This window comes from Vibrio sp. QJM3NY_21, assembly GCF_057785975.1.
In genome coordinates, this window is sequence record NZ_CM173513.1 from 807,399 (window position 1) to 865,069 (window position 57,671).

Consider the following 57,671-nt stretch of genomic DNA (forward strand, 5'->3'; position numbering starts at 1 on the left):
AATCTTACTTTGAATGATGTGGTAGCCCGCACCTAATGGATCTGATTCAGGATCAAAAAGGGTTCTTACTCGTACTTTTTGATATTCACGCATCAAAAAGAACCATAATATTGGGATAAATGCCCCTAACGCTATTGCGGCACTGGCAATGATTTTCCAACTTATACCAGCCAGGAATATCACGAAGATACCGGATGCGGCGATAAGGATAGATGTACCCAAGTCGGGTTGCTTAGCGATTAAAATGGTAGGTACAAACACCATCACTAGCGAGATCGCTAATGTCTGAAAGGTTGGCGGCAGTGATCGTTTACCGATAAATCGAGCCAGCATCAAAGGTACCGCAAGCTTTAATAGTTCAGAGGGTTGGAATCGAACAAAACCGAAATTTAACCAACGTTGGGCACCCTTAGATGCCTCACCAAAGAACAACACGCCCAAGAGTAAGATGACACCGCCTGCAAATAACAGCGGGGCCAAGGTTTCATACGTACGAGGCGAAAGTTGCGCTAAGAAGATCATGACACCTAAAGACAGCACCATACGCATTGCTTGGCGATCCATCATCGCAAGACTTTGTCCGCTGGCGCTGTACATGATCAATAAGGCAAAGCCCATCAACACCAGAATACCGAGCAGTAATGGTAGATCGATATGGAGCCTTTCAAACAAGGCTCTATTTCGTCCAGTAGAAGGATCAAGTTTCATTATTTTGTTGCCTTACTTTCATCTTCTTCAGCGAGAATAATATGGTCTAATATTTTTCTAACGACAGGGCCGCCATTTGATGAGCCGCCACCTGCGTTTTCTAATACGATGGTCACAACCGCTTCTGGATCTTCAAAAGGAGCATAACCCGTAAAGAGTGCATGATCGCGTAAATGCTCCGCGATTTCGTCCGCGTTGTATTCTTCGTCTTCTTTGAGACCGAATACTTGCGCAGTTCCTGATTTACCAGCGGTTTGGTAAGACATCTTTTGGAATGAACGTCTTGCAGTACCTTTCTTACCGTGGTTTACCAGTCTCATGCCTTCTTGCGCGATATCCCAGTATTTCTGCTTAACACCAGTGATTGGAGGATAAGTTTCGATCTCTGATACCGTTTGGTCATCGAATGGCTGACCATTATCGATCGTCGCACGTAATAGGTGAGGCGCTGTTACTTCACCTTCGTTGACCAATACAGACGTGGCTTTAGCGATTTGCATCGGTGTTGCCGTCCAATAGCCTTGTCCGATACCAACAGGGATGGTGTCACCTTGATACCAAGGCACACGGTGTCTTGCCATTTTCCATTCACGAGTTGGCATGTTGGCTTTACTTTCTTCGTAAATATCAATGCCTGTGTAGTCACCAAAGCCGAATAGCATCATCCATTGAGATAAACGGTCGATACCTAGATCAAAGGAGATTTGGTAGAAGAAGGTATCAACTGATTCTTCAATCGCTTTCTCTATATCAACAACACCGTGTCCCCAACGTAACCAGTCGCGAAACGGCTTGGTTTTGGAGTTAGGTATTTTCCAATAGCCTGGATCATTACGCGTTGTATTCGGTGTAATCACACCTTCTTGTAGAGCAGCAACGGCAATAAACGGTTTGATCGTAGAAGCTGGTGGATAAATACCCAATGTGGCACGGTTAACCAAAGGTCGATCTTTGTTCTGTAGTAGAGCGTTATAACCTTTAGAGGAGATACCATGTACAAAGGCATTTGGGTCGTAGCTTGGGCTAGACACCATTGCTAACACGCCATTGTCTTTCGGATCCAGAACGATGGCAGAGCCACGGCGTCCATCGAGCAGTTTGTGCACGTATAACTGAAGATTGATGTCTAAGTTAAGTACAATATCTTTACCCGGAACCGAAGGGACAAATTTTAGTGTGCGAATGACTCGTCCACGGCTGTTTACTTCAACTTCTTGATAACCCGCGGTGCCGTGCAGCATGTCTTCGTAGTAGCGCTCAATACCAAGTTTACCGATGTCACGTGTTGCTTTGTAATTGGCGTCTTTTTCTTCTCGTACTAAGCGTTGTATATCGCGATCGTTGATGCGCGATACATAGCCAATAACGTGAGTCAGTACATCACCATACGGATAAAAACGTTTTAATGTGCCTGTTACCTCAACACCCGGAAATTTATGCTGGTTTACAGAGAATACCGCAACTTGCTCTTCGGTGAGCTGATTTAGAATAGGCACTGACTTGAAGCGTCGTGAATTGCGGCGGTCACGATTAAAACGCTCGATACGTTCAGGTGGAATCTCGATTAACGTTTGTAGACGGACGAGCGTGTCATCCATATCTTTGATTTTTTCGGGCGTAATTTCTAGGTTGAAAACGGGGCGGTTTTCGGCAAGAAGTACACCGTTGCGATCGTAAATCAAACCACGGTTAGGTGCGATTGGAACGACCTTGATACGGTTGTCGTTAGAGCGGGTTTTATAGTCTTGATATTGGTTGACCTGAATGTTGTACAGGTTAACAACCAACATCGACATCATGACTATGATCCCCGCAAACGCAACAAAAGCACGACTAGTAAATAGTCGTGCTTCTGCTTTGTAATCACGGATTTGGCTACGTTTACGTAACATTAACGCTTATTCTCGATGATAAGGGTGGTTAGCAGTGATGCTCCAAGCTCTATACAAGCTTTCCGCCATGATAACGCGTACTAATGGGTGAGGGAGAGTAAGCGCCGATAGAGACCAGCTTTGGTCTGCAGCCGCTTTACACGCAGGTGCTAATCCTTCAGGCCCGCCAATAAGGATAGAAACGTCGCGTCCATCCAACTTCCAACTTTCCAATTGTTCTGCCAGTTGTGGGGTATCCCACTTTTTACCTGGGATATCAAGCGTGACAATGCGGTTGCCTTTTGGCACTGCTGCCAACATTGCTTCGCCTTCTTTTTGAAGAATACGTGCAATATCAGCATTTTTACCACGTTTTCCCGCAGTGATCTCAATGAGTTCTAATGGCATATCATGAGGGAAGCGGCGTTTATATTCTTTAAAGCCTTCTTCGACCCACTTTGGCATTTTTGTACCAACTGCGATTAACTGGATCTTCAACGCTTAGCCCCAAAGTTTTTCTAGTTGGTACAGCTCACGATGTTCTTCTTGCATAACATGAAGCATGCTTGTTCCCATATCTAGAACAACCCATTCACCTTCTTGCTGCCCGTCCATGCCTAGTGGTTGCATACCAGCTTTACGCACTTCATCGGCAACGTGTTGTGCGATAGAGGCAACATGGCGCTTAGAGGTGCCAGTACAAACAATCATGTAATCAGTAACACTTGATTTGCCTTCTACATCGATAGTAACAATCGATTCTGCTTTCATGTCGTCGGCTTTGTCTGCAAGAAAATCTTTTAGTTCTTCACGTAACACGGGGTGTTCCTTTAATCTGAATTTAGCTTTTTAGGATCTGTTGACCCTAGAATATACCACGCTTTTATGCGTGAAATGGGATTGAAGCTGAAGGGATACAAAACTCTACGCTTAACTGATGAATTAGTGGCCAAGGCGACTGTTCATATTGAGTTTTTGTCATCAATTCGGCTTGAGTCAGCAACGCAAACAACGAATGTAATTGAGAAATCGAAACTCTTGTTAGCGCAGCGTTATAAAGAGGCTTTTTAGATTGCCAGATACGGTGTTTTTCGAATACTTGGCCGATCGGCATCTGTTTCATTTGTTGCTGCATTTGTAATAGTAAGGCAAGTTCACGTTGTATGCTACGCAGTAAAATGACTGGCTCTACACCTTCAGCTTCCAGTTGTCTTAGAATTCGTTGTGCACGATTACCTTTTCCAGCCAGTAACGCGTCACTCCAATGGAATGGAGTAAAGTGGTTGTGGCGGCTCAGTGATTCTTCTAAGCGTACTAGGGTAAGTTTTCCGTCAGGGTATTGGAGCGCTAGCTTTTCTAGGCTTTGAGTGAGAGCAAATAGGTTACCCTCGTGCCATTGTGCCAGCATTTGAATCGCTTCAGGGTCTGGAGATAAGCCTATCTGACGGCAGCGCGCTTGGACAAACTGAGGTAAGCGGCTGACATCTGGCGTTAGGCAACTGATCCAGTGACCCTGATTAGACAGTGCTTTAAACCATTTAGCACTTTCTTGAGCCTTGGTTAGCTTCGTACCAATCAAGACCAACAGAATATCGCTGTGGATATGCTCTGAGATTGCCAGTAACTCTTTGGCTATCGCCGCATTGACCCCGGACTCTGGCAGTTCAAGTTCGATGATTTGACGGCTAGAGAACAGGCTTAATGCTTGAGTACAGTCATAGACTTGATTCCAGTCCAGACTGTTATCAATAGCAAAGCGGTGACGTTCATCAAAGCCTTGCTCTTTAGCAACCTTTTGAATCGCTTCTCGGCTCTCTTGTAACAGCAGAGGCTCGTTACCGAAAATGAGGTAAACATTACTTAGTTGTTTAGCAAGTTGCTCTGATAAGCGGTCAGCAAAAATACGCATCAAATAAACCTATTGTTCAGCTGATTCGACGGGCTTTGTCGTTTCCGTAGAACTTGGATCTATTTCGACGTTCTTGATGTTGTATTGTTTCTCAAGCTCTTTCACTTGAACATTTTCTAGCGCATCTAGATCCATGCTATCAGCAGCGATGTTCGCTTTTAGTCGAGCCATTTGACGAAGGATTTGACTTGTTGCAAGCTTACGCATCTCATCTTCGATCATGTCGCGCTCAACCGATTTTGCTAATGCGGTTAACGGATTGTCTAGGTAGCTACGGGTTACGCTCGTTGAGAATGTCTTTGAGCCTAATTCAGGAATCGTGACGCGGTATGATGCGTTGAGTGTCAGTTCTTTTTCTGCTGCACGAGTATTCTGGTAAAGGGACAGAGTTCGCTCACTAACGCTTTCGCTAATAATATGCAAATTAGGGGTGTTTTCTGTAGGCGATACGATTTCTACATCATTCATACGTAGCTGACCTTTCATCATACGTGTAAACGTACTGTACTGGTCGTAACTGGTCACAGAGATCTTGTTGAGTTCTTCTGGTACAGAATAGTCACCACGCAGGTGGAAACCACAGGCACTCAGTAGGCTAACGGTTAAAACAACAACAGTAACTTTCAATGAAGATAGTGAAATCAGGCGCATTATTTGATGGCTCTCATGAAGGTAGAATACTTATTTAAAGGCTTTAATTCGTTAGAACTGTTGAGCTATGAATCTAAAGCGCTTAAATAAGTAGACAGGGCGATGTCGCACCCTGTCTAAAGACTGCTGAAAACAAAATAAGTTCGCTTCAGCAGTTATATGTGCAGACTAAAGCTGGTTCGCTTTAATCTGCAACTGTAAGTTTGCCAATGTTAGCTAGCAAATATTAGTTAGCTACGATGTTTAAAAGTTTACCAGGTACGAAGATAACTTTACGAATCGTTAAGCCATCTAGGAACTTCATAGCGTTTTCATCGTTTAGACCAAGTTCACGAACTTGTTCTTCTGTTGCGTCAGCTGCAACCGTTAGCTTCGCACGTAGCTTACCGTTGATCATGACAACGATAGTCTTCTCGTCTTCAACTAGTGCTTTCTCGTCAAACGTTGGCCATGTTGCTGAGTCTACGTTTGATTCACCCAGAGCAATCCACATTTCGTAAGAGATGTGTGGAGTCATTGGGTAAAGCATGCGTACTACCGCTTTTAGCGCTTCATCAAGGATTGCACGATCTTGTACAGATTCTTGAGGTGCTTTCGCTAGTTTGTTCATCAGTTCCATGATTGCAGCGATGGCTGTGTTGAACGTTTGGCGACGGCCGATATCGTCCGTTACTTTCGCGATAGTCTTGTGAATATCACGACGAAGTGCTTTCTGGTCACCAGATAGCGCAGAAGCGTCAACAGCTTCAGCTGCACCCTTAGCAGAGTGAGCGTGAACCAGTTTCCAAACACGCTTAAGGAAGCGGTTTGCACCTTCAACGCCAGACTCTTGCCACTCAAGCGTCATGTCTGCAGGCGATGCAAACATCATGAATAGACGTACTGTATCAGCTCCGTACTTGTCTACCATCTCTTGTGGGTCGATACCGTTGTTCTTAGACTTAGACATTTTGATCATGCCTGAGTGCTCAACGTCGCGGCCTTGGTTGTCGACAGCTTTTTCAATGCGACCTTTCGCGTCACGGTCGATAGTCACGTCAGTTGGAGCAATCCACTCTTTCGTGCCTTTCTCGTTCGTGTGGTAGAACGCATCAGCCAGAACCATGCCTTGACATAGAAGCTGCTTGAACGGTTCATCAGATGTCACGTAACCCGCATCACGAAGAAGCTTATGGAAGAAACGAGAGTAAAGCAGGTGCATACATGCGTGCTCGATACCACCAACGTATTGGTCAACTGGCAACCAGTAGTTTGCTTTCTCTGGATCTAGAATGTCGTCAGCTTGTGGTGAACAGTAACGTGCGTAGTACCATGAAGATTCCATGAACGTATCGAACGTATCAGTTTCACGTAGCGCTGGTTCGCCATTGAATGTTGTTTCAGCCCAAGACTTATCTGCCTTGATTGGGCTAGTTACGCCATCCATTACCACGTCTTCTGGAAGAATGACTGGCAGTTGGTCTGCTGGTACTGGGTGAACTTCACCGTCTTCAGTGGTTACCATTGGGATTGGAGCACCCCAGTAACGCTGACGAGATACACCCCAGTCACGCAGACGGAAGTTTACAGTCTTCTTACCTTTGCCTTCTGCTTCAAGCTTCGCAGCAATTGCATCGAATGCTTCTTGGAACGCAAGACCATCGAATTCGCCAGAATCGAACAGTACACCTTTCTCAGTGTAAGCCGCTTCAGACACATCTAGTTCAGAACCGTCTTCAGGTTTGATTACTGGGATTATATCGATGCCGTACTTAGTTGCGAATTCGTAGTCACGTTGATCGTGAGCGGGAACCGCCATTACCGCACCTGTGCCGTAATCCATAAGAACGAAGTTCGCTACGTAAACAGGAACAACACGACCGTTAAGAGGGTGGATAGCCGTTAGGCCAGTATCCATACCTTTCTTTTCCATCGTTGCTAGTTCAGCTTCAGCCACTTTGGTGTTACGACATTCTTCAACGAATGCTGCAAGCTCAGGGTTGTTCTGTGATGCTTTCTCTGCAAGAGGGTGACCTGCAGCGATACCAACGTAAGAAACACCCATTAGTGTGTCTGGACGTGTTGTGTACACTTCTAGAGGCGCTTCTTCACCGTTAACAGCGAAAGACAGCTCAACACCTTCAGAGCGACCGATCCAGTTGCGCTGCATGGTCTTAACCATTTCAGGCCAACCTTCAAGGTTGTCTAGATCGTCTAGCAGCTCTTGAGCGTACTCAGTGATCTTAATGAACCACTGTGGAATCTTCTTTTGTTCTACTGGAGTATCACAACGCCAGCAGCAACCGTCTTCTACTTGCTCGTTCGCTAGTACAGTTTGGTCGTTTGGACACCAGTTAACAGAAGATGTCTTCTTGTAAACTAGGCCTTGTTCGTAAAGTTTAGTGAAGAACTCTTGTTCCCAACGGTAGTACTCAGGCGTACACGTTGCGAATTCACGTTTCCAGTCGTAACCAAAGCCTAAAAGTTTAAGCTGGTTTTTCATGTATTCGATGTTTTCGTAGGTCCACGGAGCAGGCGCTGTGTTGTTTTTTACAGCTGCGTTTTCTGCAGGTAGGCCGAATGCATCCCAACCGATTGGTTGCATTACGTTTTTGCCTTGTAGACGTTGGAAACGAGATACCACATCACCGATGGTGTAGTTACGCACGTGACCCATATGCAGTCGGCCACTTGGGTACGGGAACATAGAAAGACAGTAGAATTTTTCTTTATTTGGGTCTTCACTTACAACGAAAGTCTCGCTGTCATCCCAGTGTTGTTGAACCTTTTGTTCAATCTCTTGCGGGTTATATTGTTCTTGCATCGATGGTATCCGGTTATCTTGGAATTTGTGAGTTCGGTTAGAACAGAATCTTACAGATCGTCATAGAATACCTAAAGGAGCTTAGTACAACAATAGTTATACCCTTCATACTTGCAGTTGCAGCGTGGTTGATTGCGTAAATTCAACCGAATTACTTAGGACAGCTATACTTAAGGGTATGAATTGCATTTGTTTGTTAGGGACTGGTCGCTTCACTTAAGGTCAGTTCACTAAGATAAAGCTTGGTCATCTTAAGGAGGTCGTTATGCCGAAGAAAAAAGCACTCTATGAAGAAGTCGTCGAAGAGGTGATAGAAACGCTGAAGCATAGTCCTGAAGAGCTTAACAACAAAATAGAAACGTCAGGTAAATATGCGAAAGCAGCCAATGACATGACCAAAGACGAATTGTCATTGATTTCGGCCTACGTGAAGTCGGACTTAAAAGAGTTCTCCGAAAGCTATGAAGATAGTAAAGGTGGTCCATTTTATTTAATGATCACAGATTCTATTTGGCAAGGACTCTTGGATATCACTGATCGCACTAAGGTTGAATGGGTTGAACTGTTTCAAGACTTAGAACATCAAGGCTTGTATCAAGCTGATGAGGTTATTGGGCTCGGGACACTTGTCTGTGATGAGTGTGGGCATCAAACCGAATATAACCACCCAACGACGATTATTCCGTGTATTAAATGTGGCTCGACAGGGTTTAGCCGCAAAGCGCTTAAGCCGTAAATACTGGCGGCATAGCATCTTCAACTTTACACCGTAGTAATAAAAAGGGTTGACTGAATCAGCCAACCCTCAACAACTTTCCGTCGAATCTCGAATCTCGAATCTCGAATCTCGAATCTAGTCTTTTCTTCTCATAAACCAGCCAGCTACCAAACTAAGCAACGCCCAGATATACAGTGGCCAAGTACCGACCACGTGATAAGGGGTTTGACCATCCGTTGAAATGAGTTCAGCTTTCAATACTGCGGTTTCAAACTGCGGTATTTGCTTGATGATCCTGCCTTTGTGATCCGTTACTGCCGTTACACCATTGTTGGTTGAGCGAATCAGCGGCTTACCCAGCTCCAGAGCACGCATCTGTGCGATTTCCATATGTTGCAACGGGCCAATAGAACGACCAAACCACGCATCGTTAGAGAGTGTTAAGATAAAGTCAGTTTCATCTGTTACGTTCTGCCTAACTTGGTCATTAAAGATGATCTCATAACAAAGCGCCGGTGCTAGATGACGTCCATTTGCCACGATGTTTGGTTGAACAAAGTCGCCACGGCTAAATGATGACATTGGCAAATTAAAGAAAGGTGCTAATGGGCGCAGGATATCTTCAAACGGAACAAACTCACCAAACGGTAACAGGTGGTGTTTATGGTAGCGTTCGTCTGGATCGTAGCTGTACTCACCATATGGATTAACACCGAGAGAAAGAACACTGTTGTAGTATTTCTTATCTTCAGACTGGTTAAGCACACCAGTAATGATCGAGCTGTTGTTCATCTTCGCTGCGCTATCTAAGTTACGTAGGAAAGATGGGATCTCAACTTCGAATGCTGGAATAGCCGCTTCAGGCCAGATGATGATATCCGCTCCCCAATTTTCTCTGCTTAGGTCGGTGTACTTCATCATGGTTGGCCAGCGATGACTCGGCAGCCATTTGCTGTCTTGATCGACGTTGCCTTGAATCAATACCACTGAGGTGGTTTTTTCAGGGTTCGGCGTGACCCAATCGATGTTGCGAATACCAAAGCCAGCGCAAAATACGACAGCGGGAATAATAGCGATACTCCATGCCCTGTTAACAATCGCATAAGCGAATGCAGAGGCTGAAACAATGATCGCTAGAGTTACTAGCTCTACGCCGCCAATCGGTGCAAATGAACCTAATGGTGAATCGATTTGGCTGTAACCTAGCCATAACCATGGGAAGCCAGTCATTACCCAACCACGCAGCCAATCACTGATTAACCACAATGCAGGAGCCGCGAGGAAAAAGCGGCTTAGGTTATTAGCAGGGAAGTACTTGTTTAAACTCCAAGTAAATAGGCCGGAGTAGACCGAAAGATAACCGACAAGCAATGCCATTAAGAATAAATTGGCAGCCAGAGGCATTCCGCCAAAGCCATCAATACTGACGTATACCCAACTAATACCAGTCGTGAATTGGCCTAAGCCCCATGCGTAACCAATCCAAAGCGCACTTTTAGTAGAACGGTTGTGGATCAGTAACAGCAACAAAGCTGGGCTGAGAATAGCAAGAGGCCATATTGAATATGGAGCGAATGAAAGGGTTGTTATAGCGCCAACAAAAACGGCCGCAAGCGGCCGTAATAGGCGATGAATAAAGGTCTTAGTCATCTAATTTCTGTCATCTCTTTAGAGAGAAGTTGTTATTCTTCGATAGTCGGAAGAGGCTGCTCGTCAGGGATGGTTACCTGTAGCTGAATCACACGACGGTTATCTGCTGATGTTATTTTGAAATGGTAGTTTCCGATTTCTACAATTTCGCCACGAACAGGCAGATGACCGAGTGCAGTCATTACCATACCACCCACTGTATCGACTTCATCATCACTGAAGGAAGTGTTAAACGTATCGTTGAACTCTTCAATGGTGGTTAAAGCTTTAACCGAATAGGTATGCTTACTCAGCTTACGAATATCTAGCTCTTCTTCATCGTCGAACTCGTCTTCAATTTCACCAACGATTTCTTCGAGGATATCTTCAATGGTTACCAGGCCAGAAACACCGCCAAACTCATCGACAACAATAGACATGTGGTAACGCTCTTCTTGGAACTCCTTGAGCAGGCGATCAACTCGCTTACTTTCAGGAACAACCACGACAGGGCGAATCACTTGTTCGATATCAAATGGGGCACTTTCTGAACCCAAATACTTAAGTAGGTCCTTCGCTAATAGAATGCCTTCAACATGGTCTTTATCTTCACTGATCACTGGGTAGCGAGAGTGTTGAGCATCAGTAATAAGCGCAATCAATGTATCTAAATCATCGGTGCGTTCAACTGTAACCATTTGAGAGCGAGGCAGCATGATATCGCGTACTCGCATCTCTGAAATTTCCATAACACCCTCGAGCATGTCGCGTGTGTCGTGGTCAATTAGGTCATTAATTTCTGAGTCGCGGATTACATCTACGAGCTCTTGGCGATCTTTTACTTCACCTTGAAATAGTTGGCCTAGGCGTTCAAAGAAGGACTTTCTACTCGGACCTTCAGATTTTTTACTTCCCTCAGAAGTGGGGGGGTTACCTTCGTTCATGATTTCTCAAAAAATAACGCTATCAGAAGTGTGATAGCACACGTTACAACTCAGATTCCTGCGAAAATCACAGGTTCGATGAGTTATTGTTTCTCTGCAACCTACTTTACTAGAATCAATTTACTTTTCTAGAATATACGGGTCTTCAAACCCCATAGTTTGCATGATTTCTGTCTCGAGCGACTCCATCTCTTCAGCTTCATCATCTTCGATATGATCATAACCTAGCAGATGCAGACTGCCATGTACAACCATATGAGCCCAGTGTGCTAGCAGAGGCTTATTTTGCTCTTCTGCTTCTTTTTCGACAACTTGGCGGCAGATAATGAGGTCACCCAGTAGATCTAATTCCATTCCTGGTGGTACTTCAAATGGGAAAGACAGCACGTTAGTTGGCTTATCTTTTCCTCGATAGTCATGATTGAGCTGGTGGCTCTCTTCTGTATCAACAATACGAACGGTGAGCTCGGCATTCTCTTGAAACTGAGGAATTGTTTTGTCCAACCAAAGCTGAATATCTTGCTCAGTTGGAAGTCCTTGCTCATTTTCGACCGCTATTTGCAGGTCTAGTTCAATAGACATCTATTTATCACCTTGTTCTGTAATTACAGAGCTATTTTGTGTTGCTAATTGTGTCGTAACGGCTTGCTGAGCTTCAAGAAGTTTGGCTTCACGCTCTTCACGTTTGCGCTTTTCAAACTCTTTGCGCTCTTTCTGGTCTTTTGCTTCCCACTTCTCGTACGCATTCACGATACGAGCAACGACAGGGTGGCGAACGACGTCTTCAGACATGAAAAAGTTAAAGCTAATGTCATCCACTTCGTTGAGTACTTCAGTTGCATGACGTAGACCTGACTTAGCTCCTCGAGGTAAATCGATTTGCGTAATATCACCTGTGATCACAGCGCGTGAGTTAAAACCGATACGGGTTAAGAACATCTTCATCTGTTCTACCGTGGTGTTTTGGCTCTCATCAAGAATGATAAACGCATCATTTAATGTACGACCACGCATGTAAGCCAATGGCGCAACTTCAATTACGTTACGTTCAATCAACTTCTCAACTCGCTCAAAGCCAAGCATCTCAAACAGTGCATCGTAAAGTGGACGCAAATATGGGTCTACTTTTTGGCTTAAATCACCGGGTAGGAAACCAAGCTTCTCACCGGCTTCAACAGCAGGGCGAGTCAGTAGGATTCGGCGAACCTCTTGGCGTTCAAGTGCATCAACCGCAGCCGCAACAGCTAAGTATGTTTTACCAGTACCAGCAGGTCCAATACCAAAGGTGATGTCATGAGTGACCATGTTCATTAGGTATTGAGCTTGATTTGGAGTGCGTGGTTTGATGACGCCTTTTTTAGTCTTAATGGTCACTTCTTTGCCGTAGTCGATTTCAGACTCGACGTGTTGCTCCAAAATACCAGACTCAGTGACCGCCAGATGCACTTGCTCTGGTTCGATATCGATTATGTTGCCTTTAACTGGAGCCGTTTCAACATAGAGGTGTTTGATGATGTCTAAAGCTGCGGCAGTTGTGTGAGGCTTACCGACAATGGTGAAAAAGTTGCTACGGTAATTAATCTCTACACCAAGGCGACGCTCAAGGTGCTTGATGTTGTCGTCGAATGGTCCGCATAAACTTGCCAAGCGCTTGTTGTCTGCTGGCTCTAGGTTTATCTCTAAGGTAACGATTTTATTGCTCAAATTAGCCTCTCATTTTGTGCCACTCACTCTTAAATAAAAAAAAGAGCAAGAAGCCCGATTTAGACCGGGCTTCTGGATGGTGATATCCCTATTTCTAAGATGGTCACTTAGTTAGGTAATTTCAAGCTTTGTGTTTGCGCTTTGTGCTCAAACAGTTGTATTGGCTATGGCGTAAATGTTGCTACACCTAGCTCGTCTTCACGTTTTGTTTTTTCCATCATTTCTGCTGGAGTCATTACAACGCGTAGACCCATGTCTTTTTCTGTGCGAACTAGCTCACCACGTAGTGAGTTGGTGTAAACCTCAGTGATCTTCACATCTACGAACTGTCCGATAAGATCAGCAGAACCTTCGAAGTTCACAACACGGCTGTTTTCAGTACGGCCACGCAGTTCCATTAGATTCTTTCTTGATGGACCTTCAACAAGGATACGCTGCTCTGTACCTAGCATTAGGCGAGAGAAACGCATAGCTTGTGTGTTTACTGTCTGTTGCAGCTCCCACAGGCGATCTTTCTTCTCTTGTGCTGGTACATCACATGGGTAATCTGCGGCAGGTGTACCTGGACGAGGAGAGAAAACAAAGCTGAAGCTCATATCGAAATCAACTTCTTTAATTAGCTTCATTGTATCTTGGAAGTCTTGCTTAGATTCACCAGGGAAACCAACAATAAAGTCAGAGCTGATTTGAATATCAGGACGAGCTTTACGCAGTTTACGGATAATAGACTTGTACTCGATTGCCGTATGCGGGCGTTTCATCATAGTAAGAATACGGTCACTACCACTTTGTACAGGCAAGTGTAAGAAGCTCACTAGCTCTGGCGTATCTTTGTAAACTTCAATGATGTCATCACCAAATTCAAGCGGGTGGCTTGTAGTGAAACGAATACGGTCGATACCATCGATAGACGCAACTAGGCGAAGTAGTTCTGCAAATGTGCAGATGTCGCCTTCGTAAGTAGGGCCACGGAATGCGTTTACGTTTTGGCCTAGTAGGTTTACTTCACGTACGCCTTGCTCTGCCAGTTGTGCAACTTCGTAGAGTACATCATCCATTGGACGGCTAACTTCTTCACCACGAGTATATGGCACAACACAGTAAGTACAGTACTTAGAGCAACCTTCCATGATAGAAACGTAGGCTGTTGCGCCGTCTGCTTTAGGTTCCGGCAAGTTATCGAACTTTTCGATTTCAGGGAATGAGATATCCATTACTGGCTTTTCGTTAGACAGTGATGACTTAATCATCTCTGGCAGACGGTGTAATGTTTGTGGGCCAAAGATAACGTCTACGTATGGTGCACGTTGACGAATGTGATCACCTTCTTGAGTTGCTACACAGCCACCCACACCGATCACCACACCTTCTTTTTTATCTTTAAGCGTTTTCCAACGACCAAGCTGGTGGAATACTTTTTCTTGCGCTTTTTCGCGGATAGAACAAGTATTCAATAGTAGTACGTCTGCTTCCTCAGGTACTTCAGTTAGCTCGTAGCCATTTGCAGCGTTAAGCAGGTCGGCCATTTTTGATGAATCGTATTCATTCATCTGACAGCCCCAAGTTTTAATTAGCAGTTTCTTACTCATTATATGTTCGCTCGATCGTTAGTTTAATTTAAGGGAGCAAATCGCCCATTATTCATCCGCCAGCATTGTTTGTCATAATTCGGTATTCAATTTTATGACTGGCTCTAGCGGCAAGCGGCGTATTGTACTGGTTTCAAAACCGACTGACTAGTAGTCTGAACAAATCTCTTATGTAGTGGTTTTTATTATTGTTAACGCCATATACCATAAGGGATAACCCTTTTTTCGAATAAGGTTTTTGGTTACAAGTTAGTTATGAAAAAGTACAATCAAAAACAGTCAAAGAATCAAACTGATAAGTACAAAATATGAACAGTTACGATATTGTGGTAGTCGGTGGCGGCATGGTTGGCGCAGCAACAGCGGTCGGCTTTGCAAAGCAAGGGCTGAGTGTTGCGGTGATCGAAGGTTTTGCCCCACAAGCTTTTGATGAGTTACAAGCGATGGATACTCGTGTGTCTGCGATTTCTCAAGCATCGGTCGATTTACTTGAAGGTCTTGGTGCGTGGCAAAGTATCGCAGCGATGCGCGTCTGTTCTTACAAGCGTTTAGAAACGTGGGAGCATCCAGAGTGTCGTACTCGATTTGATGCTGCATCACTGGATCTGCCTCGTCTAGGCTATATTGTTGAGAATAGGCTCATTCAACTAGGATTATGGTCTCAATTTGATGCCTACGACAATCTCGAACTGTTATGCCCAGAAAAGCTGGATGAGATTGAGTTTGGTGAGACCAATATCGTTAAGCTTCAATCAGGAGCTGAGTTATCAGCGAAGTGGGTGGTTGGTGCTGATGGCGCGAACTCAGCCGTTCGTCAGCAAGCTGGAATTGGCATTACAGCTTGGGATTACCGACAGCACTGCATGCTTATCAATGTCGAAACCGAACAGCCTCAACAAGATATTACTTGGCAGCAATTCCTACCAAGTGGTCCTCGTTCATTTTTGCCATTGTGTTCTCTAACCTCTGACGGTCAAGAAGTCGGGCAGGGATCGTTGGTTTGGTATGACTCCCCATCTCGTATAAAACAATTATCATCGATGAGCCCTGAAAAGCTGCGTAATGAAGTACTCGCTAACTTTCCTAAAGAGCTAGGTGATATCAAAGTATTGAATTCTGGATCTTTTCCTCTGACACGACGTCATGCTCAATCATACTCGAAGAATAATTGTATTTTAGTCGGTGATTCAGCGCATACGATTAACCCTTTAGCAGGGCAGGGCGTCAACTTGGGCTTTAAAGATGTTTCAGTACTATTGGATGTCACCAATGAAAAAGGCGAATTGAATCAATCTGTAGCAAGACGCTATGAAGTGATGAGAAGATGTGACAACTTAATGATGCAGAGTGGCATGGACTTCTTCTATAAAACGTTCAGTAATGACATTGGCCCGTTAAAGTTTGTCCGCAATGCTGCACTAAAGTTAGCAGAAAACTCAGGGCCGATTAAAGCTCAAGTCTTGAAATACGCCTTGGGCCTTTAAAACGGTTAGATCAGATTGTTTATATAGAGAAGGAGAGCCGATGCTCTCCTTTTTTGTTTTTGTTGTAATGCTTATTGTTGCTGAGTGACACAAACTGGTGCATCAAGGTCTAACGAGTAACCGGTATAGGTCAGAGAGCCATCTTCAACATTTCGTTTGAATGACGTGAGGTTGTTGGAGTGCTGGTTTGCGGAGATAAGCCATTGTCCGTCATTAGTGATATGAAAGTCGCGAGGGAACTTGCCTTCAATATCGTAACTGTCCATAAATATGAGCTTTTGAGTAGTTGAATCTATTCGAAAACAACTGATTCTTGATTGATGTCGGCAAGATACGTAAAGGAATTGCTCATCTGGCGATAGCTTAATTGCAGCCGCGGCTTCTCCTTTCTCCGTATTAGGAAGTGCGTCAACCTCTTCCACAATATTCCACAGCCCTAAAGACTTCTCCAAAATCAATATCGTTTCCGAGAGCTCACACACCACATAGGCTTTATCTTCAGCTTGGTTAAAGACTAGGTGACGAGGTCCATTCCCTGCTGGCACTTTAATAGACTGCATTGGCTCATCAAGGAATTCTTCTTGTTCTTCGTCGAAGCAATAGAAGTTGATTCGATCGGCTCCGAGATCGACGGTAACAAACTGCGGAGAGTTATTCAGGAAAAGGCTTTGATGAGCATGTGGGCCAGTTTGTCTTTCTTTGTTCGGCCCTGAGCCAACCATTTTGAGTGTTTTGAGTCGTTTATCGATATTACCATTGATACTTAAACTAAAGATATCGAATGTCCCTGACGAGTATTGCGATGTAATAGCAAACTTATTGTGGGGATCTATCGCAACGTGGCAGGGGTGATCCCCCGAGATGAGGCCTGTATTGGACGTGATTTGTGAGTCAACATTAGGTATATGAATGAGCTTCGGTTGTTTCTTTTGCTCAACCTCAGCTGCTGTATAGATTCCAGACTTTGTCGCGGTGATAAAAGAGGGGTTATGACATTCGGCAATAAGCTCTAAAGGTAACAGCGTTCCCGTCTCTAGATCTAACTGAGTTTGATAGACACCTTGGCTATTACTTGGCGAATCTGTGTAGCAACCGATCGTTAAAGGGAGGGTTTTCATAGGTAGTCATACTCAGTTAGGAAATGGAGCAGACATTGTCTAATAAAATCGCAGTAAAAGTGAGGTTATAGAAGAGAATACTTGGTGACTTGGCTTGCAGATTTACATATTCCAGATAAAACAAAACCCAGCTAAAAAGCTGGGTTCTATTCAATGATGGTGCGGTCGGAGAGACTTGAACTCTCACACCTCTCGGCGCCAGAACCTAAATCTGGTGCGTCTACCAATTCCGCCACGACCGCAGCAAATCTTTATAGTTATATCGACATTGGTGATTCAATATAACGTTGTTTGTACTTTTTCTTTCATAAAGAAAGAATGGTGGCTACTGCGGGATTCGAACCTGCGACCCCATCATTATGAGTGATGTGCTCTAACCAACTGAGCTAAGTAGCCAATAATGAATTTTATGTATTCACTATTTTATCTCTAATTAAAGAGAAATAATGGTGCGGTCGGAGAGACTTGAACTCTCACACCTCTCGGCGCCAGAACCTAAATCTGGTGCGTCTACCAATTCCGCCACGACCGCAGCAAAGCTGTCCTCTCTACTAAGCAAAGAGCTTAGCGAAGAGTATATAGTTAAGAAGACTTATGGTTTGTCTAAGTAACGTTGTAATGGCTGGGCTACCTGGATTCGAACCAGGGAATGCTGGCATCAAAAGCCAGTGCCTTACCGCTTGGCGATAGCCCAACAGGATATCAATTAAGACATCTAAATAATGGTGCGGTCGGAGAGACTTGAACTCTCACACCTCTCGGCGCCAGAACCTAAATCTGGTGCGTCTACCAATTCCGCCACGACCGCAGCAAAGCTTTTACTCTAGCGAAGAGTATAGTTAAGAAGACTTATGGTTTGTCTAAGTAACGTTGTAGTGGCTGGGCTACCTGGATTCGAACCAGGGAATGCTGGCATCAAAAGCCAGTGCCTTACCGCTTGGCGATAGCCCAACAGGATATCAATTAAGACATCTAAATAATGGTGCGGTCGGAGAGACTTGAACTCTCACACCTCTCGGCGCCAGAACCTAAATCTGGTGCGTCTACCAATTCCGCCACGACCGCAGCAAAGCTTTTACTCTAGCGAAGAGTATAGTTAAGAAGACTTATGGTTTGTCTAAGTAACGTTGTAGTGGCTGGGCTACCTGGATTCGAACCAGGGAATGCTGGCATCAAAAGCCAGTGCCTTACCGCTTGGCGATAGCCCAACAGGATATCATTTAAGATATCTAAATAATGGTGCGGTCGGAGAGACTTGAACTCTCACACCTCTCGGCGCCAGAACCTAAATCTGGTGCGTCTACCAATTCCGCCACGACCGCAGCAAAGCTTTTACTCTAGCGAAGAGTATAGTTAAGAAGACTTATGGTTTGTCTAAGTAACGTTGTAGTGGCTGGGCTACCTGGATTCGAACCAGGGAATGCTGGCATCAAAAGCCAGTGCCTTACCGCTTGGCGATAGCCCAACAGGATATCATTTAAGATATCTAAATAATGGTGCGGTCGGAGAGACTTGAACTCTCACACCTCTCGGCGCCAGAACCTAAATCTGGTGCGTCTACCAATTCCGCCACGACCGCAGCAAATCTTTATAGTTATATCGACATTGGTGATTCAATATAACGTTGTTTGTACTTTTTCTTTCATAAAGAAAGAATGGTGGCTACTGCGGGATTCGAACCTGCGACCCCATCATTATGAGTGATGTGCTCTAACCAACTGAGCTAAGTAGCCAATAATGAATTTTATGTATTCACTATTTTATCTCTAATTAAAGAGAAATAATGGTGCGGTCGGAGAGACTTGAACTCTCACACCTCTCGGCGCCAGAACCTAAATCTGGTGCGTCTACCAATTCCGCCACGACCGCAGCAAAGCTTTCCTCTCAACTAAGCAAAGAGCCTAGCGAAGAGTATATAGTTAAGAAGACTTATGGTTTGTCTAAGTAACGTTGTAATGGCTGGGCTACCTGGATTCGAACCAGGGAATGCTGGCATCAAAAGCCAGTGCCTTACCGCTTGGCGATAGCCCAACAGGGTGTCAATTAAGACATCTAAATAATGGTGCGGTCGGAGAGACTTGAACTCTCACACCTCTCGGCGCCAGAACCTAAATCTGGTGCGTCTACCAATTCCGCCACGACCGCAGCAAAGCTTTTACTCTAGCGAAGAGTATAGTTAAGAAGACTTATGGTTTGTCTAAGTAACGTTGTTTGTTCTTCTTTCATAAAGAAAGAATGGTGGCTACTGCGGGATTCGAACCTGCGACCCCATCATTATGAGTGATGTGCTCTAACCAACTGAGCTAAGTAGCCATCTGAGAGCGAAGTAATATAATATAATCTCGCTTCCAATGCCATTATCTTTTTAAAGATAATTACACTTTAAATTGTGGCTGGGCTACCTGGATTCGAACCAGGGAATGCTGGCATCAAAAGCCAGTGCCTTACCGCTTGGCGATAGCCCAACAATGATATCAATTAAGATATCTCAATATGGTGCGGTCGGAGAGACTTGAACTCTCACACCTCTCGGCGCCAGAACCTAAATCTGGTGCGTCTACCAATTCCGCCACGACCGCTTTACTTTCCTAAAAACTCTTTGTTGTTAAGAGACAGATGTTTAATAACAAACAGAGTGCTTAGGAAATGGTGGCTACTGCGGGATTCGAACCTGCGACCCCATCATTATGAGTGATGTGCTCTAACCAACTGAGCTAAGTAGCCATTTCCAAATTGTTGCTCATTTCGAGACGTTGCCGCTTCGTTGTGAACGGGGCGCATTATGCGGAGTTGAGCGAAACCCGTCAACTTTTTTTTTGAATAAATCGCGAATAAACATCTGTTCGGTTTCTTTTTAGGCAAAGAGGTGTATTTGTCGACAAAAAACAGGTCTAAAAGGCGATATATATAGGAAGTTAAGTTTTGGATGTGGGGCTATTTCTAAAGGGGGAAAACAAAAAGGCCAGTGAATTCACTGGCCTTTTTTCTAGATGTTTAATCAGAATTATACGTTGAAGCGGAAGTGAACTACGTCACCATCTTTAACGATGTATTCTTTGCCTTCAAGACGCCATTTACCGGCATCTTTTGCTCCGCTTTCACCGCCAAATTCGATGAAATGTTCGTAGCCAACTACTTCTGCACGGATGAAACCTTTCTCGAAGTCGGTGTGGATCTTACCAGCTGCTTGCGGTGCTGTTGCACCGATAGGAATAGTCCAAGCACGAACTTCTTTAACACCGGCAGTAAAGTAAGTTTGAAGAGTCAGTAGCTCGTAACCAGAGCGGATCACTCGGTTAAGGCCTGGTTCTTCGATGCCCATGTCAGCTAGGAACTCTTCACGATCTTCATCGTCAAGCTCAGAAAGTTCAGATTCGATTGCAGCACACACAGCAACAACAACGTTGTTCTCTTTTTCTGCATATTCGCGAACGGCGTCTAGGTAAGGGTTGTTTTCAAAACCATCTTCAGCAACGTTTGCAATGTACATTGTTGGCTTAAGCGTTAGGAAGTTAAGGTAGTCGATTGCTGCTACTTCTTCTTTGCCAAGTTCAACAGTACGAGCCATACCACCTTCAGTTAGGATAGGTAGAAGCTTTTCAAGAACTGTAGTTTCAAATTTAGCGTCTTTATCTCCGCCTTTTGCTTTTTTAGCATTACGGAAGATTGCACGTTCACAACTATCTAGATCGGCAAGAGCAAGCTCAAGGTTGATCACTTCGATATCTTCGATTGGAGAGACCTTGCCAGAAACGTGAACGATGTTTTCGTTTTCAAAGCAGCGTACAACGTGACCGATAGCATCAGTTTCGCGGATGTTAGCTAGGAACTTGTTACCTAGACCTTCACCTTTAGATGCGCCAGCAACTAGGCCTGCGATATCTACGAATTCCATTGTCGTTGGAAGGATCTTCTGTGGATTAACAATTTTTGCTAATGCATCTAAGCGTAGATCTGGAACCGGAACGATACCTGTGTTTGGTTCGATTGTACAAAATGGAAAGTTTGCTGCTTCGATGCCTGCTTTAGTCAGTGCGTTAAACAGAGTTGACTTACCAACGTTTGGTAGACCAACGATGCCACATTTAAAACCCATGATATAAACCTTATTCTGCTTTGAACGTATGTAAGCGATTTTGTGCTTTTGGTAGGCCATCTTTTAATAAGATGTCTAGGCTACGAACCGATTCGTCAACGACAGCCTCGATACACTCTTGCTCTTTCGCAGGAGCTTTGCCTAATACATAACCTGCAACTTTATCTTTGTGTCCTGGATGGCCAATGCCTAATCTAAGACGATAGAATTCTTTATTGTTACCCTGCTTGCTGATGATGTCTTTCAGACCATTATGTCCACCATGACCACCACCTTTTTTAAACTTTCCAATACCTGGAGGAAGATCTAACTCATCGTGAGCCACCATGATCTCTTCTGGTTTAATTTGGTAGAACTTTGCTAAGGCAGCAACAGCTTTGCCTGACAAGTTCATAAAAGTCGTTGGGATCAGCAAGCGAAGATCTTCACCATGAACCATGATACGACCCGTTAGGCCAAAGAACTTTGGTTCGTTCTTTAGTGTCACGTTATGTACACGCGCTAATTCTTCAACTACCCAAGCACCCGCATTGTGGCGAGTTTTGGCGTATTCTGGACCTGGATTAGCCAGTCCAACGAGAAGTTTTATTTGTTGGCTCAAGGTATGGATCTCTCTTGGGATTTCAAAAAGCGCCGTATGATATCACAGTTTATGAAAAAGGTGCGAGCTAGCTGATAGCAACACGATGATTCCTGACTGTGGTGAATTGCGGCTTAATATTGGTTAGACATAAAAAAAGCACTTCATTCAATGAAGTGCTTAATATGTCTCTCTCACGAGTTTCTAAAACAAAGCTTTTCTAAAACAAAGCTATAGAGCTTTGATTAGTTAAACATCGCTGAGATTGATTCTTCGTTGCTGATGCGGCGAATTGCTTCAGCAAGCATGCGAGAAAGGCTTAGCTCAGTCACTTTGCCTGTCGCAGCCATCTCTGGAGAAAGCTTGATTGAATCTGTAACAATAACTTGGTCTAGAACTGAGTTACGGATGTTTTCTGCAGCAGTACCAGAGAATACAGCGTGAGTTGCGTAAGCGAATACACGCTTAGCACCGCGCTCTTTAAGCGCTTCAGCTGCTTTACATAGTGTGCCACCAGTATCGATCATGTCATCAACGATAACACAGTCACGACCTTCAACATCACCGATTAGGTTCATTACTTCAGAAACGTTAGCACGTGGACGACGCTTATCAACGATAGCGATGTCAACATCACCTAGCGCTTTAGCTGTAGCACGAGCACGTACAACACCACCAAGGTCTGGAGAAACCACAACTGGGTTTTCTAGGCCACGGTTAGCCATGTCTTCTAGAAGAACTGGAGTACCGAAAATGTTATCAACAGGTACATCGAAGAAGCCTTGGATTTGCTCTGCGTGTAGGTCGATAGTCAAAACGCGGTCAACACCAACGTTAGAAAGGAAATCTGCAACAACTTTTGCAGTAATAGGCACACGAGCAGAACGTACACGACGATCTTGACGGGCATAACCGAAGTAAGGGATTACAGCAGTAATACGGCCAGCAGAAGCACGGCGCATTGCGTCAATCATTACCACCAATTCCATAAGGTTGTCATTGGTTGGTGCACAAGTTGATTGAATCAGGAATACATCGCTACCACGAACGTTTTCATTGATTTGTACAGCGACTTCGCCATCAGAAAAACGGTCTACAGTAGCATCTCCAAGAGAGATGTATAGACGATCAGCAATACGTTGGGCTAGTTCAGGTGTTGCGTTACCAGCAAATAGCTTCATATCAGGCACGGTGGAAACCTCGGGTTGCGTCCAGTTTTAAATAGATTGTGGGTGGGCTGATTGGTATTCAGCCAAAGTTTCTTTTAAAGGCGAAATGTTTCGTCCCTTAGCGATAAACGCGGAAACTGTGTCAGACAGTTGCTCTAGCACCGATTCGGCTTCTTTTTTGCTGCTAAATTCAGCAAAAACGCACGAACCAGTACCAGTCAATCTCGACGGCGCGTATTGTAGCAGCCATGAAAGTTGCTTATCAACCTCTGGGTACAGCATTCGCACAATTTTTTCGCAATCGTTTACGTATTCTTGCTCTAGAAGCGTTGATAGTGCTCGCTTCGGCGTATTTCGAGTTAATTCTGAATGTGTGAATATGTCTACAGTTGCTATGCTCACTTGAGGTTTAACAACGAGATACCATTTCTCATCCGGATTAGCGGGTTGTAATTGCTCACCAACACCTTCAGCAAAGGCGGCGTGGCCTCGAACGAAGACCGGAACGTCTGCACCAAGCTTTAAGCCAATCTCTGCTAACTGATCATCGCACAGGTTGAGTTGCCATAAATGGTTGAGAGCGACCAACACGGTTGCGGCATTTGAAGAACCTCCACCAATGCCACCTCCCATAGGAAGCACTTTCTTTAACTCAATATCCGCACCGAAAGTCGTCGATGTATATTGTTGAAGAGCAGTGGCGGCTTTCCAAATCAGATTATCTTCCAGTGCAACACCTGGGATTTCAGGGGTTATTGTGATCGCACTGGTTTCTTGATTTGAACTAACCGTCAGTTCATCGCCAAACTCGACAAACTGAAATAAGGTCTGAAGTTCGTGATAACCATTGTCACGTCGACCTGTGATATAAAGAAATAAATTCAGTTTAGCCGGAGAAGGCCAGTGGGTTGGCGTTGTTATCATTTTTTCAGTGTCCACTTCGAAACTACAATGTTGATTTTGTTCTCGTCTTGCTTGAATGACAATCGAGTAGGGAGTGGGATTGTCTCTACCTTAGTGTTGTCTTCACTAGAGTTCTTGTTGTCTTCACCAGATAATAGTTTACTCGGCATCTCTGTATTTCGATAGTTATCAAAATTCAGTGTCCATAGTTGGTTGCTAACTTGTTTGGTGAGAGATTCAAGCGTGTTGGTGGTGTTCAATTGGTAGCTATCGGCTTGGTCTGGAATGCCAAGGAACCATTGTGGTAGATGGTCAATGGGAATCTGTAATCCAGTAAGTTGCTCGACCAATACAGATGCACTTGCGTGAGTGAACACCTTATCATCATAAGTGACTACCTTGGCACCCGAACTGTCAATTGTGAGGTTCAAGGCGGTTTGACCAAGGAAAGTAGTGAGCCTCAATTGACTCTGATTTGGTGAATGCTTCCAAATGAAATTTAGGCTTTGGCGTTGCTCTGGAGAAATGTAAGCGAGCTTGCCTGAGGCTTGATAGTTTTCTATCTGTAAAAGCCGATCTTGGTGACTTTGCCACTCGACGCTGGTCGGTTGTTCTGGGATAGACGAGCAACCCACCATAATTATGGTTATAAAAATAAGAGACGTGATTTTACGAAGCTTGCTCATATTTGCTCACAACTTGTTCAAATTTATCTAAAAAACGTCTCAACTATAGCATTGAATTCACGAAGTCAGGAAAACAAATCCCGCTTGCTCTTTAAATAGAGCCATGCATCAAGTAAAATTCGCCCCTTGTTTCCATTCCCTGATCGAGAACTTCTGATACATGTCTTTGCTTGCCGTAGGTATCAATCACAATACAGCGTCGGTTGAATTGCGAGAAAAAGTCGCTTTTGGTCCAGATAAATTATCTGAGGCACTCAAGCAACTTAACGCAAATGCACACGTAAATGGAAGTGTCATACTTTCTACCTGTAATCGAACTGAAGTGTATTGTGACGTCAAAGGCGTGGCAAAAAACAAGTTGATCGATTGGCTGTCTGTATTTCATCAAGTTAGCCCTGAAGAATTAAAACCGAGCATCTACATCCATGAAGAGCAAGCCGCGATTAAGCACTTAATGCGCGTTGCTTGTGGTTTGGACTCTCTGGTTTTGGGCGAGCCGCAAATTCTTGGTCAGGTAAAACAGGCTTACACCGATTCGCGAGAGAACAAATCTGTTGATGCTTCAATGGAAAAACTGTTCCAGAAATCATTTTCTGTCGCCAAGCGTGTTCGAACCGAAACTGAAATTGGCGGAAGCGCGGTGTCCGTTGCTTACGCAGCCTGTACGTTAGCTAAACACATCTTTGAGTCGATTGCCGATTCAACAGTGTTATTGGTTGGTGCGGGTGAGACGATTGAATTGGTGGCTAAACACCTTTCTGCGAATGGCTGCACCAAGATGATAGTGGCTAACCGAACTCGTGAGCGTGCTTTAGGGCTAGCTGAAGAGTTTGGTGCTGAAGTGATCAGTCTGAATGAGATTCCTGACCATTTGCATAGAGCGGATATCGTGATCAGCTCAACTGCGAGTCCGTTACCTATCATCGGTAAGGGCATGGTTGAAACCGCACTGAAGACAAGAAAACATCAACCTATGTTGTTGGTTGATATTGCGGTTCCTCGTGATGTGGAATCTCAGGTCGGCGATCTGAATGATGCTTACCTATATTCCGTTGACGATTTGCAGTCGATCGTTGATGGCAATATTGAACAACGAAAAGTAGAAGCGATTCAAGCTGAAGCAATAGTTAGTGAAGAAAGCGCCGCGTTTATGAGTTGGATGCGTTCACTGCAAGCGGTAGACAGTATTCGTGATTACCGTAAATCGGCCAATGAAATCCGAGAAGATTTATTAAGTAAGAGTTTACAATCACTTGCCGCTGGCGGTGACCCTGAGAAAGTCTTACTTGAGCTGAGTAATAAGCTCACAAACAAATTGATCCATGCTCCAACGCGTGCACTTCAAAGTGCAGCTGAGCAAGGAGAACCTGCAAAATTAATGGTCATTAGACAGAGTTTGGGCTTAGAAAACCCTCAATAATATTCGACCTCCAACAGAATAAGACATTATGAAAGCCTCGATTCTAATAAAGCTTGAAACACTTGTTGAACGCTATGAAGAAGTTCAACATCTACTTGGTGATCCCGGTGTACTTGGGAATCAAGACAAATTCCGTGCCTTGTCAAAAGAGTATTCTCAATTAGAAGAGGTGACGGGGTGCTTCAAATCATACCAGCAAGCTCAAGAAGATTTAGAAGCTGCTGAAGAGATGGCAAATGAAGACGACGCAGAAATGCGCGAAATGGCTCAAGAAGAGATCAAAGATGCGAAAGCGAATATTGAACGTCTGACTGATGAGCTGCAAATTCTTCTGATTCCAAAAGATCCAAACGATGAACGTAACTGTTTCTTAGAGATTCGTGCCGGTGCTGGTGGTGATGAAGCGGGTATTTTTGCGGGTAACCTTTTCCGCATGTACTCTAGATTTGCCGAGAAAAAAGGTTGGCGCGTTGAGGTGATGAGCAGCAATGTTTCAGAGCAGGGCGGCTTTAAAGAGATGATCGCTAAAATAAGTGGCGACGCTGTTTACGGCACAATGAAGTTCGAGTCTGGCGGTCACCGTGTACAACGTGTACCTGAGACTGAATCTCAAGGTCGTGTTCATACATCAGCTTGTACCGTTGCGGTTATGCCTGAGATCCCAGAAGCAGATCTTCCAGAGATCAAAGCGGGTGACCTTAAGATTGATACTTTCCGTGCATCAGGCGCGGGTGGTCAGCACGTTAACACCACGGATTCAGCAATCCGTATTACTCACTTACCAACAGGTACAGTAGTAGAGTGTCAAGACGAGCGTTCTCAGCATAAAAACAAAGCGAAAGCGATGGCTGTTCTTGCGGCTCGTATCGTTCAAGCTGAAGAAGAGCGTCGTGCTGCCGCGATTTCAGATACACGTCGTAACCTATTAGGTTCTGGTGACCGTAGTGACCGTATTCGTACGTACAACTACCCTCAAGGTCGTGTTTCTGATCACCGCATCAACTTAACTATCTACCGCCTGAACGAAGTTCTGGAAGGTGATATGCAAAGCCTGCTTGATCCTGTTCTACAAGAGCACCAAGCCGATCAACTAGCAGCACTTGCTGAGCACAACTAATTACTATGCAGTCAGCATATACGGTTGAAAGTGCTTTAAAGTCAGCAATCGTACAGCTTCAAGAGGGCGATAACACATCGCCCTCGATTGATGCTGCGGTACTGCTTTGTCACGCTTTAGATAAACCTAGATCTTACCTACTGACTTGGCCTGAGAAGCACCTCACTTCAGAACAAGAATCCGAATTCCATACCCTTCTAAAACGTCGCTTAACCGGTGAGCCTGTGGCTTACATTGTTGGTGAACGTGAGTTTTGGTCGCTGCCGTTAAAAGTCTCTCCTTCTACTTTAATCCCACGGCCGGATACCGAGCGTTTGGTTGAAGTGGCGTTAGACAAAACGTATGGCAAGCAAGGTGCGATTCTCGATTTAGGCACAGGTACAGGTGCTATCGCGTTAGCATTGGCGTCTGAAATGCCGAATCGACTAGTGACGGGTATTGATCTTCGCCCTGAAGCGCAGCAACTTGCTACAGAAAACGCTCAGCGATTAAATATCACTAACGCCACTTTTTTACATGGCAGTTGGTTTGAGCCTTTGAACTCGGTGAATTCTGAAGAAGAAGCTGTGAAGTTCTCGTTGATTGTCTCGAACCCACCTTACATTGAGAAGAATGACCCTCATTTATCTCAAGGTGATGTGCGTTTTGAACCGATCACAGCGTTAGTTGCTGAAGAGAAAGGTTTAGCTGATATTCGATACATCTCTGAAAACGCACGCGGTTTTTTAGAAAACGAAGGCTGGCTAGCGTTTGAACACGGCTATGACCAAGGCTTGGCGGTACGTGAGATAATGCAACAGCTGGGCTACTTGGATGTGGTTACAGAAAAAGATTACGGTGGTAATGACCGAGTGACATTGGGTCGTTACTGTTCATAGATAGTGGTTGCTCATAGGCTGCTGTTAATCATCTTGTGAGCAATAGATGATGAACTTGCTAAATTGATACCTTTAACTCGACAATACACTTAACTCGATAATGCACTTAACGCGGAAATACAGAGAATTAACGCAGAACTACAGGGCATTAACGGGTATTGTTTGGCTCGTGTTAACGAAAACACATATAAAAATATAAAGGAATACCATGTACGAAGGTTTAAAACATTTTCACCTACTAACGATTGCTATAAGCGCGCTACTTCTTTCGATTCGTTTCGCTCTGATGATGGTTAACTCACCAAAGCTTAAGCATCCTTTCTTGCAGCGTTTCCCTCATATCAATGACTCGTTGCTGCTGCTATCGGGTATTGGTTTGATTTTTATTACTGGTTTTATTCCATTTACACCAGCGGCACCATGGTTAACTGAAAAACTGACCTGTGTAATGGCTTACATCGCACTGGGCTTCTTTGCGCTTAAGTTAGGTAAGAACAAGCTATTGAGAGTTTTTTCATTCTTTGGCGCTCTAGGCTGGCTAGCAATGGCAGGCAAAATCGCAATGACGAAGACACCAACATTTTTCGGTTAATTATCTCCTTATTTCGGTTAGTTACGTATGTACGAATTTTTTGATGAAGACTTTGACCAGCTAGAGTTAGCTGAAGGTGCATTGATCTTAAATAAAGCGATTAACCCAGAAACTCAAGACAGCTGGGCTGAGCAAGAACTCGCAAGATTGTTAAAAGACGCTGAGTTTGCTTTGGTTAATGAAACCGACGAGCAACAGAAGTTTGAATCTTTTATTCGACTATTCTTTTACGAGTGGGGTTTTGCTGGCGATAAAGACGCTTATTTCTCATCGGAAAACGCGTTTATCGATAAAGTACTTGAGAGAAAGAAAGGGATCCCTGTCAGTCTTGGGGCAATCTTCCTTTTTCTTGGTCGCAAGCTAGGCTTTCCTGTAGAGGGTGTCTCTTTTCCGACTCAGTTTCTGCTTAAAGTGAGTTGGTACGGGCAAGCAGCCGTCTATATTAATCCTTACAACGGTGAGTATGTTGGCGTGCAAACTTTACGAGCTTGGTTAATCGGACATGATGGCCCACTCGCTAAGGTGAAAGCGGAACACTTAGAGGTTGCCGACCACCCAACAATTATTGGTAAGTGGTTGGCTTTATTGAAAAGTGCATTATTGCGAGAAGAGCGTTATACGCTTGCATTGAAGTGTACTGATCTTGCGTTAACGTTTGTGCCGGATGATCCGTACGAAATTCGTGACCGTGGCTTTATTTATCAGCAGCTAGACTGTCATCAAGTTGCAGCAACGGACTATCAATACTTTATCGACCAATGCCCAGATGACCCTGCATCTGAGTTACTGAAATCTCAAGTGAACTTCATGAACGAAAAGACAGTGGTTGTTCACTAATTAATAATTATTTAGAGAGAATATGATGGAACAGAAAACAGTTCACATTGGTGATATGCCAATTGCTAACGACAAGCCATTTACGCTATTTGCAGGCATGAATGTTCTTGAATCTCGCGATCTAGCAATGCAGATCTGTGAGCATTACGTGAAAGTCACAGAGAAGTTGGGCATCCCTTACGTATTTAAGGCGTCTTTCGATAAAGCAAACCGCAGCTCAGTTCACTCATACCGTGGTCCAGGTATGGAAGAAGGTCTTAAAATCTTCCAAGAACTGAAAGATACTTTTGGCGTGAAGATCATTACTGATATCCACACAGAAGCACAAGCTCAGCCTGTTGCAGATGTGGTTGATGTAATTCAGCTTCCAGCGTTTCTTGCTCGTCAAACTGACCTTGTTGAAGCGATGGCTAAGACCGGTGCTGTAATCAACGTGAAGAAGCCTCAGTTCATGAGCCCAGATCAAGTGGGTAATATCGTTGATAAGTTTGCTGAGTGTGGCAACGACAATATCATTCTTTGTGAACGTGGTTCTTGCATGGGTTATGACAACTTAGTTGTTGATATGCTTGGTTTCGGTGTAATGAAAAAATCATCAAACGGCAGCCCAATCATCTTTGATGTGACTCACGCGCTTCAAATGCGTGATCCATCAGGTGCTGCCTCTGGTGGTCGTCGTGAGCAAACGGTTGAACTAGCTAAAGCGGGCATTGCGACGGGTATTGCTGGTCTGTTTCTTGAGGCTCACCCTAACCCAGATCAAGCACGCTGTGATGGCCCATCGGCGCTACCTCTAGATAAACTAGAACCATTCTTGAAGCAGATGAAAGCACTTGATGATCTTATCAAAGGCTTCGACCACATCGATATCAAATAGCTTTGGCTGATGCTAAATAACGAGCATTAAATCGCTAATGTTAGTGAGTTTAAGTGGTTATTTAACAGCATAAGATAAACGCCCAACTCTTAGAGTTGGGCGTTTTTTTTTAACGGGACATCCGTTCAGTTCACTGAAGCCTCGGCCTATTTTGACGATGACAAAGTTGCTTTTCGATGACTAAGTTGTGTAGTCGTTAGCTAACCTGTTTTTCAGAGTACTAATCAACGGCAGATGATTAATTCTTTGTTAACAGAACCTCTGATTCCCTAATAAAGTGGTATAGGTGTGTGAGGTCTGTCCTGTTTATAGTAAATTACTGATGTTCATCACACTTTATAAGTAAACGATTGCCTGTGATGCAGGGGAAGTTTGAGTGTAATCTCATAATTTTGTTACACTTAACTGCCGATCTATGCGTGACCAATTCGACATAAATATGAAATCGTCGTGTTACATCTAGAATGTTAATTTAAGATTAGTCATGTTGAAGTCTTATTGTTCGAACTCCAGGAAAGGGGTCGCAATAGATTATAAAAAGCAGTGGATTCCCCTAAAAAGTTCAAAGGTATGACAATGAAGCAACGCCTTATTCTAAAGACAGCACTAAGTGCTGCAATCCTAGCTACTCTAGCTGGGTGTGCGTCTCAATCAACTCAAGATTGGAACCAAGACGAAACTTACAAGCTAACGGTTCTACACACTAACGACAACCATGGTCGTTTTTGGCAGAACAAATACGGTGAATACGGCATGTCTGCGCGTAAAACGCTTGTTGACCAACTTCGTGCTGAAGTTGAAGCAGAAGGCGGTAGCGTGTTGCTTCTATCTGGTGGTGACATCAACACTGGTGTGCCAGAGTCAGATCTTCAGGATGCAGAACCTGATTTCAAAGGTATGAATAAAATTGGTTACGATGCAATGGCATTGGGTAACCACGAGTTTGATAACTCATTAGACGTACTACAAAAACAGATCGACTGGGCTAACTTCCCAATGCTATCTGCAAACATCTATGACAAAGCAACAGGTGAACGCAAGTTCCAAGCTTACGAGATGTTTGAAAAGCAAGGTATCAAGATTGCGGTTATCGGTCTAACCACTGAAGATACGGCAAAAATCGGTAACCCTGAGTTCATCGCGAGCATTGACTTCCGCGACCCTAAAGAAGAAGCGAAGAAGCTGATCGCTGAACTTAAAGAAACAGAGAAGCCAGACTTAATCTTCGCTGTGACTCACATGGGTCACTACGAAAACGGCCAACGTGGTGTTAATGCACCGGGTGATGTAGCACTTGCTCGTTACCTTAACGAAGGCGACCTAGACATGATCGTTGGTGGTCACTCTCAAGAGCCTGTATGTATGGAAGGCCCTAACGTTGCGAAGAAAAACTTCAAGCCGGGTGATGAGTGTAAACCAGACGTACAGAACGGTACCTACATTGTTCAAGCTCACGAGTGGGGCAAGTACGTAGGTCGTGCTGATTACGAATTCCGTAACGGCGAGCTAGAGATGGTGAGCTACGATCTGGTTCCAGTTAACCTTAAGAAGAAAGTTAAGATTGACGGTAAGAAGCAACGTGTTCTTATTCAAGATGAGATCGCACAAGATCCAGAGTTGCTTGAATTCCTACGTCCTTTCCAAGAGCAAGGTCAAGCACAGCTAGAAGTTCAAATTGCTGAGACAAATGGCAAGCTTGAAGGCGATCGTAACGTGGTGCGTTTCCAACAAACTAACCTAGGTCGTTTGATTGCGACTTCTCACATGGAGCGTGCACAAGCAGACTTCGCTGTGATGAACTCTGGTGGCGTTCGTGACTCAATTGAAGCGGGCAATGTCACTTACAAAGATGTACTGAAGGTACAACCTTTTGCAAACATCCTGACTTACACAGACATGACAGGTAAAGAAGTTCTAGATTACCTAAACGTTGTGGCGACGAAACCAATCGATTCTGGTGCTTACGCGCAGTTCGCTGGCATTTCAATGACAGTAGCAAACGGTGAAGTATCGAATGTATTCATCGGTGGCAAACAGCTTCGTTTAGACGAAACATACCGTTTCACAGTGCCAAGCTTCAACGCGGCTGGTGGCGACGGTTACCCTAAACTGTCAGATCACCCTGGTTACGTGAACACAGGTTTTGTTGATGCTGAAGTACTGAAAGAGTACCTAGAAGCGAATAGCCCAGTTGACGTGAACAAGTACGCACCTTCTGGTCAAATGGTTTACAAGTAATTAAACCCAGTTGATAGAGTCAATAGGTGCTAAATTAGATTGACTCTAGCACCATGATAAATTTAACTAAAGCGACGCCTCGGCGTCGCTTTTTGTTTATCTATCGTTTGGATTTGTTATGACCCCTGCAATCAATCTCGCCAAGAAAAAGAAAATCGCTCATAGCGTGCATCAATATCACCACGATGCGAATAACACGAATTATGGATTAGAAGCCGTTGAAGCGCTTGGTCAAGATCCCAAACGTGTATTTAAAACGCTTTTGTTCTGTTTGAATGGCGTCGCTAAAGATTTAGCTGTTGCCGTTATTCCCGTTGATCAGAAGCTAAACCTGAAGCTTGCGGCAAAAGCGGCAAAAGGCAAAAAAGCAGAGATGGCGAACCCTGATATTGCTCAGAAAACCACGGGTTATGTGGTGGGTGGGATCAGCCCTCTTGGTCAGAAAAAAGCCTTGCCTACCTTTGTTCATTCCAGCGCGACAGATTTTGAAACGATATGCGTGAGTGCAGGGAAGCGCGGGCTAGAAATTGAACTCGACCCGAAAGACTTAGCGCTACTGACTCGCGGTCAGTTTGCTGATCTATGTTTATAGATTGTCGTTGTCATGATGATACAACTACCGAATGACAAACAAAAACGCCCGCTAGGATTAACCTAGCGGGCGCTTTTATATTGAGTGTCTATCCTGAAATGTGCTTGTACATTGAGGACGAATTATGACTACTTCTTCAGACCTAAAGTACCACCAACACGCTTCGGTGCAGGCTTACCGCTTCGACGATCGTTATTGTTGCGATCTGTGCGGGTGCGATCAGAACTGTTTCTATCTGAATTAGAACGCTCTGAACGAGAGTTCGATTTCCAGTTCTCGGTATTGCCACCGCTTTCACCATTCGATGAGTTACGGCCACGTTTCGAGTTAGGCGCATGACGGAATTCATCCGCATTATTACCGCGATAGGTGCGAGTACGGTTCTCGTTTTGATTACGGCGCGCTGTGGAAGTTTGGTTTTCTTCACGGCTATCAAAAAGTTTTGCGTCTGTCGCCTTGCGAATGCGTTGACCTTTCGCGTTCATTTTTGATGCATCTTCAGTACTTACAGAGCCTTCACACATCGCTAAAATTTCAGTGATCTCTTCGTCGCTCAGGTAGCGCCATTTCCCGTTAGGAATACCGTCTAATGAGATGTTCATAATACGAACACGGCGCAGCTTAAATACCTCGTAACCCAATGCTTCACACATACGGCGAATCTGACGGTTAAGGCCTTGCGTTAGTGTGATTCGGAACGAAAATTTGGTTTCTTTCTCGACCTTACATGGCAAGGTAACAGTATCGAGAATATGAACGCCAGCACCCATTTGCTTCAAGAACTCAGTCGTAATCGGCTTATCTACACGCACCACGTATTCTTTCTCGTGGTTGTTACCTGCACGTAGGATTTTGTTTACGATGTCGCCATCGTTGGTCAAGAAGATAAGACCATCAGAAGGCTTATCTAGACGACCAATAGGGAAAATACGTTTGTGGTGGCCGATAAAGTCGACGATGTTGCCAGGAATATCACGTTCAGTAGTACAGGTGATGCCTGTTGGTTTATTAAGAGCAATGTAGATCGGCTTTTCTTTTGAACGTACTGGTTTGTTGTCGATCTCAACATCATCACCGGGCAATACTTTCGTTCCCATCTCAGGGATCTTGCCATTAATAGTAACTCGGCCTGCATCTATCAGTTTGTCGGCTTCGCGGCGTGAGCAAAAACCAGTTTCACTGATGTATTTATTAAGGCGTTTAGCTTGGGATTCTTGTGACATGATATTCTCTTAGCGTTTCACAACGGAAATATAGATAAACAAAAAGCAACCTTATGATAGTTGCTTTGAGTTGGGATTCGTTAACTGAGGGCAATTTTAGCACTTGGTGTGAGTCTAGGCACGAAATATCGATCTTGATGCTAAATTGCTACCTACCTATCTACAATAAACCAATTAACTGGTGCGTTTTTGATGGCGCTCCCTATTCTCTAACTTTTTCTCATTACTCTTTCTGAGCATGACATAGACCGCGCCGGTACCACCGTGAAATTGCTGAGCAGAGTGAACACATTGAACGTCGTTAATTTGCGTGAGCCAATTCGCCACGTAGCTTTTCATCATTGCTGGTGGGTTCGAGCGCTCACCTTTACCGTGAACAATGATAACTGTGCGAACATCCATTCTTAAACACTGGCGTAAAAATGAGAGTACTTCGTTACGAGCGTCTTTCAGTGTTTTCCTATGAAGGTCGAGTTTGGCTTGAATAGGGTATTTGCCTAAGCGCAGCTTTTTGTATACGCCTTCTTGTACACCATCTTTCTTGTAAGCAATGACGTCGTCTGGCTTGATCATTGGTGAGTAGTCTAATGATAAGTAATCTTTCTCGTCGTCAGACAGCCACATAGCGGCTTCACGCTTAGCAAGGTGAGATTCTGTGACTCGGTGTACTTTCTGGTGTTCGGCGGTGTCATGGTCGATACGTTTAACATCGCCCATCATTTCTTGGAATAGATCTAAGTCGTCATCATGAGACATAGTGTGTATCTCAAGTTGGAGAAGGATAGGGTAAGTATACCTAAGTTGAGGCCGGGTTTAAAAATGAAAAAACCGGAGAAGACAATAAGTCTGCTCCGGTGCAAAGCGTTTTTACATCCACCCAAAGAAAATGATACTTAAAAGTAGATGACTTAGGCTGAGCGATTCTAGTGAGGAGATTTCTCAGTCATAACTTTGTAGATGAAGAAGCCTCCATAAAACATCATGAGACCCAGAGCCCCGAATATTACTATCATTGAAGATAGCCCCACTGCATTACCAAATAGGAGTTCTAGCCAAAAGTCCATGTGTATACCTCAAAGTTATATGACATGGCTCAGTGTATTAATTAGCGTTATCAATTCACTGATCTGGATCAATCCTGTTTCATAAGTTAAATACTTGTTGTTGAGTGTGTGTTTTTCGTCACATCAGCCGTTAGGTTGTACGTCTTTTGTTCGAACGATTCGATATTGTAAAAAAGAGTGAAAAAAGCTCTTGCGCATAAATTCAGAATCCGTATTATACGCTTCATCGACAGGCAATCAGCCAGTTAGATATCTCGGTGAATAGCGCAGCTTGGTAGCGCATCTGGTTTGGGACCAGAGGGTCGGGGGTTCGAATCCCTCTTCACCGACCACATTAAAGAAAGCCGTAGCAGAAATGCTACGGCTTTTTTGCGTTTCAGGATAAAGATAATCACTTGGTCAACGGGTTCGCCTGATGTTCAAAACAAGCTCTTCACTGACCGTATTAAAGAAAGCCTGCTCAATGAGCAGGCTTTCGTCGTTTCAGGGTATGGGAAATGGGGTTTGAACCTAAGTGAGGTTCGTCTGATGTTCAAAATAAGCTCTTCAACGCCACATTAAAGAAGCCGTAGACCATTTATTATAGAGAAGGGCTACGACTTTTTTGCATTTTGGTATGTGCGTCATTCCCTAGAGTGACGAAGGAGCGAGTCGGGAATCTCTTGTTGTTCTAAACATCCCGCATAGAGAAAAGGATTGACTCAATAAGCCCGCCCCAAATCTGTTTACTTCACATCACAAGTAATGTTCTTGATTGGTGTCTCTGAGGTAACAAAGCAAACATACGCTTCAACAGGATTATTTGGACCAATTCGAATGTAACCTGCCTGTACTTCATCTTCGTTAAAGGTCACCGAGTGAGAGTTACCTGTCTTGCCATCGTAAAAGCTTGCTTCAAAATTACCATTCATTTGGCTTGCGATACGGTTGCGTGTCGTAGACGTCGTGAACGTAATATTTGCGCATCGCATGGGTGGCTTTTCAGTAATCAAAAACTGTCCGCTTTCTTTATCTAGCACGCCGCCTTTTGTATCTGGCTGAATGTCGATGGCTTGAAATTGTTCGATGGTACAAGTTTCTCTGGCAGAGGCTGTCGTGGGCATCAGGATCAAGAGAGCTAAAGGTAAAGCGAAGAGAACTGGTTTCATGAGAACAACACCGTGTATAAAAAGAGCGAAAGATAATAGCACCGTTATGGTGCTATTAAATGTAATGATTCTGTTATTAGGTAATGGTTATATTATGAGAAGGTCATGGTCTCAAATTTAGTTAGTTGTCGTCACTAACCTCAAATTGACACTGAGCCTGTTGGCTTTGTGATTGTTGAGTGACATTAAAACCTTTCTCTTTTAACAACTGCAAAAGGTTACCTTCGCCAACTAGGTGCAAGGCGCCAACCACGATCAAATAATTCCCATTTGAATCGAGTTTCCAATCATTGGCGGATAGCTTGTTTGCCCAGTCGATATTGCGATCAGTTAAGAATGCTTTCTCGAGTTCAAGCGACATCTCAGACAGCTCTGCGAAGGCTTCCAGCTTCGCTAAATCACCCGCTTTCCAGCTTTCAATTAGGCAATGAACCACATGATCAGTTTGGTCAAATTCCTCAAGGCTACTGACTAACCATTCCTTACCGTCATCCTTTTGTTTTGTCATCAGGTCTATTTGGAATTGTAGTGGCTCTAAACTGATAACCGGAATATCTTGGATAGTCGCTTTGTAAGCTAGCGTCGCATCAACGCCGCCGGCGGAGCCATAACCAAGGTTTTTTAGCTGCTGCATCTGAATGGAGAGAGAAGTCGCCCAAGGCGGTGAGCTGAGCAGTTGTTGCGTCGGCATATCCAACGATTTTGATATGTCGGTTAATAATTGCAGTTGTTCTTCATTGAGCACATCGGCTGTAGTGAGTTTGTTGTGGGGATATACAACGCCATCAGACTTTCTGATATCCGTTTCGATAACTAACCCATCACTGTTTTTTAGCGCGTTGATGATCGCTGAAGGAAGTGGGTACATACTCTCGTCCCCTACGTGCACGGAACCTAAGATAGTGAGTGTCAGTTCATCCTTTTTTGCTTGCCAATAAAGGGGCTCGGCGACTGCTTGCCTAGCTGAAAAAGCGAGAACGAATAAAACCATGTATAAGAATGGGCGCAAAGGGAGCTCCTTTAGGAAGTCTTAAACTCGTTAAAATCGATTTTGACGGTGTTTTTTAACGGTTTTTTTTGAGAACGATGTCACGTTGTTTGTACGAAAAGTATAACAACGCCAACAAACTCTTAAACCTTTCTCAGTAACAACGACACGATTTTATGAAATCCGTTAAAAAGATTGTGATTCATTTCTCAATTTTTACGTCAAAATAAAACTGACGGAAGTGCCGTCGATTCTAACTTAATGATTTTTATGTAATTAATTTTATCGCAAATTTTGAGATTTGAAGCTGATCACTTTATTAACTTGATTTAATTCACGGTAAAAAATAAGCCCATATAGTTTATCTAACTTTCGAAGCGCTCCACTTTGCTTCTGACTCGATTTTTAATTTATGGGTGAATACGATGTTGAAAAGAAACTTACTATCTGTCGCGGTATTAGCTGGTTTATCGGGTTGTGCCGTAACGCAAGCACCTGAGCAACGGGTTGTTAATGCACTGGCGGATAACCTTGATGTGCAATATGAAATTTTGACGAACCACGGCGCAAACGAAGGCATGGCTTGTCAGGATTTAGGCGCAGAGTGGGCATCATGTAACAAAGTGAACATGACTCTGAGCAATGACGGTGAAGCGATTGACTCGAAAGATTGGACTATCTACTTCCACAGTATTCGCCTTATTTTAGATGTTGATAACGAACAATTTAAAATCACTCGTGTAACGGGTGACCTACACAAACTAGAGCCTACAGATAAGTTCGATGGTTTTGCGGCTGGTGAAGAAGTGATTCTTCCGTTGACGAGTGAATATTGGCAACTGTTTGAAACCGACTTTATGCCGGGTGCATTCGTAACCGCGCCAAACGCAGAACCTAAGATGATTGCTTCATTGAATACTGAAGATGTCGCGTCGTTTGTGACAGGTCTAGAGGGTAACAACCTTAAGCGCACTCCTGATGACAACAATGTAATGGCAACCGCGGTTACTCGCTTTGAAAAGAATGCTGATCTAGCAACACAAGATGTATCAACAACTCTACTACCAACACCGATGTCGGTAGAAGCGGGCGAAGGTTCAGTGAGCATTGCTGGTGGTATTGCACTACCGAAAGAGGCATTTGATGCTGAGCAGTTCGCGGCAATTGAAGAACGTGCAGATGTGGTAAACGTAGATGTGAGTGGCGACCTACCTGTTAGTGTTGCTGTTGTTCCTACTCAGTTTACGGGTGATTTGGCGAAATCTGGCGCTTATGAACTAAGCATCTCGGAAGAGGGGATTGCGATTAAAGCGTTTGATAAAACAGGTGCTTTCTACGCAGTTCAGTCTATTTTTGGCCTAATAGACAGTCAGAACGCTGAATCATTACCACAACTGTCGATCAAAGATGCGCCACGTTTCGATTACCGTGGTGTGATGGTTGATGTTGCTCGAAACTTCCACTCAAAAGATGCCATCCTAGCAACGCTAGATCAAATGGCGGCATACAAGATGAATAAACTGCACCTTCACTTAACAGATGATGAAGGCTGGCGTTTAGAAATCCCAGGTTTACCAGAGCTAACGGATGTAGGGTCTAATCGTTGTTTTGATTTGGAAGAGCAAAGCTGTTTACTGCCTCAGCTAGGTTCAGGTCCAACAACAGACAACTTTGGCTCTGGTTTCTTTAGTAAAGCGGATTACGTCGAGATCTTAAGTTACGCAAAAGCGCGCAGCATCGAAGTAATTCCAGAAATTGATATGCCAGCACACGCTCGTTCTGCTGTGGTATCAATGGAAGCGCGTTACACTCGCCTAATGGCGGAAGGCAAAGAAGCTGAAGCAAGTGAATATCGCTTGATGGATCCACAAGATACTTCAAACGTGACGACTATTCAGTTCTACGATAAGCACAGCTTCATCAACCCATGCATGGAATCATCGACTCGCTTTGTTGATAAAGTGATTACTGAAATTGCAGCAATGCACAATGAAGCGGGTATGCCGCTAACGACTTGGCATTTTGGTGGTGATGAAGCGAAAAACATCAAGCTAGGCGCAGGCTTTCAAGATGTTGATGCTCAAGACAAAGTGGCATGGAAAGGTAACATTGAGCTAGACAAGCAAGACAAACCATTCCAACAGTCTCCACAATGTCAGTCTTTGATTGCTGACGGTTCGGTGAGTGATTTTGGTCACCTGCCTGGCTACTTTGCAAAAGAAGTATCAAAAATTGTTGCAGATAAAGGCATTCCTCATTTCCAAGCTTGGCAAGATGGCTTGAAGTATGTGGAAGAGGGTGAATCTGGCTTCGCTACTGAAACGACTCGCGTTAACTTCTGGGACGTTCTTTACTGGGGCGGAACTTCATCAGTGTATGACTGGTCAGCGAAAGGTTATGACGTGATTGTCTCTAACCCAGATTACGTATACATGGATATGCCATACGAAGTAGACGCAGCAGAGCGCGGTTACTACTGGGCAACGCGCGCAACGGATACTCGTAAGATGTTTGGCTTCGCACCAGAAAACATGCCACAAAACGCGGAAACCTCATTAGACCGTGACGGCAATGGCTTCACTGGTAAAGGCGAGATTGAAGCAAAACCTTTCTACGGTTTGTCTGCACAGCTTTGGTCTGAAACAGTACGTACCGACGAGCAGTATGAATACATGGTGTTCCCTCGCGTACTTGCGGCAGCAGAGCGCGCATGGCACAGAGCGGATTGGGAAAACGACTACAAAGTTGGCGTTGAATACTCTCAAGATACCGACCTAGTAAATAAGCAGTCTTTAAACAGCGACTTTAATCGATTCGCGAATATTGTTGGTCAACGTGAACTGGCTAAGCTTGAGAAAGCGGGCATTGATTACCGACTTCCAGTACCGGGCGCTCAGGTTGTGGATGGTAAGCTAGCGATGAACGTACAATTCCCAGGCGTAGAGCTGCAATACTCTGCTGATGGCGAAAACTGGTTAACGTACGATGAGCAACAACGTCCTTCGGTTTCAGGCGAAACTTACATCCGCTCTATCTCTGAAAGTGGCGAGAAAGTAAGTCGAGTAACCTCAATTAAATAATCGATAAGCAACATTAATAGAAGAGCTCCCTCGTTATTATCTTACTCAAGGTAATAACGAGGGAGCTCTTTTTATTTGCTGCGAATTAGGCTCTCATCCAAAACGGAAACATATAGAAACCGTCTTTGTTTATATCGTTAACAATGCACATAAAGTGAGTTTCGTCGCAAAAGTGACGGGCTTCTCATTATTCTCTTCAAAAAATAAGTCCCCTATAAAAAACTCTAAATCAAATGTGATTGAACTAACCGAATCTAATTTTGCGTCGTAAAATAATGTGATCTTGATCTGTACGTTTTTGCGTCTTGAGTTTTTTACCAATTTTTATGTTTTTAAGTGGCTGATTTTAATGTGTTAAATAACTTGTTCTTTTTTGATAGTGAGAGAGATCACTCTGCTTGTTCTTTTATTTTGAAACGTAAATTAATTCGAGCAACATAGATTTCATGCCAGGGAGGCTACCAACTACTCAAGCGGTGAAGGTGAATGATGTACCGAAGATATGCCGCTGAAAAAATCAAACTAAGGCAGTTTACTATGAAAAAAATTATCGCTCTAAGTGCTCTTTCTCTTGCTTTCGCTTCTAGTGCTTTTGCTGGTTCTTCTTACGTTACAGGTAACGTTCAATTTCACTCTGATTTCGATCCGTCAGCAACTTCTACTTTAGAAGCGGGCCACACGTTTGATACAGGCACAACTCTACTGACTGAGTTTGATGGTATCTCTCTTGGTAAGTACGACAACGATGCAATCCAAGATAGCGGTCTAGGTAACTCTCCATACATCACTCTTGGTGTAGAGCAGATGTACAACATCAACGACAACCTATGGGTTGCTGCTGGTTACCACCACCTACTAAATAACGGCGAAACGGTTCAGTACCGTCCACTAGTTAAGATCGGTTACAACTTCGACAACGGTATTTCTATTAGCAACCGTACTCGTTACCACGCAATGGAAGACAGCAATGCTGATGACCAAACTCGTTTTGATAACCGTATCGGCTACGCAGTAAATGCTGAACTAGCAGTAAGCTACAACAACGTATACGTAATCAACGAGGGCGACAACAAGATGGACCACGAGCTTCGTGCTACATGGACTCGTCAAGGCGTTCAACCTTACTTTGAGTACCGTAACCAAGCTGACAACGAAAACAACGCATTCGTATTCGGTGCTTCTTACGGCTTCTAAGCTGATTCACTTGGCTGTTAGTCGATTAGATTATTAGCCAAGTGAGCTTCTTCGTTAATTAGCTTTTTTGTTAAATAGCGTCTTCGCTAGCTAGCGAAGAAAATACAGCGGCACTAACAGCCCGGTTGGGGCCGCGACAAAATTTGCTTTACTGTCCAAAAGCAAAGAGCCTAGCAAGTAAACCACAGTCTTGGGTTTACTTAATGCTAGGCTCTATTTTTATAACTTCTTAATTATTGCTTTGGGTCGTTTTCTTTACGCTCTAATTGCCATTGTAATGACGGTATTCAAACACCTGACCTTTCTCGTTAAACGCATACACAGAATACTCGTCTTTCTTATCGCCATGCTCCATGCCCGGAGAGCCCATTGGCATACCAGGAACAGCCAAGCCAATCGCATTGCGTGGTGGGTTTTCTAAAAAGGCTTTCACGTCTTCTGCTGGAATGTGCCCTTCAAATACGTAACCGTCGATCTCTGCCGTGTGGCAAGAGGCTAGCTCTTGTGTTACCCCTAGCTTTTGTTTGATTGGATTCATGTCATCGTGGAGCTTCTCTGTAACATCGAACCCTGCATCTTGCATATGTTCCGTCCATTCTGTGCAGCAGCCGCAGTATGGGGATTTGTGGTTTAGAACATCAGTAGCTAAAGCCTGTCCTGAAATTGCAGCGAGTGCTGTAAGAGTCATAACTTTACGAATCATGGTTAACCTCATGAATATGGTTTTTATTGATATTAGAATGAGTGGGCTTGAATAATCTCAGCCTGTTGGCATTGCTCACTACCGTAATTGACGACATTGCCATCGCTGCGCCTGCAACGACTGGGCTTAGTAGAAATCCGAAAAATGGGTAGAGCACACCGGCCGCGATAGGAATACCAAGTGAGTTATAGATGAAGGCACCAAAGAGGTTTTGCTTCATGTTTCTCACGGTCGCTTGAGACAGCTCTATCGCGTTACTGACAGATAATGGCGACGAGTTGAGTAGCGTCATTTGCGCACTTTCAATCGCGACATCGCTGCCACTGCCCATTGCGATTCCTATATCCGCTTGAGCAAGTGCAGGCGCGTCGTTAATACCGTCTCCGACCATGGCAACACTCTTATATTGTTGTTGAAGCTGAACAATATGCTGAGCTTTCTGCTCTGGAAGCACTTCCGAGATAACCTCGTCGATACCGACACTTTTACCAATCGCTTGAGCAACAGAATCGTTGTCGCCTGTTAATAGCACGGTGTGAATTCCGGCGGATTTTAGTTGAGCAATGGCTTGTGTGCTATCTATTTTTAATGCGTCTGAAATGCCCAATATACCTTCCAGTTTTTGATCGATTACAACGAAGATTGGTGTCCATGCCTGTGAGCGGCAAAGCTCAATAAAGTCCGCGCCAATTTCAGTCTCAATGCCAAGTTGAGTGAGGTACTTAAGTGAGCCGACTTGAACGTTCTTGCCGTTAATTATTGCTTGAACTCCTAACCCTCGTTGGTTTTCGAATTCGCTATGGGGTAGCGCCGAAACTTGTAAGCTTTCTGCATATTGGCAGACGGCTTTCGCTAGGGGGTGTTCTGAGCCTACCTCTACCGAATAGGCGTAAGCCAGCAGTTCTTGCTCTGGTAAATCGCCATAAAAGGCTTGCTGAACGGTTGGCTTACCTTGGGTCAGGGTGCCTGTTTTATCAAACACGACGGCATCGATTTTACTGGCAGATTGCAACACATCAGCATCTTTGATCAGGACGCCAAACTCTGCTGCTTTGCCAACGCCGACAGTAATTGAGAGCGGCGTTGCTAGGCCCAAGGCACATGGACAGGCGATGATCAGTACAGTGGTTGATACCACGAGCATGTAACTTGCACTAGGTTGTGGGCCAACAAGAAACCAAACTAAGGCGGCAATGGCGGCGATTGCGACTACAACAGGTACGAAAACGGCAGAGATAGAGTCAGCAAGCTTAGCAATCGCAGGTTTGCTGCTTTGTGCTTGGCGAACCATCTGAATGATTCGAGCCAACATGGTGCTTGAGCCAATCCCCGTGGCTTCAATGATTAGGCTGCCATCACCATTAATGGTACCAGCTGAAACGCCATCATTAATCGATTTAACGTTAGGAAGCGGTTCGCCAGTCAGCATCGACTCATCGATATAAGATTCGCCAGATACCACGACACCATCGACAGGGACTTTTTCTCCCGGTTTCACTCGAACTTGCATACCGACTTGAATAGCTTCGACGGCGATGGTTTGTTCTTTACCATCGACGATAACCACGGCTTTTTGAGGTTGTAAATTAATCAGTGCCTGCAAAGATTTGGTGGTGCGTGCCTTGGCTTTGGCTTCAATGTAGTGACCCAAAGAAATAAGGCCGACGATCATCGCACTTGCCTCGAAGTAGACATGACGTGAAGCTTCAGGAAACCATGATGGAATTATCACAACCAACATTGAATAGAACCACGCGGCGCCGGTGCCTAAAGCAACTAATGTATCCATGGTTGCGCGCTTGTGCATCAGTGATTGCCAAGCGTTAGTGAAGAAGCTGCGTCCCGAGGTCGCAAGCAGTATCAAACAGACCACACCAACCAATCCCCAAGCCAATTGGTCGTTAAATGTAACAATGGTCATGCTGCCACCGAACAGACCCCACGCCATCAGCGGAGCTCCGATAACCAGCGCGCTTACTGAATTCTTTAGGAAAGCTTTTTGGGTACGAAGTTGTTGTTTTTGCTGTTTTTGTTGTTGAGTTGCTGCGTCATCAACGAATTCGGCACCGTAACCTGCGGTTTTCACCGATTCTATTAGAGCGCTTTCAATCACATCTCGTGTTTTAGAGGTGAAAACCAAGGCTGTCTGTTCTGCGAGGTTGATCTGAGCTTGGTCGACGAACTCATTCTTTTTCAACGCTTTCTCTACCGAAGAAACACAACTCGCACACGTCATTCCCTCAAGAACAAGGTGATAGGTATATTGGCTAGCTGCAGATTTAGCTTGTGTCGGTTCTACGGGCGCTGTTTTTTTATCTTCTTTTGAATCTGAACTCGATAAAAGGTCATTAGCTTCAGAGTAGGGAGTCGCGTGATAACCCACGCTTTCGATCAGCGCAATAAGCTCTGATTCTGCAAGCAAAGTAACCAAGGACAATTCATATTTGCTGACTTCTAGGTCTGATATTTGCTCGGTCTGCTCAAGCGCTTGAGTCAGTTTGCTCACGCACTTACCACAGCTGAGTCCTGATAATGATAGATGCAGCGAATTACCCATGGAATAACTAAGGGTCGCTAACTGTTCGTTGAGTTCAACGTAGCTAAAAGGAGTCGAAATATCGATGTACGTCGGCGATATGTCGTTGATCGTCGTGTTATCGAAATCACCAAACAGGGTGCGGACTTTCTTCGCGCAACCCATGCAATTTAGGCCGTTGAGTGCGGTAGTGTAATGGTTCATATCGATACTCCAATTCTCATCTACACCCAACATAAACCTTACCGTAAGGGTAAGGTCAAACATAAATTTAAAAAATTGATCTTAGTGGAATATGAATGGATGGGTTACGTTGGTGAAATAAGCGTGAGTTAAAGAAAAGCGTGGCTATAATCTATTGGCTCAGGCTATAGATTTGCTACATCGAAGCTGAATTTAGCCTTTCTACACTCGCTTTCGTACAACAACAGCGCATTAATCATTCACTACTGATTGTAGATTTAAGCGGTGGTGATAAAATAGCGCCCAAAATTTAGTGATATTTGGCTATTACAGACTTTGTAATAGACCCCACTAAAAGAATCACCTACATAATCAAGGTATTTAAATGACGGTTAAAACTCGTTTTGCTCCTAGCCCAACTGGCTATCTTCACGTTGGTGGTGCACGTACTGCACTTTACTCTTGGCTATTCGCTAAGAACCAAGGTGGTGAATTCGTTCTACGTATCGAAGACACGGATCTTGAGCGTAACTCTCAAGAAGCGGTTGATGCAATTCTAGAAGGCATGCAATGGATGGGTATGGAATGGGATGAAGGTCCTTACTACCAATCTAAGCGTTTTGACCGTTACAACGAAATGGTTGATAAGCTACTTGCTGAAGACAAAGCATTCAAATGCTACGCGTCTAAAGAGCTGCTTGATGAGATTCGTGCAGTACAAGAAGAAAACAAAGAAATGGCTCGTTACGATGCTAACCACCCTAAAATTGTTGCAGCAAACGAAGCAGCAAAAGAAGGTGATGCATGCGTTATTCGTTTCCGTAACCCTAAAGAAGGCAGTGTAGTATTTGATGACCAAATCCGTGGTCGCATTGAAATCTCTAACAGCCAACTTGATGACCTAATCATTCGTCGTACAGACGGCGCACCAACATACAACTTCGTGGTTGTAGTAGATGACTGGGATATGGGTATTACACACGTTGTTCGTGGTGAAGACCACATCAACAACACACCTCGTCAAATCAACATCTATGAAGCACTAGGCGCGCCAGTCCCAACTTTCGCTCACTGTGCAATGATTCTTGGTGATGACGGTGCGAAACTTTCTAAGCGTCACGGTGCTGTTTCTGTAATGCAATACCGCGATGAAGGTTACCTACCAAATGCACTGAACAACTACCTAGTTCGTTTAGGTTGGTCTCACGGTGACCAAGAGATCTTCTCTCAAGAAGAGATGATTGAGTTCTTCAGCCTTAAAGCAATCAGCAAGTCTGCATCTGCATTCAACACTGAAAAGCTGCTTTGGTTGAACAACCACTACATCAAGACTTCAGAGCCTGAGTACGTTGCAAAATACCTGCAATGGCACCTAGACGCACAGAAGATCGATACAACAAACGGCCCAGCGATCACTGAAGTGATCAAGCTAGTTGGCGAGCGTTGTAACACGCTTATCGAACTTGCTGAGCAGTCTCGTTACTTCTACGAAGATTTCTCTGAGTTTGAAGCTGGCGCAGCGAAGAAGCACCTACGTGGTGTTGCTAAAGGCCCACTAGAGCTTGCTCTTGCTAAGGTTGAAGCACTTGAAGATTTCACTACTGCAAACATCAAAGATGGTGTGATTACAGCAGTATGTGAAGAGCTAGAGATCGGCATGGGTAAAATCGGTATGCCACTTCGCGTAGCAGTAACAGGTGGCGGTCAGTCTCCTTCTGTTGATGCAGTGATGGAGCTTGTTGGTAAAGAGCGCGTAATCGCTCGCATCAAGATGGCTCTTGAGTTCATCGCTGAGCGTGAAGCTAACGCTTAATTGAGCGATTGCTAGATTCACAAAAAAGGGTCAGTAACTTGGTTACTGACCCTTTTTATTTGTCTTGAGCTTCGTCGCTTAGAGCTTTGCCGATTAGAACTTTTTCGATTAGAGCTTTGTCGATCCGAACTCTGCTGATCAGAACTGGATTCGTTATAGCTTGTCGTCAGTAATCAGTTGGGTCGCTTGATCCGCTGTTTTCTTATCGAACAAGATATCCATCATCGCTTTAATGCGTTCCATATCGTCGCCAAACTTTGATAAATTTCCGCTATTAGGTGCTTTAAATTCTACGTTGCCTACGCGCTGTTGATCTTGATAAGCTGAGATCTTAGCGTCTGCCACAAAGGTTCTGAAATCCCAACTCCAACGAGAGACGTAATCAAGCGTAATATCCTCTGGGTTATGTTCTGAACCGTCTGCAACGACTTTACATTTCACCTGATTGTTCAGGCACCAGTCGAGCATGGAATCGAGGAAAATGCTGCGCGTTTTTACATCTTCCACGATCGTGATATTTTCGATGTTGTTTGCTTCAGGAAGTGCATTGCCCGAATACTTCGGAGCACTGCAACCTGCGAGTAAAAAGACAACAGCAACAACTAACCAGTTTTTCATTATCTATCCTAGATTTTTTTGAAGATGATGGAAGTGTTGATCCCGCCAAAGGCAAAGTTGTTGCTCATTAGGTATTCAACATCCAGTTCGCGGCCTGAGCCCGTTATGTAATCAAGTTTACCGCAGCGTTCGTCAATGTTTTCAAGGTTCAATGTTGGACTGAACCAGCCTGAATGCATCATCTCTAGGCTTAACCAAGCTTCAATTGCACCACACGCACCAAGCGTATGACCAAAGTAGCTTTTCAATGAACTGATTGGCACTTCGCCGAAAATGTTCGCTGTAGCATTACTTTCTGCAATATCGCCTTTTTCAGTTGCAGTACCGTGAGCAGAAACATAACCGATCTTTTCAGCCGGAAGTTGCGCGTCTTTGAGTGCTTTCTCCATACAAACTTGCATGGTTTCCATTTGAGGTTGGGTCACATGAGCTGCATCGCAATTGCTGGCAAAGCCGACAATCTCAGCGTAGATCTTTGCGCCGCGAGCGACGGCATGTTCATACTCTTCGAGCACAAGCGTACCAGCGCCTTCACCGATGACTAGACCATCGCGCTCACTGTCGTAAGGGCTAGGGGATTTTTCTGGTGTGTCGTTTTTTAAACTGGTAGCAAAAAGGGTATCGAAAACGGCAGACTCAGTTGGGCATAGTTCTTCACCACCACCAGCAACCATCACGGTTTGGTAGCCGTGTTTGATCGCTTCATAAGCGTAACCAATCGCTTGGCTCCCTGAAGTGCAGGCACTGCTGGTGGGAATCACGCGTCCGCGCAAGCCAAAGAACAGTCCAACGTTGACCGCAGCAGTGTGTGGCATCATTTGAACATAGGTAGTTGCTGTGATTGCTCGTGTCGATTTCTCGTTAAGCATCACACCAAACGCACCTACGGCATCAGTACTGCCGGTTGAAGACCCGTAGGCAATGCCCGTTTCTCCGTTAGTTAGAACATCATGTCCAATCAACCCGGCTTGTGTTAAAGCATCTTCAGTCGCGACAGTGGCTAAGCGAGAAACCCGACCCATGCCTCGAACCTGTTTACGTTTGTAGTGTTTTGGTAACTGGAAGTCATCAATAGGCGCAGCTAGCTTAGTGTTGAGGCCATCGTATTGCTCAAAACTTGGCATATATTGAGTGGCATTTTCACACGCTTTCAGTTTTGGCTCGATGTGCTGCCAATCATTACCAAAGGCAGTAACACCAGACATGCCAGTTACAACAACGCGGTGGGTCATACTAAGCCTCCATTGACTGAAATTACTTGGCGAGTGACGTAGCCAGCAATATCAGACATTAGGTAGCTGACTAGGCCAGCCACTTCTTCTGGCTCGCCCATTCGGCGCAGTGGCACTTGAGGAAGGGCATGATCTTTCACGTGTTCGTCAACCATACCGGTATCAATTAAGCCTGGAGCCACGCAGTTTACCGTGATCTTGCGCTTAGCGAGTTCTAGAGCCAGAGACTTAGTCGCGCCAATCACGCCGGCTTTTGCCGCCGCATAGTTGGTTTGACCGCGGTTGCCCATGATGCCAGATACCGACGCCAGAGTAACGATTCGACCGCCTTTGCGTTTTTGAACCATTGGCATTACACAAGGGTGAAGCACGTTGTAGAAGCTATCAAGATTGGTATGGATAACGCCATCCCACTCTTCTTCCGTCATGGCTGGGAATGCCGTGTCACGAGTAATACCCGCATTGTTCACCACGCCATAGTAAGCGCCATGTTCAGCAATATCAGACTCAAGTTTTTCGCGACACTCGCTGCGATTGCTGATATCAAATTGGATAAGACGTCCTGCGCCACCCAGTTCAGTGATCGACTTTAAGGTATCTTCGGCACCTTGCTTGTCACCCATGTAATGAACGGCGATTTCAAATCCGTCTTTTGCGAGTTGGATAGCGATCGCTTTACCAATACCTTTACTGGCACCAGTGACTAAAACCTGACGGGTCATGATGGGCTCCTAGTTTTCATTTCTTGTAATTTTTGTTCAGTTGGCACATAGACATTAAGTTGGCATTGAGCCACCAATTCGCCTTGGTCTTCGACTCTGGCGGTAAACACGGCCATGCCACTGTCTTCCATCAGTTGCTCGGCGTAGATATCAAGGGTTTGCCCTTGAGAAAATTGGTCACAAAGTGATTTGTAACGACGAGAACCCAGTAAGAACCCGATGGGTGGAGTGGTGCCGTTTTTTATCGCGTGGTATCCAGACCAAGCGGCAACCGACTGCGCCATAAACTCGATACCAACATAAGCGGGTACGGTTTGAGTGTCTGCGTTAAAGAACAGGTTATGTGCTCCAATATCCACTTGGCAGTGAATCGATAACGCCTCTACGCTGATAGCACGATCGATTAATATCATCGGGTCATCATGTGGGAGGAGTTGGTCTACAGAAGGGATATCAGTCATTTACTACACCAAAAATCAGGCTAATGTTGTTGCCACCAAAAGCAAATGAGTTGCTTAAGATGTTCTTTACTTTAAGTTTCTGGGCACAGTTTACCAAATCAATCTCAATATCCTCAGCTTTATCCTGACATTTTTGTAAGGGAAGCGGTAAGTCATATTTTAAAATATGCCATGCTATTGCTGCTTCTATCGCACTTGCGGCTCCAAGAGTATGCCCGGTGAGCGGCTTGGTAGAACTGACGGGAACCTTGTTTGCAAAAATACGATGAATGGCTTTGCTTTCCATTGAGTCATTGAGAGGCGTTGCGGTGCCATGAGCATTGATATAGCCGATGTCCTCTGCTGTTAGCTGTGCAGCGTTCAGTGCCTTTCTCATTGCTTGTTCTGCGCCATTTCCTTCAGGGTGAGGGGCTGATATATGGTGCGCGTCAGAACTATCACCACAACCTAACAGAGCAATATTGGGTAAGTTGTTCGATGGTTTTATTTTGCTAAGCAGCATAAATGCGGCGGCTTCTCCGATATTAATACCATCTCTAGAAGCACTAAAAGGCTGACAATGTGTCGTTGAAAGTGCTTCAAGGCCATGAAAACCATTGAGCGTCAGCTTACATAAGGTGTCCACACCACCGACTAATACAGCATCGGCTATGCCGGAATCTAACAGTCGCTCGGCGGTCAGAAATACACGGCCACTTGATGAGCAAGCCGTCGAAATTGCATAACTTGGCCCCATTATCGCGCAGTATTGGCTGACGAACTCAGAAGTATTGCCAAGCTCTTGTTTCGAGTAATGGTAATGCTCAGGAAACTCATCGTGTGTCAATTTATGTTTGAAAGCCGCTTCACCATCAGAAATACCTGAGGTGCTAGTGCCTATAACAACAGCAACTTTATCCGAGCCAAATTGTAATTTTGCTTGCTCGATAGAATCTTTGATTTGGTTTAGGGCCGATAACGCGAGCTGGTTATTACGAGTAGCGTATTCGGCAAGGTGCTGAGGAATTTCAGGCAGATCGCCCGCTACCTTACCAACGACAGTCGACTTGCCGTCATTCAGCATCTCGTCCACTTCTACCATGTTCGAGCGGTGCTCATTTGTAAGGCAGTCGTGAATTTCAGCAACGCTTGAGCCTAGCGCCGAGTGGAAACCACAGTCTTGGATGTAAATAGGCATAGTGTTCAGCTCTTACTTGGGTTGTCGACAATCGTTGAGTTCAACGTTTGTATAGTGATGGTATAGCCTTGGAGCAAATGTGTGAAAACAATGTCGCCGCGAGTTTTGTCAGATCCGGAATCCGCTTGGTAATCAATTCGAATGATTGCCTGTTGGTTATCGTCAAACACTGTGCGGCTGTTTTCTGTGTCGACCAAGTACCAGCCGATACTTTCTAAAGGTTGAGTCCACGCTTCAACTGGCCATAGGGTCAGCATTAAATTAAATAGCACCTGTTCGGGTTGCGGCAGGGTCGCCCCAAGGCCAGATAAAACCTGTGTATCAATCACTTGATTTTGGTACTGCAGTGACAAAATTCGAGTACCCCAAGATGAAAAACCAGCTAACACCACTTTATCTGGTGTCACTTCAACTTGGACAGGAAGTTGTTGAGTCTCGTTTTGCCAGGTTGCGTTAATCAACTGGCTCGCCGTAAATGAGTATCCAAGCTCAGAAGGCAAAGGTAAGGCTAATTCGGTGTCATTATCGATAGACACACTTGCGCCAGTCGGCTGCTGAGAAACCATTGAACAGGCACTGAGTAGTAAACCCAATACAACGCCCAGCGCTATCCGTATTGTATTTTTCATCTAAAAGCCTCATGAGGTTTTGGTTTTCTTGCGGCTTTCTCTGTATTGATTGCGAGTGGAGAAAGCAACCACGCCACAAAAATACCCGTTAAGACGGTAACACCGAAGCTATGAATGGCATGAGTCTGACTTAGTGACAGTAAACCAAATGAAAGCAGCGTCGTGAGGCCAGACAAGGTAATGGCTAACAAGGTGCTCAGTGATTTCTTCTGCTCAGCAAAGAAAAGGGTGTAGTCGATGCCAATCCCTAGAATCAGAATCAGACCCAATAAGTTAAATAGGTTTAAGGTCGAACCCAAAACGCCGGTGATCGCTAGCCCTGCGATTCCCGCAATCAAAGACGGCAACAGCATCAACAGGCTCTGTTTTACGCCATAGCGCCAGCCTAAAACCATTCCAATGGCTGCCAATGCTATTAATAATAGTTCGGTGATCTTGACTCTGTATTCAGCAAAAAGCGACGAGATTTCATCGGCCTTATTGAGGAACTTAACATCTTGTTGCTGAGCAAAATCTGAACCAAGCCATTGAGAGAACAGCTCTGAGTCAGTGACATCTTTGATTAAAATAACAGACGCAGCTTGTCCATCTATCGGCCTCAACCAAAGAGGACGAATGGGTTCTGATACTGGTGATGCTAAAAAACCATCAACTGTTATTGGTTCATAGTTAGGAAGCTCAGGGAAACTCGACCAACCTAATGTGGTTTGTAATGTTGAGCTCTGATTAGCGTAGAGCTGTTTCACCAGCCGATAGTTTTCATTTTGCTCATGCTCACTTGGCAGGTGTTGATTGACGCTGCGATATCCTGAGATGCCTCGCTTCTCGATCAATGAATCTAATTCAGAGGTGATCAATGCCAATTTTTTCAGTAATGCTTGATTACTTTTCGCAGTTACCAACAGCATATTTTGACCATTGCCTAATCCTGAAATCTCAGTGATGGCTTGCTCTTGCTGTTTGAGTTGCTCTGGCATTGCCTGAAGTTGGCGTATATCGTCGTCGTAACGAATTTGACTGAGTGACATTAGGCTAACGACAGTCACCGTTAACGGTAAGCCTATTCTGAATTTTGGCTTGCTCCATACACTCAACCAACTATGCCAAAGCTTCACTAGGGGGAGTGGACGTTCCTGACTTGGTTTCGCCGCTAAAACGGGGTACCAACACACTACACTGGCGTAAGCTGCAATGAGTCCAATTGACGAGAACAAAGCAAGTTGTTGTAAGCCTGGGAAAGGTGCAACAAGTAAGCCTAGGTAGCCTATCAAGCTAGTAATAAGCCCCAAGCTGATCGCAATAAGGATATGTTGCAACCCTTTTTTACTTTGCCATTTACTTCCTGCCGCTAAGCGATCGGTAAGGAAGTGAAAAGAGTAATCGATTGATACGCCGATCAAACTGGCACCGAACACTAAACTAAATAGGTGAACCTTGCCGAAGATAGCGACGGTGCTTGCAAGAGCAACCAACAGCCCAGTACTGATGGAAAGCAAGGATAATGCAAGTGGTAGGGCACTACGAAACGTCAACCACACCAATAAAATAACACCGGCTAATGAGCCCAAACCAATAGTACTGATTTCTGATTTCGCGCTTTCGGTGCCGTAATTTGCGTAGAACACCACACCGGTATGCTGCACTTTGACACCAAACTGTTTTTCGATCTCGCGCTCAATTGAATCAAGAGCAGGAAGTTGTTCTTGAATCGCCAAACTATAAGGCGAACCCGCCAGAGTCGCCGTCACCAAAATATGAACTCGGTCATTAGATTGAGCGGTGAGGTACCCCTCTTTCAGAACAAAGTTACTTGATTGAACGCCAACAGCGCTGATGTAGTCGCGAAATAACAAAAATGGGTCGAGAGATAGCTCTGCGGCAGTGACGCCTGAGAATGGATTGTACAGAGACTGGATGACATATTGAGCTCGCGAATCCGGCGAGTGTGTCAGCGTCTCTTTTTGTTGCTGGGTCAGAAGTTGAGCTCGGTGACGAAAATAGAAATCGCTCCACTGGCTTTGGGTGCTGGCGTTGATCTTACCTTGAACTTGCTTAAACAGAGTTGGCTGACTTGAAAAGGCTCTTTGGTTGAGGGCCTTTTCAAAAGCGTCGGTCGCAACCATGGCTTGTTCGATGTCGGGGGCGCTGATGATAAACACCACTTGCTCGCTCATCGAGCTGGATATCTGCTGAAAGGCTTGCTCTACCATGGGGTCTTGCTGGTTTTCTGGCAGCAATTTCATGATGTTGCTTTCAATGGGTACTGATGAAGAAAAAGCGAATTGTTTGATCAACAATCCGCTAAATAGCATTACGACAACAAGCCAAGCGAGGGCTAGGCTAGAATTGGAATTGTTGCGCTTCAGCATCTGATAATACTTCCGGTTGATGGCTTAGCTGGCTAAATTCGATCACTGTGCTGTCTCCACGAATCTCTTTCAGCTCAATGCGTTCAATATCGTTGTTACCTTGTAGTGTGATGGCTTCAAATACCGCATTCATTGGCGCACTTTTGGGCTTTAGAGTGAGCGTCCATGACGTACCCTCTGTGCTTTCATTTGCACTTTCATCTGAGCTTTGCTCAGTCGCGGGTTCAAATGACAGTGAGAACTGCTCTTGGAGTTTTTGAGTATCACCGTGGAACACCGATAGGAATATATGGCTGAAATAAAACGCCATTGGGTTTTCTTGGTCGGTGATGATCTTAGCTGGTTGATCAGCAAACCTTTGGCTCAGTTTGTTGTCGGTTAGCACCAAGCTCACAGGGAAGGGTGTCGCTTGTGTCCAAAGTAAACCATTCGATTTGTCTAACAGGAAAGCACCTTGTGATGTTAAAGGCTGAGCGAACATTTCCATATTGCGTGTTTGAGTAAACTCTCCACGCACGATGTTGTTTGCACTTAATACTGTTTGAAGATCTGAAATAGAGCCAACCGTAGCTGTACTTTCATTAGCAATAACAAAGCTACTCGCCATCACAGAGGCAAGCCCTAGTAGTGCGATGCTGATTTGCTTACGTCCGTGTTTAAACAGACTCATGTTTCACCTGCTGCTGTGTGTTAGTTGCTTGAGATTGATCGGATAGCGGATTATTTGATTGAGTGGTGTTTGATTGTGGCAAACAGCCAAATTGGTGCCAATGATCGATTTTATCGGTAAATATTTTCGGCGAAGCAAAACACATTTCTTGTTCTTCAATGGTCACCGCAACCTGCATGGTATGAGCTCGCGTCATACGAGCTCCAGTGTTGGCATCGTGAATTTCGTAGTCAACACGCAAGCGATTTTCCCACTCGGTCAGCTTAGCTGATACCTTGATCTGATGATTAAAAGGGATCGCTTTAATGTACTTTACGCGCGTGTCGATGATTGGCCACATGTAGCCGGAATCCTTCATCTCATGATAGTTGTACTCAATCTTATCCATCATGATGCGCCTTACTTCTTCAAAAAACCGGAAGTAGTTGCCGTGATAGATCACGCCCATCGGGTCGGCATCTTGGAATGAGGTAACTAGAGTGACCTCAGATTGTAATGGATGAAGGATTTCAGACATAAATCGCTCTCAACAATATTGCGTAAAGGGTTGGCTACTTTATGAGGTTAGCTACTCTATGAGTAAAGTGACCAGTGCTGACTTTGAATACGAGCAATGAAGTGGCGTAGATCGCCTTCAAGCGGTCGATCTTCAACAATAAACTCAAACTCTTTGAGTACTTCGTCGCGAATGTGCTTTAGGTTTTCACTCATGTGGTGCTCATCAAGCTCATTGTGACGTTTACGAAGTTCAAGTGCTTGTGTACCCGCCAGAAGTGATGCTGCTGCCACTTGTTCCGTTAGCTCTAGAACGCGTAAACAATCACGAGCAGCAATGGTACCCATGCTGACTTTATCTTGGTTGTGACATTCAGTAGAACGAGAGAACACGCTCGCTGGCATGGTGTGTTTCAGTGCTTCTGCCGTCCAAGCTGAAACACCGATCTGTACTGCCTTGAAGCCGTGGTTGATTGGCTTACGTTCGCCTTCTGCGCCTGTTAGGTTAAATGGCAGTCCGTTGTTGAACTTGTAATCCATCAACTGTGCCATTTGGCGATCAAGCAGATCCGCAAGGTTGGCTACTGCTGTTTTTAACGTATCCATCGCCATGGCAATATGGCCGCCGTAGAAGTGTCCACCATGCAGTACGCGTTCATTATCACCATCGATAATTGGGTTATCGTTGGCGCTATTTAGCTCATTCTCAATCATTTGGCGAAGCCAAGGCAGAGAGTCTTGAACGACACCGATAACATGTGGAGCACAACGCAATGAGTAACGATCTTGCAGTCGGTCACTGTTGCGAGGTGGGCGTTCTGCTTGAAGGTCGTCGCGTAACCACGCTGCAATTTGTTGTTGACCAGGGTGAGGCTTCACTGCAAACAGCGCTTCATCGAAGTGGAAGTCATTACCTTGCATACCCACAGACACCATTGCCGTGATCTTAGTCGACAGTTGAGTTAGGTATTCAGCGCGTTTGTAGGCGATACAGGCTAAGGCTGTCATCACTGACGTGCCATTCATCAACGCTAGGCCTTCTTTGGGCTTAAGCTTGATAGGGTTAATGCCTAGTTCTTTGTAGACGTCACTAGTAGGGCGAACTTCGCCTTTGTAGATAACATCGCGCTCACCAATCAGTGCGGCCGCTAAGTAAGACAGCGGCGTTAAATCACCACTGGCACCCACCGAACCTTCTTGAGGAATACGCGGTGAGATATCTTGGTTGATCAGAGTAACGATCTGGTTGAGCAAATCATGAGTCACACCAGAGACACCTTGCGATAAAGAACAAAGGCGCGTTGCTAATACCGCACGAGATTGTTCGTGAGACAATATTTCGCCTAAACCACAGCCATGAAAGCGTGTTAAATGCAGTGGTAGCTCATCAACTAGGTTTGGCGGAATCGCAACGGTACATGAGTCACCGTAGCCCGTTGTCACACCATAGATCACGCCTTCTTCTTTCAATAGGCGCTCTAAGAAAGCGACACCACGGTCGATCTTAGATGTGAAGGCTTCACTTGAGTTCATCGAGGCTTTTGCGCCTTGTGAGATAGCGACAACATCCTCAATCGTGAGGCGTTCGGCACCAAAGGTGATGCTATTTGGATTCTTTTTCGTCATGGTGCTTGCTCAATGTCCAAAAATTAAAAAAGTTGTACCACTGAAGCGGTGCTTTCAGTGTGTAGTGCTCAAGTCGGTCTGCGTATTTTTGCACGACTTGCTGTAAAGATTGTTCGCGAGTTTTTCTGGGTAGTTCTATCTTGTCGCTAAAATGCTCGAAATAGACATTAAAATGTGGCTTAGATTGTGAGTCATCACGTAGCCCAAATAATAGAAATACTGGCGCTTTGAGAACAGAGGCTAACATAAATGGTCCTTGAGGGAAGGGCGCTTCCTTACCCAAGAACTCTGCCCATACTGAACGGCTCTCTTTGCTGGTGGAAGTTCTATCGCCAACAATCACAATCCACTCGCCTTGCTCTAGTTTCTGTTGCAACAAGATAGCGGTATCAGGTCCCATTGACGTTACCTGAATCAGGTTTAAATCAGACTGCGGGTTGACCGCTTTCATCACCGAATTGAAACGCTCGGCGTGCTCGGTGAAAACCAGTGCATTGATTTTGATGTTTGAGTGTCTGCGACCTAAAGCGCGGCACAATTCGATATTGCCAAGATGAGAACCCAGAATCAGCACACCTTGTTGGTTTGCCACCATGCTCTCAAATTGTTCTTGACCATGAATGCTCA

At 44.7% G+C, this 57,671-nt stretch carries 49 protein-coding genes and 20 tRNA genes (2 of these 69 cut by a window edge); 14 read left to right on the forward strand and 55 right to left on the reverse strand.

Annotation, left to right across the window (positions count from 1 at the left end; translation table 11 throughout):
- The 7 genes from rodA to leuS form a co-directional block, all read right to left on the reverse strand.
- Positions 1–708 carry the 5' portion of a rod shape-determining protein RodA gene (gene rodA, locus AC3CID_RS03570; RefSeq protein ID WP_054548035.1) on the reverse strand. Its footprint begins 414 nt before the window's first position, so 708 of the gene's 1,122 nt are visible here — the first part of the coding sequence; the start codon lies at positions 706–708; its stop codon lies off the left edge, out of view.
- Positions 708–2,600, reverse strand: coding sequence for a penicillin-binding protein 2 (gene mrdA / locus AC3CID_RS03575; protein WP_054548034.1), 1,893 nt, complete (start codon positions 2,598–2,600; stop codon positions 708–710). Before mrdA ends, rodA begins: the two co-directional genes overlap by 1 nt.
- A gap of 6 nt (positions 2,601–2,606) precedes the next feature.
- Positions 2,607–3,077, reverse strand: coding sequence for a 23S rRNA (pseudouridine(1915)-N(3))-methyltransferase RlmH (rlmH, locus tag AC3CID_RS03580; RefSeq protein WP_004735246.1), 471 nt, complete (start codon positions 3,075–3,077; stop codon positions 2,607–2,609).
- A gap of 3 nt (positions 3,078–3,080) precedes the next feature.
- Positions 3,081–3,398, reverse strand: a complete 318-nt coding sequence (gene rsfS, locus AC3CID_RS03585; protein WP_004735247.1) for a ribosome silencing factor — start codon at positions 3,396–3,398, stop codon at positions 3,081–3,083.
- A 64-nt stretch (positions 3,399–3,462) separates the two neighbouring features.
- The gene (holA, locus tag AC3CID_RS03590; protein ID WP_065206867.1) at positions 3,463–4,488 is read right to left on the reverse strand and encodes a DNA polymerase III subunit delta; all 1,026 of its coding nucleotides are present in this window, start codon (positions 4,486–4,488) and stop codon (positions 3,463–3,465) included.
- A 9-nt stretch (positions 4,489–4,497) separates the two neighbouring features.
- A complete protein-coding gene (locus tag AC3CID_RS03595; RefSeq protein ID WP_146457499.1) occupies positions 4,498–5,139 on the reverse strand; it encodes an LPS-assembly lipoprotein LptE in 642 nt (213 codons plus the stop codon).
- Positions 5,140–5,365: 226 nt separating this feature from the next.
- A complete protein-coding gene (gene leuS, locus AC3CID_RS03600; RefSeq protein ID WP_114633072.1) occupies positions 5,366–7,942 on the reverse strand; it encodes a leucine--tRNA ligase in 2,577 nt (858 codons plus the stop codon).
- A gap of 265 nt (positions 7,943–8,207) precedes the next feature.
- On the opposite strand from leuS, the gene AC3CID_RS03605 reads away from it, so the two are divergent.
- Entirely contained in the window at positions 8,208–8,678 is a 471-nt protein-coding gene (locus AC3CID_RS03605) for a zinc ribbon-containing protein (protein ID WP_054548031.1), read from the forward strand.
- A 117-nt stretch (positions 8,679–8,795) separates the two neighbouring features.
- Here the strand turns inward: AC3CID_RS03605 and lnt are convergent, their stop codons facing one another.
- The 5 genes from lnt to miaB all read right to left on the reverse strand — a co-directional run bounded on the left by lnt (position 8,796) and on the right by miaB (position 14,526).
- The gene (lnt, locus tag AC3CID_RS03610; protein WP_488524639.1) at positions 8,796–10,310 is read right to left on the reverse strand and encodes an apolipoprotein N-acyltransferase; all 1,515 of its coding nucleotides are present in this window, start codon (positions 10,308–10,310) and stop codon (positions 8,796–8,798) included.
- 32 nt (positions 10,311–10,342) lie between these two features.
- Positions 10,343–11,233, reverse strand: coding sequence for a CNNM family magnesium/cobalt transport protein CorC (corC, locus tag AC3CID_RS03615; protein ID WP_004735253.1), 891 nt, complete (start codon positions 11,231–11,233; stop codon positions 10,343–10,345).
- Positions 11,234–11,353: 120 nt separating this feature from the next.
- Positions 11,354–11,815: an rRNA maturation RNase YbeY gene (gene ybeY, locus AC3CID_RS03620; protein ID WP_004735254.1), complete on the reverse strand. Its 462-nt coding sequence runs from the start codon at positions 11,813–11,815 to the stop codon at positions 11,354–11,356.
- A complete protein-coding gene (locus AC3CID_RS03625; protein WP_017087693.1) occupies positions 11,816–12,937 on the reverse strand; it encodes a PhoH family protein in 1,122 nt (373 codons plus the stop codon).
- A gap of 164 nt (positions 12,938–13,101) precedes the next feature.
- Positions 13,102–14,526, reverse strand: coding sequence for a tRNA (N6-isopentenyl adenosine(37)-C2)-methylthiotransferase MiaB (miaB, locus tag AC3CID_RS03630; protein WP_004735256.1), 1,425 nt, complete (start codon positions 14,524–14,526; stop codon positions 13,102–13,104).
- Positions 14,527–14,834: 308 nt separating this feature from the next.
- Between miaB and AC3CID_RS03635 the strand changes: the two genes are divergently transcribed.
- The gene (locus AC3CID_RS03635) at positions 14,835–16,010 is read left to right on the forward strand and encodes a 2-octaprenyl-3-methyl-6-methoxy-1,4-benzoquinol hydroxylase (protein ID WP_488526963.1); all 1,176 of its coding nucleotides are present in this window, start codon (positions 14,835–14,837) and stop codon (positions 16,008–16,010) included.
- A gap of 71 nt (positions 16,011–16,081) precedes the next feature.
- Here AC3CID_RS03635 and AC3CID_RS03640 read toward each other — a convergent pair whose 3' ends face one another.
- The 25 genes from AC3CID_RS03640 to lolB form a co-directional block, all read right to left on the reverse strand.
- Positions 16,082–17,128: a lactonase family protein gene (locus AC3CID_RS03640; protein ID WP_488526964.1), complete on the reverse strand. Its 1,047-nt coding sequence runs from the start codon at positions 17,126–17,128 to the stop codon at positions 16,082–16,084.
- 157 nt (positions 17,129–17,285) lie between these two features.
- A tRNA-Leu gene (locus tag AC3CID_RS03645) sits at positions 17,286–17,370 on the reverse strand.
- 77 nt (positions 17,371–17,447) lie between these two features.
- Positions 17,448–17,524: transfer RNA gene (locus AC3CID_RS03650), tRNA-Met, on the reverse strand.
- 51 nt (positions 17,525–17,575) lie between these two features.
- Positions 17,576–17,660, reverse strand: a tRNA-Leu gene (locus AC3CID_RS03655).
- Between the two features lie 87 nt (positions 17,661–17,747).
- Positions 17,748–17,822 (reverse strand) — tRNA-Gln (locus tag AC3CID_RS03660).
- 29 nt (positions 17,823–17,851) lie between these two features.
- Positions 17,852–17,936 (reverse strand) — tRNA-Leu (locus AC3CID_RS03665).
- 68 nt (positions 17,937–18,004) lie between these two features.
- Positions 18,005–18,079 (reverse strand) — tRNA-Gln (locus AC3CID_RS03670).
- Positions 18,080–18,108: 29 nt separating this feature from the next.
- Positions 18,109–18,193: transfer RNA gene (locus AC3CID_RS03675), tRNA-Leu, on the reverse strand.
- Positions 18,194–18,261: 68 nt separating this feature from the next.
- Positions 18,262–18,336 (reverse strand) — tRNA-Gln (locus AC3CID_RS03680).
- A gap of 29 nt (positions 18,337–18,365) precedes the next feature.
- Positions 18,366–18,450, reverse strand: a tRNA-Leu gene (locus tag AC3CID_RS03685).
- A 68-nt stretch (positions 18,451–18,518) separates the two neighbouring features.
- A tRNA-Gln gene (locus AC3CID_RS03690) sits at positions 18,519–18,593 on the reverse strand.
- A gap of 29 nt (positions 18,594–18,622) precedes the next feature.
- Positions 18,623–18,707 (reverse strand) — tRNA-Leu (locus AC3CID_RS03695).
- A gap of 77 nt (positions 18,708–18,784) precedes the next feature.
- Positions 18,785–18,861: transfer RNA gene (locus AC3CID_RS03700), tRNA-Met, on the reverse strand.
- A 51-nt stretch (positions 18,862–18,912) separates the two neighbouring features.
- A tRNA-Leu gene (locus tag AC3CID_RS03705) sits at positions 18,913–18,997 on the reverse strand.
- An 87-nt stretch (positions 18,998–19,084) separates the two neighbouring features.
- Positions 19,085–19,159 (reverse strand) — tRNA-Gln (locus tag AC3CID_RS03710).
- 29 nt (positions 19,160–19,188) lie between these two features.
- Positions 19,189–19,273: transfer RNA gene (locus AC3CID_RS03715), tRNA-Leu, on the reverse strand.
- A 91-nt stretch (positions 19,274–19,364) separates the two neighbouring features.
- Positions 19,365–19,441: transfer RNA gene (locus AC3CID_RS03720), tRNA-Met, on the reverse strand.
- Positions 19,442–19,518: 77 nt separating this feature from the next.
- A tRNA-Gln gene (locus AC3CID_RS03725) sits at positions 19,519–19,593 on the reverse strand.
- A 29-nt stretch (positions 19,594–19,622) separates the two neighbouring features.
- Positions 19,623–19,707 (reverse strand) — tRNA-Leu (locus tag AC3CID_RS03730).
- Between the two features lie 68 nt (positions 19,708–19,775).
- Positions 19,776–19,852, reverse strand: a tRNA-Met gene (locus AC3CID_RS03735).
- A gap of 280 nt (positions 19,853–20,132) precedes the next feature.
- The gene (ychF, locus tag AC3CID_RS03740; protein ID WP_026012356.1) at positions 20,133–21,224 is read right to left on the reverse strand and encodes a redox-regulated ATPase YchF; all 1,092 of its coding nucleotides are present in this window, start codon (positions 21,222–21,224) and stop codon (positions 20,133–20,135) included.
- 10 nt (positions 21,225–21,234) lie between these two features.
- Positions 21,235–21,825, reverse strand: a complete 591-nt coding sequence (pth, locus tag AC3CID_RS03745; protein WP_010439162.1) for an aminoacyl-tRNA hydrolase — start codon at positions 21,823–21,825, stop codon at positions 21,235–21,237.
- Between the two features lie 224 nt (positions 21,826–22,049).
- A complete protein-coding gene (locus AC3CID_RS03750; RefSeq protein WP_012603389.1) occupies positions 22,050–22,994 on the reverse strand; it encodes a ribose-phosphate pyrophosphokinase in 945 nt (314 codons plus the stop codon).
- 27 nt (positions 22,995–23,021) lie between these two features.
- Positions 23,022–23,897: a 4-(cytidine 5'-diphospho)-2-C-methyl-D-erythritol kinase gene (gene ispE / locus AC3CID_RS03755; protein ID WP_488526965.1), complete on the reverse strand. Its 876-nt coding sequence runs from the start codon at positions 23,895–23,897 to the stop codon at positions 23,022–23,024.
- Positions 23,894–24,562, reverse strand: a complete 669-nt coding sequence (gene lolB / locus AC3CID_RS03760; RefSeq protein ID WP_102497686.1) for a lipoprotein insertase outer membrane protein LolB — start codon at positions 24,560–24,562, stop codon at positions 23,894–23,896. Before lolB ends, ispE begins: the two co-directional genes overlap by 4 nt.
- Before the next feature lie 160 nt (positions 24,563–24,722).
- Here lolB and hemA point away from each other — a divergent pair, with 160 nt between their 5' ends.
- The 8 genes from hemA to ybaK all read left to right on the forward strand — a co-directional run bounded on the left by hemA (position 24,723) and on the right by ybaK (position 33,113).
- Positions 24,723–25,982 carry a glutamyl-tRNA reductase gene (hemA, locus tag AC3CID_RS03765; RefSeq protein ID WP_004736235.1) on the forward strand — a complete coding sequence of 420 codons (1,260 nt, stop codon included), beginning with the start codon at positions 24,723–24,725 and terminating at the stop codon, positions 25,980–25,982.
- A 28-nt stretch (positions 25,983–26,010) separates the two neighbouring features.
- Positions 26,011–27,099: a peptide chain release factor 1 gene (prfA, locus tag AC3CID_RS03770; RefSeq protein ID WP_004736236.1), complete on the forward strand. Its 1,089-nt coding sequence runs from the start codon at positions 26,011–26,013 to the stop codon at positions 27,097–27,099.
- Between the two features lie 5 nt (positions 27,100–27,104).
- The gene (gene prmC, locus AC3CID_RS03775) at positions 27,105–27,977 is read left to right on the forward strand and encodes a peptide chain release factor N(5)-glutamine methyltransferase (RefSeq protein WP_488526966.1); all 873 of its coding nucleotides are present in this window, start codon (positions 27,105–27,107) and stop codon (positions 27,975–27,977) included.
- Between the two features lie 208 nt (positions 27,978–28,185).
- Positions 28,186–28,569: a SirB2 family protein gene (locus tag AC3CID_RS03780; protein ID WP_004736238.1), complete on the forward strand. Its 384-nt coding sequence runs from the start codon at positions 28,186–28,188 to the stop codon at positions 28,567–28,569.
- Positions 28,570–28,596: 27 nt separating this feature from the next.
- A complete protein-coding gene (locus AC3CID_RS03785) occupies positions 28,597–29,406 on the forward strand; it encodes a SirB1 family protein (protein WP_488526967.1) in 810 nt (269 codons plus the stop codon).
- A gap of 22 nt (positions 29,407–29,428) precedes the next feature.
- The gene (kdsA, locus tag AC3CID_RS03790) at positions 29,429–30,283 is read left to right on the forward strand and encodes a 3-deoxy-8-phosphooctulonate synthase (protein WP_175400146.1); all 855 of its coding nucleotides are present in this window, start codon (positions 29,429–29,431) and stop codon (positions 30,281–30,283) included.
- A 576-nt stretch (positions 30,284–30,859) separates the two neighbouring features.
- Positions 30,860–32,521, forward strand: coding sequence for a bifunctional UDP-sugar hydrolase/5'-nucleotidase UshA (gene ushA / locus AC3CID_RS03795; RefSeq protein WP_004736242.1), 1,662 nt, complete (start codon positions 30,860–30,862; stop codon positions 32,519–32,521).
- Between the two features lie 118 nt (positions 32,522–32,639).
- Entirely contained in the window at positions 32,640–33,113 is a 474-nt protein-coding gene (gene ybaK, locus AC3CID_RS03800) for a Cys-tRNA(Pro) deacylase (protein WP_017076861.1), read from the forward strand.
- A 128-nt stretch (positions 33,114–33,241) separates the two neighbouring features.
- Here the strand turns inward: ybaK and rluF are convergent, their stop codons facing one another.
- The 3 genes from rluF to AC3CID_RS03815 all read right to left on the reverse strand — a co-directional run bounded on the left by rluF (position 33,242) and on the right by AC3CID_RS03815 (position 35,400).
- Entirely contained in the window at positions 33,242–34,336 is a 1,095-nt protein-coding gene (rluF, locus tag AC3CID_RS03805; RefSeq protein WP_004736244.1) for a 23S rRNA pseudouridine(2604) synthase RluF, read from the reverse strand.
- Between the two features lie 174 nt (positions 34,337–34,510).
- Positions 34,511–35,092, reverse strand: coding sequence for a DNA endonuclease SmrA (smrA, locus tag AC3CID_RS03810; RefSeq protein WP_017076135.1), 582 nt, complete (start codon positions 35,090–35,092; stop codon positions 34,511–34,513).
- A 167-nt stretch (positions 35,093–35,259) separates the two neighbouring features.
- Positions 35,260–35,400 carry a DUF3149 domain-containing protein gene (locus tag AC3CID_RS03815; RefSeq protein ID WP_004736246.1) on the reverse strand — a complete coding sequence of 47 codons (141 nt, stop codon included), beginning with the start codon at positions 35,398–35,400 and terminating at the stop codon, positions 35,260–35,262.
- Positions 35,401–35,655: 255 nt separating this feature from the next.
- Here AC3CID_RS03815 and AC3CID_RS03820 point away from each other — a divergent pair.
- Positions 35,656–35,732 (forward strand) — tRNA-Pro (locus tag AC3CID_RS03820).
- Between the two features lie 393 nt (positions 35,733–36,125).
- Here AC3CID_RS03820 and AC3CID_RS03825 read toward each other — a convergent pair.
- A complete protein-coding gene (locus AC3CID_RS03825; RefSeq protein ID WP_004736121.1) occupies positions 36,126–36,548 on the reverse strand; it encodes a hypothetical protein in 423 nt (140 codons plus the stop codon).
- A gap of 121 nt (positions 36,549–36,669) precedes the next feature.
- The gene (locus AC3CID_RS03830) at positions 36,670–37,557 is read right to left on the reverse strand and encodes a TraB/GumN family protein (RefSeq protein WP_488526968.1); all 888 of its coding nucleotides are present in this window, start codon (positions 37,555–37,557) and stop codon (positions 36,670–36,672) included.
- Positions 37,558–37,961: 404 nt separating this feature from the next.
- Here AC3CID_RS03830 and AC3CID_RS03835 point away from each other — a divergent pair, with 404 nt between their 5' ends.
- Together AC3CID_RS03835 and AC3CID_RS03840 are read left to right on the forward strand one after the other, a co-directional pair.
- The gene (locus AC3CID_RS03835) at positions 37,962–40,616 is read left to right on the forward strand and encodes a beta-N-acetylhexosaminidase (RefSeq protein WP_488526969.1); all 2,655 of its coding nucleotides are present in this window, start codon (positions 37,962–37,964) and stop codon (positions 40,614–40,616) included.
- A gap of 537 nt (positions 40,617–41,153) precedes the next feature.
- On the forward strand, positions 41,154–41,810 hold the full coding sequence (locus AC3CID_RS03840) for an oligogalacturonate-specific porin KdgM family protein (protein WP_017631064.1): 657 nt from the start codon (positions 41,154–41,156) through the stop codon (positions 41,808–41,810).
- 262 nt (positions 41,811–42,072) lie between these two features.
- Here the strand turns inward: AC3CID_RS03840 and AC3CID_RS03845 are convergent, their stop codons facing one another.
- Complete coding sequence (locus tag AC3CID_RS03845) at positions 42,073–42,513, reverse strand: DUF411 domain-containing protein (RefSeq protein WP_488526970.1); 441 nt, start codon at positions 42,511–42,513, stop codon at positions 42,073–42,075.
- Entirely contained in the window at positions 42,503–45,286 is a 2,784-nt protein-coding gene (locus AC3CID_RS03850) for a heavy metal translocating P-type ATPase (RefSeq protein WP_488526971.1), read from the reverse strand. The genes AC3CID_RS03845 and AC3CID_RS03850 overlap by 11 nt, the downstream gene beginning before the upstream one ends.
- A 331-nt stretch (positions 45,287–45,617) precedes the next feature.
- On the opposite strand from AC3CID_RS03850, the gene gltX reads away from it, so the two are divergent.
- Entirely contained in the window at positions 45,618–47,045 is a 1,428-nt protein-coding gene (gene gltX, locus AC3CID_RS03855) for a glutamate--tRNA ligase (protein WP_488526972.1), read from the forward strand.
- 153 nt (positions 47,046–47,198) lie between these two features.
- Here the strand turns inward: gltX and AC3CID_RS03860 are convergent, their stop codons facing one another.
- The 11 genes in view from AC3CID_RS03860 to AC3CID_RS03910 are tightly spaced (at most 56 nt apart) and all read right to left on the reverse strand, a layout consistent with a single transcriptional unit that may run on beyond the window.
- A complete protein-coding gene (locus AC3CID_RS03860; protein WP_488526973.1) occupies positions 47,199–47,663 on the reverse strand; it encodes an Sbal_3080 family lipoprotein in 465 nt (154 codons plus the stop codon).
- An 8-nt stretch (positions 47,664–47,671) separates the two neighbouring features.
- Positions 47,672–48,895, reverse strand: coding sequence for a beta-ketoacyl-ACP synthase (locus AC3CID_RS03865; RefSeq protein WP_017076635.1), 1,224 nt, complete (start codon positions 48,893–48,895; stop codon positions 47,672–47,674).
- Positions 48,892–49,617, reverse strand: a complete 726-nt coding sequence (locus AC3CID_RS03870) for a 3-ketoacyl-ACP reductase FabG2 (protein WP_004736137.1) — start codon at positions 49,615–49,617, stop codon at positions 48,892–48,894. Before AC3CID_RS03870 ends, AC3CID_RS03865 begins: the two co-directional genes overlap by 4 nt.
- Complete coding sequence (locus AC3CID_RS03875; RefSeq protein WP_017076633.1) at positions 49,614–50,078, reverse strand: hotdog family protein; 465 nt, start codon at positions 50,076–50,078, stop codon at positions 49,614–49,616. The genes AC3CID_RS03870 and AC3CID_RS03875 overlap by 4 nt, the downstream gene beginning before the upstream one ends.
- Positions 50,071–51,255: a beta-ketoacyl-[acyl-carrier-protein] synthase family protein gene (locus tag AC3CID_RS03880; RefSeq protein ID WP_488526974.1), complete on the reverse strand. Its 1,185-nt coding sequence runs from the start codon at positions 51,253–51,255 to the stop codon at positions 50,071–50,073. The genes AC3CID_RS03875 and AC3CID_RS03880 overlap by 8 nt, the downstream gene beginning before the upstream one ends.
- 5 nt (positions 51,256–51,260) lie before the next feature.
- Entirely contained in the window at positions 51,261–51,884 is a 624-nt protein-coding gene (locus AC3CID_RS03885) for a DUF3261 domain-containing protein (RefSeq protein ID WP_488526975.1), read from the reverse strand.
- On the reverse strand, positions 51,881–54,253 hold the full coding sequence (locus AC3CID_RS03890) for an MMPL family transporter (RefSeq protein ID WP_488526976.1): 2,373 nt from the start codon (positions 54,251–54,253) through the stop codon (positions 51,881–51,883). Before AC3CID_RS03890 ends, AC3CID_RS03885 begins: the two co-directional genes overlap by 4 nt.
- Positions 54,225–54,923, reverse strand: coding sequence for a LolA family protein (locus AC3CID_RS03895; protein WP_488526977.1), 699 nt, complete (start codon positions 54,921–54,923; stop codon positions 54,225–54,227). The genes AC3CID_RS03890 and AC3CID_RS03895 overlap by 29 nt, the downstream gene beginning before the upstream one ends.
- Entirely contained in the window at positions 54,910–55,440 is a 531-nt protein-coding gene (locus AC3CID_RS03900) for an acyl-CoA thioesterase (protein WP_237290795.1), read from the reverse strand. Before AC3CID_RS03900 ends, AC3CID_RS03895 begins: the two co-directional genes overlap by 14 nt.
- A gap of 56 nt (positions 55,441–55,496) precedes the next feature.
- The gene (locus tag AC3CID_RS03905) at positions 55,497–57,044 is read right to left on the reverse strand and encodes an HAL/PAL/TAL family ammonia-lyase (protein ID WP_488526978.1); all 1,548 of its coding nucleotides are present in this window, start codon (positions 57,042–57,044) and stop codon (positions 55,497–55,499) included.
- Positions 57,022–57,671, reverse strand: the 3' portion of a protein-coding gene (locus tag AC3CID_RS03910) for an LpxL/LpxP family acyltransferase (RefSeq protein ID WP_372311318.1). It continues 1,174 nt past the right edge of the window; 650 of the gene's 1,824 nt are visible here — the last part of the coding sequence; its start codon lies beyond the right edge, outside the window — the gene reads right to left on this strand; its stop codon occupies positions 57,022–57,024. The genes AC3CID_RS03905 and AC3CID_RS03910 overlap by 23 nt, the downstream gene beginning before the upstream one ends.

What these genes read in the sequence shown, in the direction of transcription:
- mrdA (WP_054548034.1), bottom strand. Translation starts at nt 2,600, where the DNA reads ATGTTACGTAAACGTAGCCAAATCCGTGATTACAAAGCAGAAGCACGA.
- holA (WP_065206867.1), bottom strand. Translation starts at nt 4,488, where the DNA reads ATGCGTATTTTTGCTGACCGCTTATCAGAGCAACTTGCTAAACAACTA.
- AC3CID_RS03595 (WP_146457499.1), bottom strand. Translation starts at nt 5,139, where the DNA reads ATGCGCCTGATTTCACTATCTTCATTGAAAGTTACTGTTGTTGTTTTA.
- leuS (WP_114633072.1), bottom strand. Translation starts at nt 7,942, where the DNA reads ATGCAAGAACAATATAACCCGCAAGAGATTGAACAAAAGGTTCAACAA.
- AC3CID_RS03605 (WP_054548031.1), top strand. Translation starts at nt 8,208, where the DNA reads ATGCCGAAGAAAAAAGCACTCTATGAAGAAGTCGTCGAAGAGGTGATA.
- lnt (WP_488524639.1), bottom strand. Translation starts at nt 10,310, where the DNA reads ATGACTAAGACCTTTATTCATCGCCTATTACGGCCGCTTGCGGCCGTT.
- corC (WP_004735253.1), bottom strand. Translation starts at nt 11,233, where the DNA reads ATGAACGAAGGTAACCCCCCCACTTCTGAGGGAAGTAAAAAATCTGAA.
- ybeY (WP_004735254.1), bottom strand. Translation starts at nt 11,815, where the DNA reads ATGTCTATTGAACTAGACCTGCAAATAGCGGTCGAAAATGAGCAAGGA.
- miaB (WP_004735256.1), bottom strand. Translation starts at nt 14,526, where the DNA reads ATGAGTAAGAAACTGCTAATTAAAACTTGGGGCTGTCAGATGAATGAA.
- AC3CID_RS03635 (WP_488526963.1), top strand. Translation starts at nt 14,835, where the DNA reads ATGAACAGTTACGATATTGTGGTAGTCGGTGGCGGCATGGTTGGCGCA.
- AC3CID_RS03640 (WP_488526964.1), bottom strand. Translation starts at nt 17,128, where the DNA reads ATGAAAACCCTCCCTTTAACGATCGGTTGCTACACAGATTCGCCAAGT.
- ychF (WP_026012356.1), bottom strand. Translation starts at nt 21,224, where the DNA reads ATGGGTTTTAAATGTGGCATCGTTGGTCTACCAAACGTTGGTAAGTCA.
- ispE (WP_488526965.1), bottom strand. Translation starts at nt 23,897, where the DNA reads ATGATAACAACGCCAACCCACTGGCCTTCTCCGGCTAAACTGAATTTA.
- lolB (WP_102497686.1), bottom strand. Translation starts at nt 24,562, where the DNA reads ATGAGCAAGCTTCGTAAAATCACGTCTCTTATTTTTATAACCATAATT.
- hemA (WP_004736235.1), top strand. Translation starts at nt 24,723, where the DNA reads ATGTCTTTGCTTGCCGTAGGTATCAATCACAATACAGCGTCGGTTGAA.
- prfA (WP_004736236.1), top strand. Translation starts at nt 26,011, where the DNA reads ATGAAAGCCTCGATTCTAATAAAGCTTGAAACACTTGTTGAACGCTAT.
- prmC (WP_488526966.1), top strand. Translation starts at nt 27,105, where the DNA reads ATGCAGTCAGCATATACGGTTGAAAGTGCTTTAAAGTCAGCAATCGTA.
- AC3CID_RS03780 (WP_004736238.1), top strand. Translation starts at nt 28,186, where the DNA reads ATGTACGAAGGTTTAAAACATTTTCACCTACTAACGATTGCTATAAGC.
- AC3CID_RS03785 (WP_488526967.1), top strand. Translation starts at nt 28,597, where the DNA reads ATGTACGAATTTTTTGATGAAGACTTTGACCAGCTAGAGTTAGCTGAA.
- kdsA (WP_175400146.1), top strand. Translation starts at nt 29,429, where the DNA reads ATGATGGAACAGAAAACAGTTCACATTGGTGATATGCCAATTGCTAAC.
- ushA (WP_004736242.1), top strand. Translation starts at nt 30,860, where the DNA reads ATGAAGCAACGCCTTATTCTAAAGACAGCACTAAGTGCTGCAATCCTA.
- ybaK (WP_017076861.1), top strand. Translation starts at nt 32,640, where the DNA reads ATGACCCCTGCAATCAATCTCGCCAAGAAAAAGAAAATCGCTCATAGC.
- rluF (WP_004736244.1), bottom strand. Translation starts at nt 34,336, where the DNA reads ATGTCACAAGAATCCCAAGCTAAACGCCTTAATAAATACATCAGTGAA.
- smrA (WP_017076135.1), bottom strand. Translation starts at nt 35,092, where the DNA reads ATGTCTCATGATGACGACTTAGATCTATTCCAAGAAATGATGGGCGAT.
- AC3CID_RS03815 (WP_004736246.1), bottom strand. Translation starts at nt 35,400, where the DNA reads ATGGACTTTTGGCTAGAACTCCTATTTGGTAATGCAGTGGGGCTATCT.
- AC3CID_RS03825 (WP_004736121.1), bottom strand. Translation starts at nt 36,548, where the DNA reads ATGAAACCAGTTCTCTTCGCTTTACCTTTAGCTCTCTTGATCCTGATG.
- AC3CID_RS03835 (WP_488526969.1), top strand. Translation starts at nt 37,962, where the DNA reads ATGTTGAAAAGAAACTTACTATCTGTCGCGGTATTAGCTGGTTTATCG.
- AC3CID_RS03840 (WP_017631064.1), top strand. Translation starts at nt 41,154, where the DNA reads ATGAAAAAAATTATCGCTCTAAGTGCTCTTTCTCTTGCTTTCGCTTCT.
- AC3CID_RS03845 (WP_488526970.1), bottom strand. Translation starts at nt 42,513, where the DNA reads ATGATTCGTAAAGTTATGACTCTTACAGCACTCGCTGCAATTTCAGGA.
- AC3CID_RS03850 (WP_488526971.1), bottom strand. Translation starts at nt 45,286, where the DNA reads ATGTTGGGTGTAGATGAGAATTGGAGTATCGATATGAACCATTACACT.
- gltX (WP_488526972.1), top strand. Translation starts at nt 45,618, where the DNA reads ATGACGGTTAAAACTCGTTTTGCTCCTAGCCCAACTGGCTATCTTCAC.
- AC3CID_RS03860 (WP_488526973.1), bottom strand. Translation starts at nt 47,663, where the DNA reads ATGAAAAACTGGTTAGTTGTTGCTGTTGTCTTTTTACTCGCAGGTTGC.
- AC3CID_RS03865 (WP_017076635.1), bottom strand. Translation starts at nt 48,895, where the DNA reads ATGACCCACCGCGTTGTTGTAACTGGCATGTCTGGTGTTACTGCCTTT.
- AC3CID_RS03870 (WP_004736137.1), bottom strand. Translation starts at nt 49,617, where the DNA reads ATGACCCGTCAGGTTTTAGTCACTGGTGCCAGTAAAGGTATTGGTAAA.
- AC3CID_RS03875 (WP_017076633.1), bottom strand. Translation starts at nt 50,078, where the DNA reads ATGACTGATATCCCTTCTGTAGACCAACTCCTCCCACATGATGACCCG.
- AC3CID_RS03880 (WP_488526974.1), bottom strand. Translation starts at nt 51,255, where the DNA reads ATGCCTATTTACATCCAAGACTGTGGTTTCCACTCGGCGCTAGGCTCA.
- AC3CID_RS03885 (WP_488526975.1), bottom strand. Translation starts at nt 51,884, where the DNA reads ATGAAAAATACAATACGGATAGCGCTGGGCGTTGTATTGGGTTTACTA.
- AC3CID_RS03890 (WP_488526976.1), bottom strand. Translation starts at nt 54,253, where the DNA reads ATGCTGAAGCGCAACAATTCCAATTCTAGCCTAGCCCTCGCTTGGCTT.
- AC3CID_RS03895 (WP_488526977.1), bottom strand. Translation starts at nt 54,923, where the DNA reads ATGAGTCTGTTTAAACACGGACGTAAGCAAATCAGCATCGCACTACTA.
- AC3CID_RS03900 (WP_237290795.1), bottom strand. Translation starts at nt 55,440, where the DNA reads ATGTCTGAAATCCTTCATCCATTACAATCTGAGGTCACTCTAGTTACC.
- AC3CID_RS03905 (WP_488526978.1), bottom strand. Translation starts at nt 57,044, where the DNA reads ATGACGAAAAAGAATCCAAATAGCATCACCTTTGGTGCCGAACGCCTC.